60 protein-coding genes and 2 pseudogenes (1 of these 62 running past the window's edge) are annotated in these 54,526 nt (G+C 72.7%); 33 read left to right on the forward strand and 29 right to left on the reverse strand.

Features of this window, described 5'->3' with window-relative positions; all coding sequences use genetic code 11:
* The 3 genes from TR50_RS07995 to kdpF all read right to left on the reverse strand — a co-directional run.
* Window positions 1–683: P-type ATPase actuator domain-containing protein (locus tag TR50_RS07995; protein WP_042416656.1), on the reverse strand; the 683-nt coding region annotated here is incomplete at its 3' end.
* A complete protein-coding gene (gene kdpA / locus TR50_RS08000; protein WP_084699915.1) occupies window positions 683–2,347 on the reverse strand; it encodes a potassium-transporting ATPase subunit KdpA in 1,665 nt (554 codons plus the stop codon). The genes kdpA and TR50_RS07995, both read right to left, overlap by 1 nt.
* Window positions 2,347–2,436, reverse strand: coding sequence for a K(+)-transporting ATPase subunit F (gene kdpF / locus TR50_RS45365; protein WP_042364094.1), 90 nt, complete (start codon window positions 2,434–2,436; stop codon window positions 2,347–2,349). The genes kdpA and kdpF overlap by 1 nt, the downstream gene beginning before the upstream one ends.
* Window positions 2,437–2,947: 511 nt before the next feature.
* On the opposite strand from kdpF, the gene TR50_RS08010 reads away from it, so the two are divergent.
* From TR50_RS08010 to TR50_RS08020, 3 genes are all read left to right on the forward strand, one after another.
* A complete protein-coding gene (locus TR50_RS08010; RefSeq protein ID WP_042416659.1) occupies window positions 2,948–4,375 on the forward strand; it encodes a GlnX family signal transduction membrane protein in 1,428 nt (475 codons plus the stop codon).
* A 49-nt stretch (window positions 4,376–4,424) separates the two neighbouring features.
* Complete coding sequence (locus TR50_RS08015; RefSeq protein WP_236654320.1) at window positions 4,425–6,329, forward strand: carboxyl transferase domain-containing protein; 1,905 nt, start codon at window positions 4,425–4,427, stop codon at window positions 6,327–6,329.
* A gap of 121 nt (window positions 6,330–6,450) precedes the next feature.
* Window positions 6,451–6,657 carry a hypothetical protein gene (locus TR50_RS08020; protein WP_042416662.1) on the forward strand — a complete coding sequence of 69 codons (207 nt, stop codon included), beginning with the start codon at window positions 6,451–6,453 and terminating at the stop codon, window positions 6,655–6,657.
* 3 nt (window positions 6,658–6,660) lie between these two features.
* Here TR50_RS08020 and TR50_RS08025 read toward each other — a convergent pair whose 3' ends face one another.
* Entirely contained in the window at window positions 6,661–7,239 is a 579-nt protein-coding gene (locus TR50_RS08025) for a LysE family transporter (RefSeq protein ID WP_042417061.1), read from the reverse strand.
* 213 nt (window positions 7,240–7,452) lie between these two features.
* Window positions 7,453–7,836 (reverse strand): VOC family protein, encoded by a 384-nt coding sequence (locus TR50_RS08030; protein ID WP_236654321.1) that lies wholly within the window; start codon window positions 7,834–7,836, stop codon window positions 7,453–7,455.
* 101 nt (window positions 7,837–7,937) lie between these two features.
* Here TR50_RS08030 and TR50_RS08035 point away from each other — a divergent pair, with 101 nt between their 5' ends.
* The 5 genes from TR50_RS08035 to TR50_RS08055 all read left to right on the forward strand — a co-directional run bounded on the left by TR50_RS08035 (window position 7,938) and on the right by TR50_RS08055 (window position 12,665).
* On the forward strand, window positions 7,938–8,510 hold the full coding sequence (locus TR50_RS08035; RefSeq protein WP_236654322.1) for a SixA phosphatase family protein: 573 nt from the start codon (window positions 7,938–7,940) through the stop codon (window positions 8,508–8,510).
* A gap of 146 nt (window positions 8,511–8,656) precedes the next feature.
* Window positions 8,657–9,295 (forward strand): acetate uptake transporter, encoded by a 639-nt coding sequence (locus tag TR50_RS08040; protein WP_042416672.1) that lies wholly within the window; start codon window positions 8,657–8,659, stop codon window positions 9,293–9,295.
* Between the two features lie 76 nt (window positions 9,296–9,371).
* The gene (gene acs / locus TR50_RS08045) at window positions 9,372–11,378 is read left to right on the forward strand and encodes an acetate--CoA ligase (RefSeq protein ID WP_042416674.1); all 2,007 of its coding nucleotides are present in this window, start codon (window positions 9,372–9,374) and stop codon (window positions 11,376–11,378) included.
* A gap of 201 nt (window positions 11,379–11,579) precedes the next feature.
* Window positions 11,580–11,963 carry a hypothetical protein gene (locus TR50_RS08050; RefSeq protein ID WP_152648307.1) on the forward strand — a complete coding sequence of 128 codons (384 nt, stop codon included), beginning with the start codon at window positions 11,580–11,582 and terminating at the stop codon, window positions 11,961–11,963.
* Window positions 11,964–12,089: 126 nt separating this feature from the next.
* Window positions 12,090–12,665 carry a hypothetical protein gene (locus tag TR50_RS08055; RefSeq protein WP_042416681.1) on the forward strand — a complete coding sequence of 192 codons (576 nt, stop codon included), beginning with the start codon at window positions 12,090–12,092 and terminating at the stop codon, window positions 12,663–12,665.
* A 21-nt stretch (window positions 12,666–12,686) separates the two neighbouring features.
* Here TR50_RS08055 and TR50_RS08060 read toward each other — a convergent pair whose 3' ends face one another.
* The 8 genes from TR50_RS08060 to TR50_RS08095 all read right to left on the reverse strand — a co-directional run bounded on the left by TR50_RS08060 (window position 12,687) and on the right by TR50_RS08095 (window position 20,791).
* Complete coding sequence (locus TR50_RS08060; protein ID WP_042416684.1) at window positions 12,687–13,163, reverse strand: (2Fe-2S)-binding protein; 477 nt, start codon at window positions 13,161–13,163, stop codon at window positions 12,687–12,689.
* 63 nt (window positions 13,164–13,226) lie between these two features.
* Window positions 13,227–15,542, reverse strand: a complete 2,316-nt coding sequence (locus TR50_RS08065; protein ID WP_042416686.1) for a molybdopterin cofactor-binding domain-containing protein — start codon at window positions 15,540–15,542, stop codon at window positions 13,227–13,229.
* A gap of 98 nt (window positions 15,543–15,640) precedes the next feature.
* Window positions 15,641–16,291: an HAD family hydrolase gene (locus TR50_RS08070; protein ID WP_042416689.1), complete on the reverse strand. Its 651-nt coding sequence runs from the start codon at window positions 16,289–16,291 to the stop codon at window positions 15,641–15,643.
* A gap of 16 nt (window positions 16,292–16,307) precedes the next feature.
* Window positions 16,308–17,153 carry an enoyl-CoA hydratase-related protein gene (locus tag TR50_RS08075; protein WP_042416692.1) on the reverse strand — a complete coding sequence of 282 codons (846 nt, stop codon included), beginning with the start codon at window positions 17,151–17,153 and terminating at the stop codon, window positions 16,308–16,310.
* A 30-nt stretch (window positions 17,154–17,183) separates the two neighbouring features.
* Window positions 17,184–18,398 (reverse strand): acyl-CoA dehydrogenase family protein, encoded by a 1,215-nt coding sequence (locus TR50_RS08080; RefSeq protein ID WP_042416708.1) that lies wholly within the window; start codon window positions 18,396–18,398, stop codon window positions 17,184–17,186.
* A gap of 142 nt (window positions 18,399–18,540) precedes the next feature.
* Window positions 18,541–19,200, reverse strand: coding sequence for a TetR/AcrR family transcriptional regulator (locus TR50_RS08085; RefSeq protein WP_236654323.1), 660 nt, complete (start codon window positions 19,198–19,200; stop codon window positions 18,541–18,543).
* 92 nt (window positions 19,201–19,292) lie between these two features.
* Complete coding sequence (locus TR50_RS08090) at window positions 19,293–19,775, reverse strand: MaoC family dehydratase (protein WP_042416711.1); 483 nt, start codon at window positions 19,773–19,775, stop codon at window positions 19,293–19,295.
* A gap of 80 nt (window positions 19,776–19,855) precedes the next feature.
* Window positions 19,856–20,791 carry an alpha/beta fold hydrolase gene (locus TR50_RS08095; RefSeq protein ID WP_042416714.1) on the reverse strand — a complete coding sequence of 312 codons (936 nt, stop codon included), beginning with the start codon at window positions 20,789–20,791 and terminating at the stop codon, window positions 19,856–19,858.
* Between the two features lie 127 nt (window positions 20,792–20,918).
* Between TR50_RS08095 and TR50_RS08100 the strand changes: the two genes are divergently transcribed.
* A complete protein-coding gene (locus TR50_RS08100) occupies window positions 20,919–22,481 on the forward strand; it encodes an AMP-binding protein (RefSeq protein WP_042416716.1) in 1,563 nt (520 codons plus the stop codon).
* A 64-nt stretch (window positions 22,482–22,545) separates the two neighbouring features.
* Here TR50_RS08100 and TR50_RS08105 read toward each other — a convergent pair whose 3' ends face one another.
* A complete protein-coding gene (locus tag TR50_RS08105; RefSeq protein ID WP_236654324.1) occupies window positions 22,546–23,781 on the reverse strand; it encodes a cytochrome P450 in 1,236 nt (411 codons plus the stop codon).
* Window positions 23,771–24,499: a cyclodityrosine synthase gene (locus TR50_RS08110; RefSeq protein ID WP_042416725.1), complete on the reverse strand. Its 729-nt coding sequence runs from the start codon at window positions 24,497–24,499 to the stop codon at window positions 23,771–23,773. The genes TR50_RS08105 and TR50_RS08110 overlap by 11 nt, the downstream gene beginning before the upstream one ends.
* Before the next feature lie 158 nt (window positions 24,500–24,657).
* Here TR50_RS08110 and TR50_RS08115 point away from each other — a divergent pair, with 158 nt between their 5' ends.
* Complete coding sequence (locus TR50_RS08115) at window positions 24,658–25,425, forward strand: GntR family transcriptional regulator (RefSeq protein ID WP_236654325.1); 768 nt, start codon at window positions 24,658–24,660, stop codon at window positions 25,423–25,425.
* 52 nt (window positions 25,426–25,477) lie between these two features.
* Window positions 25,478–25,819: pseudogene (locus TR50_RS46595) on the forward strand (TetR/AcrR family transcriptional regulator); the annotation flags it as partial.
* A gap of 75 nt (window positions 25,820–25,894) precedes the next feature.
* Here the strand turns inward: TR50_RS46595 and TR50_RS08125 are convergent.
* Entirely contained in the window at window positions 25,895–26,242 is a 348-nt protein-coding gene (locus TR50_RS08125) for a VOC family protein (protein ID WP_042416735.1), read from the reverse strand.
* A gap of 94 nt (window positions 26,243–26,336) precedes the next feature.
* On the opposite strand from TR50_RS08125, the gene TR50_RS08130 reads away from it, so the two are divergent.
* Entirely contained in the window at window positions 26,337–26,597 is a 261-nt protein-coding gene (locus TR50_RS08130; RefSeq protein WP_042416737.1) for a hypothetical protein, read from the forward strand.
* Window positions 26,598–26,624: 27 nt separating this feature from the next.
* On the opposite strand, the gene TR50_RS48115 is transcribed toward TR50_RS08130, so the two are convergent.
* From TR50_RS48115 to TR50_RS08150, 4 genes are all read right to left on the reverse strand, one after another.
* Entirely contained in the window at window positions 26,625–27,194 is a 570-nt protein-coding gene (locus TR50_RS48115) for a phosphonate degradation HD-domain oxygenase (protein ID WP_042416740.1), read from the reverse strand.
* Entirely contained in the window at window positions 27,188–28,300 is a 1,113-nt protein-coding gene (locus TR50_RS08140; RefSeq protein ID WP_042416743.1) for a TauD/TfdA family dioxygenase, read from the reverse strand. Before TR50_RS08140 ends, TR50_RS48115 begins: the two co-directional genes overlap by 7 nt.
* Before the next feature lie 213 nt (window positions 28,301–28,513).
* Window positions 28,514–29,284 (reverse strand): SDR family NAD(P)-dependent oxidoreductase, encoded by a 771-nt coding sequence (locus TR50_RS08145; RefSeq protein WP_042416746.1) that lies wholly within the window; start codon window positions 29,282–29,284, stop codon window positions 28,514–28,516.
* Between the two features lie 144 nt (window positions 29,285–29,428).
* Window positions 29,429–29,782, reverse strand: a complete 354-nt coding sequence (locus TR50_RS08150) for an antibiotic biosynthesis monooxygenase family protein (protein ID WP_042416749.1) — start codon at window positions 29,780–29,782, stop codon at window positions 29,429–29,431.
* Between the two features lie 167 nt (window positions 29,783–29,949).
* Between TR50_RS08150 and TR50_RS08155 the strand changes: the two genes are divergently transcribed.
* The 4 genes from TR50_RS08155 (at window position 29,950) to TR50_RS08170 (ending at window position 32,592) form a co-directional block, all read left to right on the forward strand.
* Window positions 29,950–30,399: a VOC family protein gene (locus TR50_RS08155; RefSeq protein WP_042416753.1), complete on the forward strand. Its 450-nt coding sequence runs from the start codon at window positions 29,950–29,952 to the stop codon at window positions 30,397–30,399.
* Window positions 30,400–30,543: 144 nt separating this feature from the next.
* Complete coding sequence (locus tag TR50_RS08160) at window positions 30,544–31,101, forward strand: SigE family RNA polymerase sigma factor (protein ID WP_042416756.1); 558 nt, start codon at window positions 30,544–30,546, stop codon at window positions 31,099–31,101.
* Entirely contained in the window at window positions 31,098–31,898 is an 801-nt protein-coding gene (locus tag TR50_RS08165) for a hypothetical protein (protein WP_042416759.1), read from the forward strand. Before TR50_RS08160 ends, TR50_RS08165 begins: the two co-directional genes overlap by 4 nt.
* A gap of 232 nt (window positions 31,899–32,130) precedes the next feature.
* Window positions 32,131–32,592: a GNAT family N-acetyltransferase gene (locus TR50_RS08170; RefSeq protein WP_042416762.1), complete on the forward strand. Its 462-nt coding sequence runs from the start codon at window positions 32,131–32,133 to the stop codon at window positions 32,590–32,592.
* Between the two features lie 91 nt (window positions 32,593–32,683).
* On the opposite strand, the gene TR50_RS08175 is transcribed toward TR50_RS08170, so the two are convergent.
* On the reverse strand, window positions 32,684–33,445 hold the full coding sequence (locus tag TR50_RS08175; RefSeq protein WP_236654341.1) for a VOC family protein: 762 nt from the start codon (window positions 33,443–33,445) through the stop codon (window positions 32,684–32,686).
* A gap of 488 nt (window positions 33,446–33,933) precedes the next feature.
* On the opposite strand from TR50_RS08175, the gene TR50_RS47870 reads away from it, so the two are divergent.
* The gene (locus TR50_RS47870; RefSeq protein WP_063775029.1) at window positions 33,934–34,260 is read left to right on the forward strand and encodes a hypothetical protein; all 327 of its coding nucleotides are present in this window, start codon (window positions 33,934–33,936) and stop codon (window positions 34,258–34,260) included.
* 27 nt (window positions 34,261–34,287) lie between these two features.
* A complete protein-coding gene (locus tag TR50_RS08185; protein ID WP_052440843.1) occupies window positions 34,288–34,641 on the forward strand; it encodes a winged helix-turn-helix domain-containing protein in 354 nt (117 codons plus the stop codon).
* A gap of 7 nt (window positions 34,642–34,648) precedes the next feature.
* Here the strand turns inward: TR50_RS08185 and TR50_RS08190 are convergent, their stop codons facing one another.
* Window positions 34,649–35,359, reverse strand: a complete 711-nt coding sequence (locus TR50_RS08190) for a TetR/AcrR family transcriptional regulator (RefSeq protein ID WP_042416768.1) — start codon at window positions 35,357–35,359, stop codon at window positions 34,649–34,651.
* A gap of 181 nt (window positions 35,360–35,540) precedes the next feature.
* Between TR50_RS08190 and TR50_RS08195 the strand changes: the two genes are divergently transcribed.
* Window positions 35,541–37,073 (forward strand): purine-cytosine permease family protein, encoded by a 1,533-nt coding sequence (locus TR50_RS08195; RefSeq protein WP_236654327.1) that lies wholly within the window; start codon window positions 35,541–35,543, stop codon window positions 37,071–37,073.
* Entirely contained in the window at window positions 37,057–38,799 is a 1,743-nt protein-coding gene (locus TR50_RS08200; RefSeq protein WP_236654328.1) for an amidohydrolase, read from the forward strand. Before TR50_RS08195 ends, TR50_RS08200 begins: the two co-directional genes overlap by 17 nt.
* A 33-nt stretch (window positions 38,800–38,832) precedes the next feature.
* On the opposite strand, the gene TR50_RS08205 is transcribed toward TR50_RS08200, so the two are convergent.
* A complete protein-coding gene (locus tag TR50_RS08205; protein ID WP_042416772.1) occupies window positions 38,833–39,279 on the reverse strand; it encodes an SRPBCC family protein in 447 nt (148 codons plus the stop codon).
* Between the two features lie 163 nt (window positions 39,280–39,442).
* Complete coding sequence (locus TR50_RS08210) at window positions 39,443–40,387, reverse strand: MerR family transcriptional regulator (protein ID WP_236654329.1); 945 nt, start codon at window positions 40,385–40,387, stop codon at window positions 39,443–39,445.
* A gap of 163 nt (window positions 40,388–40,550) precedes the next feature.
* Between TR50_RS08210 and TR50_RS08215 the strand changes: the two genes are divergently transcribed.
* The 12 genes and pseudogenes from TR50_RS08215 to TR50_RS48540 form a co-directional block, all read left to right on the forward strand.
* A complete protein-coding gene (locus TR50_RS08215) occupies window positions 40,551–40,802 on the forward strand; it encodes a hypothetical protein (protein ID WP_042416775.1) in 252 nt (83 codons plus the stop codon).
* A 151-nt stretch (window positions 40,803–40,953) separates the two neighbouring features.
* Entirely contained in the window at window positions 40,954–41,184 is a 231-nt protein-coding gene (locus TR50_RS08220) for a hypothetical protein (protein WP_042416777.1), read from the forward strand.
* A gap of 233 nt (window positions 41,185–41,417) precedes the next feature.
* The gene (locus TR50_RS50060) at window positions 41,418–41,627 is read left to right on the forward strand and encodes a hypothetical protein (protein WP_369405705.1); all 210 of its coding nucleotides are present in this window, start codon (window positions 41,418–41,420) and stop codon (window positions 41,625–41,627) included.
* A gap of 2 nt (window positions 41,628–41,629) precedes the next feature.
* The gene (locus tag TR50_RS08230) at window positions 41,630–42,148 is read left to right on the forward strand and encodes a DUF6879 family protein (protein WP_042416780.1); all 519 of its coding nucleotides are present in this window, start codon (window positions 41,630–41,632) and stop codon (window positions 42,146–42,148) included.
* Window positions 42,145–42,987 carry a helix-turn-helix domain-containing protein gene (locus TR50_RS08235; RefSeq protein ID WP_042416783.1) on the forward strand — a complete coding sequence of 281 codons (843 nt, stop codon included), beginning with the start codon at window positions 42,145–42,147 and terminating at the stop codon, window positions 42,985–42,987. The genes TR50_RS08230 and TR50_RS08235 overlap by 4 nt, the downstream gene beginning before the upstream one ends.
* 302 nt (window positions 42,988–43,289) lie before the next feature.
* A complete protein-coding gene (locus TR50_RS46600; protein WP_160311093.1) occupies window positions 43,290–43,466 on the forward strand; it encodes a hypothetical protein in 177 nt (58 codons plus the stop codon).
* Between the two features lie 2 nt (window positions 43,467–43,468).
* On the forward strand, window positions 43,469–43,663 hold the full coding sequence (locus tag TR50_RS08245; protein ID WP_042416788.1) for a hypothetical protein: 195 nt from the start codon (window positions 43,469–43,471) through the stop codon (window positions 43,661–43,663).
* A 65-nt stretch (window positions 43,664–43,728) separates the two neighbouring features.
* Window positions 43,729–45,285, forward strand: a complete 1,557-nt coding sequence (locus TR50_RS08250) for an alpha/beta hydrolase (protein WP_042416791.1) — start codon at window positions 43,729–43,731, stop codon at window positions 45,283–45,285.
* Window positions 45,286–45,392: 107 nt separating this feature from the next.
* Window positions 45,393–45,773, forward strand: coding sequence for an SHOCT domain-containing protein (locus TR50_RS08255; protein ID WP_052440844.1), 381 nt, complete (start codon window positions 45,393–45,395; stop codon window positions 45,771–45,773).
* Window positions 45,774–45,909: 136 nt separating this feature from the next.
* Window positions 45,910–46,842 carry a YhjD/YihY/BrkB family envelope integrity protein gene (locus TR50_RS08260; RefSeq protein WP_236654330.1) on the forward strand — a complete coding sequence of 311 codons (933 nt, stop codon included), beginning with the start codon at window positions 45,910–45,912 and terminating at the stop codon, window positions 46,840–46,842.
* Window positions 46,843–46,913: 71 nt separating this feature from the next.
* Window positions 46,914–47,336, forward strand: coding sequence for an SHOCT domain-containing protein (locus TR50_RS08265; protein ID WP_042416794.1), 423 nt, complete (start codon window positions 46,914–46,916; stop codon window positions 47,334–47,336).
* 36 nt (window positions 47,337–47,372) lie between these two features.
* Window positions 47,373–47,579: pseudogene (locus TR50_RS48540) on the forward strand (cation efflux transmembrane domain-containing protein); the annotation flags it as partial.
* A 218-nt stretch (window positions 47,580–47,797) separates the two neighbouring features.
* Here TR50_RS48540 and TR50_RS08275 read toward each other — a convergent pair.
* The 4 genes from TR50_RS08275 to TR50_RS08290 form a co-directional block, all read right to left on the reverse strand.
* Window positions 47,798–48,364: a phosphatase PAP2 family protein gene (locus TR50_RS08275; RefSeq protein WP_236654331.1), complete on the reverse strand. Its 567-nt coding sequence runs from the start codon at window positions 48,362–48,364 to the stop codon at window positions 47,798–47,800.
* Entirely contained in the window at window positions 48,361–49,692 is a 1,332-nt protein-coding gene (locus TR50_RS08280) for a diacylglycerol/lipid kinase family protein (protein ID WP_042416799.1), read from the reverse strand. Before TR50_RS08280 ends, TR50_RS08275 begins: the two co-directional genes overlap by 4 nt.
* Before the next feature lie 179 nt (window positions 49,693–49,871).
* Complete coding sequence (locus tag TR50_RS08285) at window positions 49,872–51,302, reverse strand: DUF2252 domain-containing protein (RefSeq protein WP_084699922.1); 1,431 nt, start codon at window positions 51,300–51,302, stop codon at window positions 49,872–49,874.
* A complete protein-coding gene (locus TR50_RS08290; protein WP_236654332.1) occupies window positions 51,302–52,777 on the reverse strand; it encodes a hypothetical protein in 1,476 nt (491 codons plus the stop codon). Before TR50_RS08290 ends, TR50_RS08285 begins: the two co-directional genes overlap by 1 nt.
* 134 nt (window positions 52,778–52,911) lie before the next feature.
* Between TR50_RS08290 and TR50_RS08295 the strand changes: the two genes are divergently transcribed.
* The gene (locus TR50_RS08295) at window positions 52,912–53,589 is read left to right on the forward strand and encodes a ribonuclease H family protein (protein WP_042416803.1); all 678 of its coding nucleotides are present in this window, start codon (window positions 52,912–52,914) and stop codon (window positions 53,587–53,589) included.
* A 478-nt stretch (window positions 53,590–54,067) separates the two neighbouring features.
* Here TR50_RS08295 and TR50_RS08300 read toward each other — a convergent pair whose 3' ends face one another.
* Window positions 54,068–54,526, reverse strand: the 3' end of a protein-coding gene (locus TR50_RS08300) for an amidohydrolase (protein WP_042416806.1). The gene runs 1,188 nt beyond the window's last position; the window shows 459 of its 1,647 coding nt (coding positions 1,189–1,647); its start codon lies beyond the right edge, outside the window; the stop codon is at window positions 54,068–54,070.

Genomic DNA, 54,526 nt, shown 5'->3' on the forward strand with positions numbered 1-54,526 from the left:
CCCTCGACCAGCGCGATCATGCGGTCGATGAAGGTCTTGCCCGGCTCCGAGGTGATCTTCACGACGATCCGGTCCGACAGGACCTTGGTTCCGCCGGTCACCGCGGAGCGGTCGCCGCCGGACTCGCGGATGACGGGCGCGGACTCACCGGTGATCGCCGACTCGTCCACCGACGCGACGCCCTCGACGACGTCGCCGTCGCCGGGTATGACCTGGCCGGCCTCGACGACGACGTAGTCACCGAGTCGGAGCTGGGTCGCGGAGACCTCCTCCTCGCGGACGCCGGTCATGCCGGGAGCCCACTGGCCGACGACGCGGCGCGCCGTGGTGTCGGTGCGGGTCTTGCGCAGGGTGTCGGCCTGCGCCTTGCCGCGGCCCTCGGCGACGGCCTCGGCGAGGTTGGCGAAGACGACCGTCAGCCACAGCCAGACGGTGATCACCCAGGCGAAGACGGACGGCTTCTCGATCGCGGAGATCGTGGTCAGCAGCGAGCCGACCTCGACCACGAACATGACCGGGTTCTTGAACATGACGCGGGGGTCGAGCTTCTTGACCGCGTCGGGGAAGGACTTCAGCAGCTGCTTCGGGTCGAGCAGGCCGCCGCCGATGCGACGCTCGGTCGGGAGCTCGGGCTGCTGCTGGTCCGGCTGGTGCACCGGAGAGCTCAGGGTGGGCGTGGACATCAGTGGAGACCTTCCGCGAGCGGCCCGAGAGCCAGGGCCGGGAAGTAGGTGAGCCCGACGACGATCAGGATCACGCCGGAGAGCATGCCCACGAAGAGCGGGCTGTGGGTCTTGAGGGTGCCGGTCGACTCCGGCGTGTGCTGCTGCTTGGCCAGCGAGCCGGCCAGCGCCAGCACGAACACCATCGGCAGGAACCGGCCGAAGGCCATCGCGAGGCCGAGGGCCTCCTGCCAGTGGTTGCTGGTCACCGTGATACCGGCGAACGCCGAACCGTTGTTGTTGGCCGCGGAGGTGAAGGCGTAGAGCACCTCGGAGAAGCCGTGCGGGCCGGTGTTGGCCATGCCACCGCCGTGACCGGCGCTGAGCGACATCGCCAGGCCGGTGCCGCAGAGCACGATCGCCGGGGTGGTCAGGATGTAGAGGGAGGCGAACTTCATCTCCCGCGCACCCAGCTTCTTGCCCAGGTACTCCGGCGTGCGGCCGACCATCAGGCCCGCGACGAAGACGGTGACGATGGCCAGCACCAGGATGCCGTAGAGACCGGAACCGGTGCCGCCGGGCGCGATCTCGCCGAACATCATGTTCAGGATCGCCATACCGCCGCCGAGCGGGGTGTACGAGTCGTGCATCGAGTTGACCGCGCCGGTGGAGGTCAGCGTCGTCGAGGCCGCGAACAACGAACTGCCCGGGATGCCGAACCGCACCTCCTTGCCCTCCATCGCGGCGCCCGCGATCTTCGCGGCGACACCGGAGTGCTGGTGCTCGAAGAAGGTGATCAGCGCGGCCGAGGCGGCCCAGTACAGGCCCATGACCGAGACGATCGCGTAGCCCTGCTTCTGCGACTTGACCATCGTGCCGAACGTGCGGCACAGCGCGAACGAGATCACCAGCAGCAGGTAGATCTCCAGCAGGTTCGTGAACGCGTTGGGGTTCTCGAACGGGTGGGCCGAGTTGGCGTTGTAGAAGCCGCCGCCGTTGGTGCCCAGCTCCTTGATGGCCTCCTGCGAGGCCACCGGACCGCCCGGGATCGACTGCGTGCCGCCGGAGAGCGTGTGCACGATCTGCGCGGCGTGCAGGTTCTCCACCACGCCGCCCGCGACCAGCACCAGCGCGAAGACCACCGAGATCGGCAGCAGCACACGCAGCGTGATCCGGGTCAGGTCCACCCAGAAGTTGCCGAGCGTGTCGGACTTGTGCCGGGTGAAGCCCCGGATCAGCGCCGCGACGACGGCGATGCCCACCGCGGCCGAGAGGAAGTTCTGCACCGCCAGGCCCGCCATCTGCACCAGGTGGCCCATCGTCGACTCACCCGAGTACGACTGCCAGTTGGTGTTGGTGACGAACGAGACCGCGGTGTTCCACGCCATCGCCGGCGAGACGGCCGGGAAGCCCAGGGACAGCCACAGGTGGTCCTGGAGTCTCTGGAACGCGTAGAGGAGGAGGACGGACATGAAGGAAAAGGCCAGAACCGAGCGGAGGTATGCAGGCCAGGTCTGCTCGGCGTCGCCGTCGACGCCGATCAGCTTGTAGATCCCGCGTTCCACGCGCAGGTGCTTGCGCGTGCTGAGCACGTGGGCCATGTAGTCGCCCAGCGGGCGGTAGGACAGGGCCAGCATCAGGACCAGGGCGAGGGCCTGAAGGAAGCCGGCGAGGGTTGCGTTCACTAGAACTTCTCCGGACGGATCAGAGCCGCGACGAGGTAGGCGACCAGGGCGACGGACACGATCAGCCCGACGATGTTGTCAGCGCTCACAGCCGCTCCACCCCCTTGACGATCAGGGCGAGGACCGCGAACACGACGATCGTCACCCCCACAAAGAACAGGTCCTGCATGGGAACTGCACCCCAACTCGAAGATGAGTCTTGATCCGCCGGACGAATCCGGTGGCGCCGCCCTGTGGCGACCTGTGAAAGGAAAGCGCACGTGAGCGGGGTGTAAGTGCGTCCTTGACGGCCTCCTTGCGGGCGGATCGGGAACCTTTGCGCCCTCTTAGCGCCGGGCCGCCCCGACGGGGCGGACGGGGCTCGCGGTGTGGTTCCGGCCACGGGATCAGGGCGGCGTTGGTCCCCGCCGCCACCACGCCGCCATGACCGGCTAAGAGAACGTCAAAAGCCACGCCGATCGCGTCAGGGCTCCGTCAGGGGCGCTTCTGCGCAGGCCACGGCATCGGGAGAGTGTGCGTTCGGCTCACCGGTGGAGTGGGCGGACGGGGTGGGGGCCGCGCGCGCCGCGGCTCGCGGAAGGGCTGTGCACGGCTGTGGCCATGGTCGATACGAGAGCGCGCGTCCGTCGCGCGACGCTGCCGCGCACGGTTCCGGGACGGCTGCGCCGGTACACACTCGGCTGCGTACTGCTCGCCGTCCTGGCGGGCGCGGTGGGCGTGACCGCGGCGTCCGGCGCGCGCGACTCCTGGGACACCATCGGCGACCGGCAGGCGCCGCAGGTCGTCGACGCGACCGGCCTCTACCAGGCGCTGACCGACCTGGACGGCCAGAGCGCCGACGTCATGCTCTTCGGCGCCGACCCGTCGTTCGCCGCCGCCCGCTCGACGGCCCTGGCCGCGTTCGCGACGGACCGGACCACCGCCGACCGCGACCTCCAGCAGGCGACGGTCTCCGCCGCGGGAAACGCGTCCGCGCAGAAGGCGCTCGGCTCCGTCCTGGACGAGCTCGGCCAGTACCAGGACCTGGCGGGGCGCGCGCTCGCGCTGAACGACAGCGCCCGCCGCCCGGCCGGCCACCCCCTTCCGGCCGCGCTGACCCTCCACCGCCAGGCCACCGACCTGATGCGGACCGAGCTGCTGCCCGCCGCCGACCAGCTCGTGAACGCCAACAACGGCGCCTACGAGGCGACCTACGCCGAGCAGCGCTCCGCGCTCGCGACGGCGCTGCTCTGGTCGGCGGCGCTGCTCGTCCTGCTGGTCGTCGCCCTGGTCGCGGTCCAGGCGTGGCTGACGCTGCGGTTCCGTCGCGTCGTCAACCCGGCCTTGGCAGCGGCGACGCTCATCTCGCTGACCCTGCTCGGGCTCACCGCCTCGCTCTTCCCCGACCAGCGCGAGTACCAGCGCGTCGCACGGCACGACGCCTTCGACTCCGTCGTCGCGCTGACCCGCGCCCGCGCGCTGGTCTCGGACGCGAACGCGGACGAGAGCCGCTACCTCCTCGACGCCGACCGCGCCGCCGTGTACCAGGACTCCTTCCTCTCCACCTCCCAGGCCGTGCTCGCCCTGCCGGGCGCGACGATCTCGACCTACGACGCCCGGTTGGCAGCCGCCGTCGACGCCTACCGGGCGAACCACGACGACGTCCTGTTCCAGGGCTTCTACGGCACCGAGTTCCACAACATCACCTTCGCGGGCGAGCGCGAGGCGGCGGAGCGGACGCTCGACGCCTACCAGGCCTACCAGGCGGACGACCGCAGGATCCGCGCCGATGTCGCCCGCGGTGAGCTGTCCCAGGCCATCGCCTACGACACCAGCTACGCCACCGGCGGCTCCAACGCCGACTTCGGCGCGCACGACGCCGCCCTGCGGCAGGTGATCGGCGTCAACGCGACCGCCTTCCACGCCGCCGTCCACGACGGCTCGGCGGAGCTCGACTCCGACATCCCGCTGCTGGCGGGCGGCGCGGCGGCCGTCGTCCTGCTGTGCCTGGTCGGTGTCCGCCCCCGGCTCGCCGAGTTCCGCCGCTGAAGCGTGCGCGCCTCACCTGCCCGCCCGCAAGGTGGCGCAGGTCACGGGCTTGGATCGGGCCCTCGCGCGTTTCGTCGCCGAGGCCGTCCGGGTACGGCACGGCCATGAGCTCCCCGACTCCCTCGTCCCGGCCGGCACGGCCCCGTGCCGGCTCGCCCACCTCGACACGCGCGGGTTCCCGGCCGCCCGCGTGCGCCGCGTCGACGAGGTCCACCATGCGCGGGGGCGGGAGCCCGCAGTGACGACGTCCTCCTCCGCCGCCGCCCGCTTCGCCCGGGGACTGCTCGACGCCGACAGCTGGACGGACTGGGACGGCCCGCCGCGCGGCAATCCGACCGCCGGTCCCTACGCCGACGCGCTCGCCCGCGCGCGGGAGCGCAGCGGCGGCGCGGACGAGTCCGTGCTGACCGGCGAGGGCCGCGTCGACGGCCACCGGATCGCCCTCGTCGTGGGCGAGTTCGACTTCCTCGCGGGCTCGATCGGCGTCGCGGCGGCGGACCGCCTGCTGCGCGCCGTCCGCCGCGCGACGGCCGAGCGCCTCCCGCTCCTCGCCTGCCCCGCCACCGGCGGCACCCGCATGCAGGAGGGCACGCCCGCCTTCGTCGGCATGGTCCCGATCGTCTCCGCCCTCGCGGCCCACAAGGCCGCCGGACTCCCCTACCTCGTCCACCTGCGCCACCCCTGCACCGGCGGGGTTCTCGCCTCCTGGGGCTCGGTCGGGCAGATCACCACGGCGGAGCCGGGGGCGCTGGTCGGCTTCCTCGGCCCCCGGGTCTACGAGGCGCTGTACGGAAGGGAGTTCCCCGAGGGCGTCCAGCGCGCGGAGAACCTCGAACGCCTCGGCGTCGTCGACGCGGTCCTCACCCCGGACGCGCTGCGCGCCCGCCTGCGGGACACCCTCCGCATCCTGGCCCCGAGCGCGCCCGGTGCCCCGGCGGCGGACGCCCGCCCACCGCAGCCGACGGCGTCGGCCCCCTCAGGCCCACACTTCGCCGCATCCGACGCCGGGAGCGACGCGGTCGCCGCCGACCCCGGACCGCGCGCAGAGCCTGGCCCTCGCGCAGAGCCGGGCCCGGCGGTGGCACCGGGACCCGGCGGCGGGCCGCAGACGGAGCCCGAAGGACACGCGGTGGGTTCCCCTCTGAACGGCTCCGTCACCTCGCCGCCGGGCGGCGTGGAAGACGTCTGGCGGTCCGTCACCCTCACCCGCTCCGAGCAACGCCCCGGGCTGCGTGAGGTGTCGGCCACCGCCGACGTCGTCGTGCGCCTGTCCGGGACGCAGGGCGGGGAGCGAGACGAGGCGCTGACCGTCGCGCTCGCGCGGTTCGGGGAGGTCGCGTGCGTGCTCGTCGGGCACGACCGGGCCGGGGCGCGGGCGCAGGGCGAGGACGTGGGGCCCGGCGGGCTGCGCGCCGCACAGCGGGGGATGCGGCTGGCAGCCGAGCTGGGGCTGCCGTTGGTGACGGTCATCGACACCGCCGGGGCACAGTTGAGCCGGGAGGCCGAGGAGGGTGCGCTGGCGGGCGAGATCGCCCGGTGCCTCCAGGAGCTGACGACGCTTCCGGTGCCGACGTTGAGCCTGTTGCTGGGCCAGGGCACCGGCGGGGCGGCGCTCGCGCTGCTCCCGGCGGACCGCGTGGTCGCCGCCGAGCACGCCTGGCTGGCCCCGCTGCCGCCCGAGGGCGCCTCGGTGATCCTGCACCGGGCCACCGAACGCGCGGCGGAGCTCGCCGTCGCCCAACGCATCGCCGCACCTGAGCTGCTGCGCGACGGCACCGTGGACCTCGTCGTCCCCGAGCCGGACACGGCGACCGCCTTCGTGCGGAGGATCGGCGACGCCCTCAGAGCCGAACTGGCCGCCCTGCCGCCCCACGTCGACGCGGACCGCGCCCGGCTCGCCCAGCGACGCGGTCGCCGCGGCGCCGCCTTCGCCCGCCTCGACGGCGAGGGGTGACGGCCTGAGCCGCGCGGCCCGCGGTCAGGCCCCGCGCTGTTCGCACGGGCCCGCAACACCGGGCGCGTGCGGTCGCCGACGCCCGCCACCCCGACCGCAGCTCGGGCGTGACGGAGGCGGAATGGTGGCGGCAGCAGTCCACGGGGTGGCGACGCTCGTCCCGGACTTCGCCGCGCGCTTTCCGCTCGGCGCGGCCCTCCCCGGCGGTGACGGGAGGGGTTCAGCCGCCCGCGTGGATCCCGAGGCCGGCTGCCTGGGGCGCGCCGCCCGGTCCCGGCTCATGCGCGCGGTCGACCTGCTGCTCGCCGGGGCGACCGGCGCGCCGTGAGCCTCAGCCGACGAGCAGCCTGACGGCGAGCCCGATGATCACCGCGCTGGAGACCAGCGAGGTCCCCAGGCGCCCACGCGGGCCCGTCAGCACCCGTCCGAGCAGCGCGCCGCCGCCGGCCACCAGCAGCTGCCAGCTGGCCGACGCCGCGAAGGCGGCGAGGACGAAGAGCGTCTTCGCGCCCCGGTCCGAGACGGCTCCGCCTTCACCGGCGAGGACCAGCGCGGCGAAGTAGACCACGGTCATCGGGTTCATCAGCGTGATGCCGAGGAATCCGAGGTAGGCCCGCACCGGGCTGGTCGGCGTCTCGGCCTCCCGCCGCACGAGCTCCCGTTCGCGGTAGCGGCGCAACGCCGTGAGTGCGCCGTGGACGGCGAGCACGAGGAGCACCACGACCGCACCCCAGCGCAGGCCGGCCGCGACCGGCCTGATCGCGGGCGCGAGTGCGGCGCCGCCGAGCGTCGCGACGCACGCGTACACCCCGTCCGCCGTCGCGACCCCGAGCGCGGCACCGGCCCCGACCCGCCACGAGCTCCGCGCGGTCAGTGCCACCAGCAGCGCCCCGACGGCCCCGACGGGCATCGCGATCCCGTAGCCGGCCGCCAGGCCGGCGAGCACGGCGCTCACGCGCGGGTCTGGATCGCTCCCGACCCTGCACCGACCTGCTGCCGCCCGGCGACCGCCCCGGCCGAGAGGGACAGCGAGGGCAGCGGAAGGCAGCGGGATGTCATGGGGTGATGGTGCAGCCCCCGCACCCGCCCAGGCAACGCATTTCTGCCGCCCCGCCCCGTTCGGTCATGCCTCGTCGAAGCACAGGCAGAAGGGGTGTCCGGCCGGGTCGAACAGCACCCGGACGTGGTCCTGCGGCTGGAACGCCGCCACCCTGGCCCCCAGGGCGACCGCCTCGGTCACGGCCGCCTCCAGGTCGCCGACCTGGAAGTCGAGGTGCATCATCGGGCGCTGTTCGCCGTCGACCGGCGGCCAGACCGGCGCCCGGTAGCCGTCCGCCTGGTGGAACACGAGGAACGGTCCTTGCGGAGAGGCGGCCACCACGGCCGTTCCCGGTTCCTCGTGCCCCACGTGCCAGCCGAGCAGCTCGGCGTAGAACCTGGCCAGACCGCCGGGGTCCGGGGCCTCGACCGTCGTTCCCCACCACATGCCACCCGTCCGAGATCTCATGCCGACAGCCTGCCCCGAGATCACCGGGCTTGTCGTGCGTGACGCCACGCCACTGGGCCTCCGAGCTTGCGTCGCGTCCGGCGGGCCCGCAGGGTGATGCTGTGTCCACCCCCATGCCCTCCCCCGCGCGCGCTGACACCGTCCTGCTGATCGTCCTGCGGCACGCGAAGTCCGCGTGGCCCGAGGGCGTGCCCGATCTCGACCGGCCCCTCGCGGAGCGGGGGCTGCGGGACGCGCCGCGGATGGGGGCCTGGCTGCGCGGAGCGGGGCTGCGGCCCGAGCTGGTGATCTGCTCGCCCGCGCAGCGCACGCGCGAGACCTGGGAGCTGACGTCGCGGTCGCTCGGCGCGGAGCCGATCGTCGCGTTCGAGCCGCGCCTGTACGGCGCGGAGGTCGAGGAGCTGCTCGAGGTGCTGCGCGAGGTGCCGGGCGGCATCGGGACCGTGCTGGTCGTCGGGCACTTCCCGGGCGTGCAGGGGCTGGTCCTGGAGCTGGTCGGCGACGCGCCCGCCACCAGGACCCCGGCCCTCGCGCGGCTGCGCGAGAAGTTCCCGACGGCCGGTGCGGCCGTGGTGGAACTGCCCGGGGACTGGGCGACCCTGCGCCGCGGCACCGGCATGCTGACGGCGTTCACCGTGCCCAGGGACCTCCCCGGCGACCTCCCCGCCGAATGACCGGGAAAACCCATATGACCTGCATAAACACCCGGATCGGTGATTCCTTGCCCCGTACAACGACAGACTTCTGGCCGCCGGCATAAAGCCGCCGTAAAGTTGATAAATGTGAGGTCCTGATCGAGCCACTCGGAAGGATCACGGACATGAGCAACGAAACACCCGCGCCGTCTTCGAGCCCGCTCACGGCAACAGCGGACACCACCCCCACGCACGCCGACCCGGCCCCCCTAGGTCTGGCCGGCTTCGCGTTGACCACGCTCGTGCTCTCCTTCGTCAACGCCAACATCATCAAGGAGACCGGCGCGATCATCATCGTGCTCGGTCTGGCCGCGTTCTACGGGGGCCTGGCGCAGTTCATCGCCGGCGTCCTCGAATGGCGGCGGGGCAACACCTTCGGCCTGATGGCCTTCTGCTCGTACGGGGCGTTCTGGCTCTCGTACTGGTGGCTGGTCACCCACCTGCCGCTGCGCGCGGACGTCCACCAGGCGGTCGGCCTGTACCTGATCGGCTGGTGCATCATCACGGCCTACCTGACCCTGGCCTCGCTGCGCACCAACGTGGCGGTGACCACCGTCCTGGTGCTGCTGACGGTCACCTTCCTGTTCCTGGCCATCGGCGCGTTCCAGAACGGCCTGCCCGGACCGGACACGATGACGAAGGTGGGCGGCTGGCTCGGCGTCTTCACGGCCGCGGCCGCGTTCTACGCCTCGGCCGCGGTGGTCGTGAACGAGACGCACAAGCGGGTCCTGATGCCGCTGCCCACGCTGCCCGGCGGCCGCTGACCGGCCCGACGACCCCGCCCTACGACCCGTCGGACGACCCCGTCCGTGGCACAGGGCAGGAGGGAGCAGAAAAGACATGGCTGCGGAAGAGGCGGCATCAGGCGCCCCGAAGGACGCGGGCGCCCAGGAGACCCTCTCCAACCTGCTGCACGAAGGGCGCCGCTTCGCTCCGCCCGCCGCACTCGCCGAGGCCGCGAACGTCCGCGCGGACGCCTACCAGGCGTCCGCCGCGGACCGGCTCGGCTTCTGGGCACAGCAGGCCCGCCGACTGCACTGGGACCGCGAGTGGGACCAGGTGCTGGACTGGAGCGGCGCCCCGTTCGCCCGCTGGTTCGTCGGCGGGCGGCTCAACGTCGCCTACAACTGCGTGGACCGGCACGTCGAGTCGGGCCACGGGGACCAGGTGGCCCTGCACTTCGAGGGCGAGCCCGGCGACCGACGCTCCGTCACCTACGCGGGGCTGCAACGCGAGGTCTGCCGCGCGGCGAACGCGCTGACCGAGCTCGGCGTGCGCGCCGGGGACCGCGTCGCCATCTACCTGCCGATGATCCCCGAGGCCGCCGTCGCGATGCTGGCGTGCGCCCGCATCGGCGCGCCGCACTCGGTGGTCTTCGCCGCGTTCTCGCCGGGCGCGCTGCGCTCGCGGATCGACGACGCCCAGGCGAAGGTGCTGATCACGGCGGACGGCTACCACCGCCGCGGCTCGGTCGTGCAGCTCAAGCCCAACGCCGACGAGGCGGTGCAGGCCGACGGCGGCGCGCAGAGCATCGAGCACGTGCTGGTGGTGCGCCGCAGCGGGCAGGAGGTGCCGTGGACCGACGGACGGGACCTGTGGTGGCACGAGGTGACGGAGCGTCAGTCCGACCAGCACAAGGCCGAGTCGTTCGACTCCGAACACCCCCTGTTCATCCTCTACACCTCCGGCACGACGGGTAAGCCGAAGGGCATCCTGCACACCACCGGCGGCTACCTGACCCAGGTCGCCTACACCCACAGCGCCGTCTTCGACCTCAAGCCGGACACGGACGTGTTCTGGTGCACGGCCGACGTCGGCTGGGTGACCGGCCACTCCTACATCGTCTACGGGCCGCTGGCCAACCGCGCCACCGAGGTGCTCTACGAGGGCACGCCGGACACCCCGAACCAGGGACGCTTCTGGGAGAACGTGGACCGGTACGGCGTCACCATCCTCTACACGGCGCCCACCGCGATCCGCACCTTCATGAAGTGGGGCACCGAGGTGCCCGCCCGCTACGACCTGTCCTCGCTGCGCCTGCTCGGCAGCGTCGGCGAGCCGATCAACCCCGAGGCGTGGATCTGGTACCGGGAGAACATCGGCCGCGACCGGTGTCCGATCGTGGACACCTGGTGGCAGACCGAGACCGGGGCCATGATGATCAGCCCGCTGCCCGGCGTCACCGCGACCAAGCCCGGCTCGGCGATGCGCCCGCTGCCCGGCATCTCGGCGCAGGTCGTGGACATGGACGGCAACGTGGTGCCGAACGGCTCGGGCGGACTGCTGGTGCTCGACCAGCCGTGGCCCTCGATGCTGCGCGGCGTCTGGGGTGACGAGGAGCGCTACCGGCAGACCTACTGGTCGCGCTTTGCCGAGCAGGGCTACTACTTCGCCGGCGACGGGGCCAAGAAGGACGAGGACGGCGACATCTGGCTGCTGGGCCGCGTCGACGACATCATGCTCGTCTCCGGGCACAACATCTCGACCACCGAGGTCGAGTCCGCCCTGGTGTCCCACCCGGCGGTGGCCGAGGCGGCCGTGGTCGGCGCGACGGACGAGACGACGGGTCAGCGCATCGTCGCCTTCGTCATCCTGCGCGGCGGCAACGAGGAGGTCGCCTCCCTGGCCGAGGAGCTCAAGGCCCACGTCGCCAGGGAGATCGGCCCGATCGCCAAACCGCGGCAGATCCAGGTGGTGCCCGAGCTGCCCAAGACCCGATCCGGCAAGATCATGCGACGGCTGCTCAAGGACGTCGCCGAGGACCGCGCCCTCGGGGACACCACGACGCTGACCGACGCGTCGGTGATGGATCTGATCTCGGCCAAGCTGCCGCACGCGGCGGACTGAACCCGCTCCCGACGCGGAACGGCCCGGGGCCCCGACGGCCCCGGGCCGTTCCGCGTCGCCGCGCCCGGAGACCGGCAGCACACGCTGCGCCGATCGGGTCGAGCTGTCCGGCGACCGCGCGTCGCTCGGTCCCCGGCCCGGCGGCCCGACCCAGACTCGGCCGCACGGGACCGTCACGACACCGACCAGGAAGGCCAGCCGATGAAGCGACCCTCTGTGAAGCGACCCTCTCTTCGCGGACACGCGCTGCTGACCGGCGCGGTCCTCGCCGCGACGGTCACGCTGTCGCCGCAGGCGGGCGCCGCCGAGAATCCCGGGCACTGGCACACGTTGACGTGCGCGAAGGGTCAGGCCGCCTTCTGGGAGCCGCTCGACCGCACCCCCGGCGTCTTCCTCCGCTGCGACAAGCCGGACTACGCCGCCAGCGCCGTCACCACGGGCATGATGAGCCCCCGGTTCGTGCGCCAGAACGCGATCGCGGCGCAGCTGCGGCAGGACCACGACCTCCTGCTGAGCGAGCACGCGCCGTGCCGGGTCGGCGAGCTCGGATCCGTCCACGGCCGCTTCGGGCAGTGCGTGCGCTGACCCGGCGTCGGTAGCCCCTTCGGCCCAACCGCCGCTGTGTCCGCGCCGATTCCCACGCACCGGCGTCCACGCTGGTGGACAGTCGGCCGACTCGACGGCCGCGGAGCGGAGAGCGTGGAGGCGGGCATGGTGTTCGGCAGACGAGGTTGGGGTGCGGTCCTCGCGGTGGCGCTGGGCGCGGGCGGTGTGTTCGGACCGGCGACGGCGGCGACAGCCGCCAAGAGGCCGGTCGTCGCGAAGAAGTCACCGGCCGTCAGCAAGCCACAGGGCGTCGAACGCACACAGGCGACGAGGAAACCGCCCGCCGCCAGAAGGCCGCATGCCAACGGGAAGCCGCGGCTGGTGCTGGACGCGGCGCCGCTGGTGGCGATCCGCTCCGGCGGCCGCGTGGTGGTGCACGAGGAGCTGTGGAACCTCGGGAACGCGCCGGAGAACGCGCAGGTGGTCCTCGGCCTGAGCCTGCCGCCGGGCGTGTCGGTCACCAGCCTGCCGGCCGGGTGCATCCCCCAGCCGCAGGGCCACGTCGCGGACTGCCTGTTCCCCGCCGGGCTGAAGCCGGGCCACGCCGACCGCGTCGACATCCCCATCGCGTCCGCGTCGGGCATGAAGCCCGGCGTCCTCGCCGGGCAGGCGCGCGGCGGGACCGTCGCCGCCGTCGCGTCGGGCAGCCCGACGAGGTTCCTGCTGGTGGTGCTGCACTGAGCCGGGCCGGTTCCCCGCTCCTCAGAACTTGGTCTGCGCTTCGAGGATCGCCTCGCGGATGCGGTGGTAGGTGCCGCAGCGGCAGATGTTGCGGATCTCGTCGAAGTCGGCGTCGCCGAGCTGCCGCCCGGCGGCGCGCGCCTGGAGCACCTTGGCGACGGCGGCCATGATCTGGCCCGGCTGGCAGTAGCCGCACTGCGGCACGTCCATGTCCAGCCACGCCTGCTGCATCGGGTGCAGGTCCTGGCCGACCGTGGCGGGCAGCCCCTCGATGGTGGTGACCTCGTCGGTCGGCTGCACATCGGAGACGGGCACGCAGCAGATGTTGACCGCCTTGCCGTTGACGTGGCTGGTGCAGGCCTGGCAGACGCCCAGCCCGCAGCCGTACTTGGGCCCCGTCACGCCCAGGATGTCGCGCAGGACCCAGAGCAGCCGGACGTCGTCCTCGACGTCGACGGTGACCTGCTGGCCGTTGAGGACGAAGGTGTGCGAGGGCACGGGGTCGGCTCCTGGTCTTCGATGGGGCTGGTCGACGGGCTCGTCTGCGGGCTGGTCGGCGGGCTAGTAGGCGCGGCTGAGGCCGTCGGTGGGCGACTGCGGGATCGGCGGGACGGTCGGCAGCGGCGTGAAGGCCAGCGGCGCGTCGTGGTTGATCGGGAAGGTCGTCGGCATGGTCCCGGTGGCGCGCCCGTAGGCGCAGGCCACGGCGGCCATGGCCCCGGCGACGGCCAGCTCGCCCGCGCCGCCCGGGGTCCCGGTGGTCGGCGGCATCACGATGATGTCCAGCTCCGGCGGGGTGTTCCACTGGCGGGTGTAGAAGTAGTTGTCCCAGCTGCCCTCCTGGAAGTACCCGCCGTTCAGGTGCAGGCTGGAGGTCAGGGTGACGGCGATGCCGTCCATGATGCCGCCCATCATCTGGGCCTCCAGGCCCTTGGGGTTCACCGCGAGGCCGACGTCGACGGCGCAGACCGCCTTGGTGACGCGCGGACCGGTGACGGCGTCCGGGATCTGCCGGTTGACGGTCGCCGGGGTGCAGTCGATCTCGACGAGGACGGCGACGAAGCCGTGGTACTCGGGGTGGATCGCGATGCCCTGCGCCGTGCCGGGCGCCATCGTCCGTCCCCAGTTTCCTACTTGGGCGACCTTGTCGAGCACGGCGACGGCCCGGGGGTCCTTCAGGAAGTTCCGGCGGAAGTGGTACGGGTCCTGGCCCATGGCGGCGGCCAGCCGATCGACGATCAGCTCCTGGGCGCAGCGCACGTTCGGCGAGTAGATGTTGCGCATGCTGCCGGTGTGGAAGCCGTTGTCGACCTCGGTGAGCAGCTGGGTGGTGACGCCGAAGTTGTAGGGCGTCTGCTGGGTCAGCGAGAAGATCGTCTCAGAGAAGGTGAGCCCGCCGACGGGCAGCTTGGCGACGGAGGAGGTGATGATCTCGCCGAGGCCGTGCCCGAACTCGGTGGCCACGGAGGTGTGCCGCTGGTCGAGGGTGAGCACCTGCCCGAGCGAGTAGGTGGCCCGCACCCGGGAGATGGACATCGGGTGGGTGCGGCCGTGCCGGAAGTCGTCGGTGCGGTGCCACATCAGGCGCACCGGCTTGCCCATCGCCTTGGACACCTCCGCCGCCTCCAGGGCGGCGTCGTGGAACAGCTTGCGCCCGAACGACCCGCCGCCCTGGGTGACGTGGACGGTCACCGCGCTGACGGGCAGCCCGAGTTGTGCGGCGATCTCCTCCTGCGCGGTGATCGGCGCCTTGACGCAGGCCCAGATCTCGGCGCTGCCGGAACGCACGTCGGCGACGGCGCAGTTGCTCTCCAGCGCGCTGTTGCTGGCGAAGTGGAAGGTGAACCGGGCGTCGACCGCCTCGGTCAGCAGCGGCAGCGGCGGCGTGACGATGGGGTTCTCGGCGGCCCTCAGCTCGGCCAGCACGGTGGCGTCGGTGGCGGCGTCCTCACTGCCCGGCCCCCAGGTCACCTGGAGCGCCCGCACGGCGTCGATGCACTGCCCGAAGGTGCGGCCGCGCACCGCGACGCCGGTGGAGACCACGGCGACGTCCGTGATCCCCGGCATGGCCTGCACCGCCGTCCGGTTCTGCACCGAGACCACCGTGCCGTTGATCGTCGGCGGCCGGCAGATCATCGCCGGCATGGCACCGGCCACCTGCACGTCCATCGCGAACTGCTTGCGGCCGGTCACGGCGTCCAGCGCGTCGATGCGGTTCTGCGGCGTGCCGATGACGCTGAACGCGGTGGCCGGCTTGAGCGTCACCGAGACCTGGAGGTTCGTCAGGCTCGCCGCCTTGACGGCGAGTTCGGCGTAGCTGAGGGAGCGGCCGTCGGGGGCGGTGATCACGCCCTGGAGCGCGGAGAGGGCGGACAGCGGCACGCCCAGCTCCGTGGCCGCGGCCTCCAGCAGCTGCTGCTTGGCGGTGGCGGCGGCGACGCGCACCGGGGTGTAGGTGGAGATGGTGGTGTTGGAACCGCCGGTCAGCTGGTTGAAGACCAGCTCGGGACGGGCGTCGGCGAGGGAGACCTGGACCTTGTCCAGCGGCAGGTCCAGCTCCTCCGCGATCAGCATGGCGGTGGAGGTGGTGATCCCCTGGCCGACCTCGGTGCGCGGCAGCGCGAACGAGGCGGTGCCGTCGGCGTTGAGCGTGATGGTGATGAGGTTCGCCGTGGCGAGGGTGGCGTCCGTCAGCATGTCGTTGAGGTCGTACAGGTCGGCCGGCTCCGGCACCCCCGGGACGGCCGCCTCGGCGTGCGGGGCGGCCGCGCCCTCACCGAGCTGGGCGGCGACGGTCAGCGTCGAGGCGGCGAGTACGTAGCCGAGGAACCTCCGCCGCGAGACATCCGTGGACTGCTGCTCGCTCGCGGTACTCATCCCCGCCCCTCCCGCCGAACCGGTGGTCGCCGCTCTCGTTGCAACCCGTTGCAACAGCCCCTGATCTTGTCGGGTCCACGGCGTGTTGCGCTAGAGGTTCAGCCAAAGGCCTGCGGAAAAAGTTGTTCCAGGCTATGGACCGTCACGGCGCTGTCCACGTGGTGCAGACCCCGGATGCCCAGGCGCTCCGCGCCGCGCAGGTTCTGCTCCAGGTCGTCGATCATCACGCAGTCCTGCGGCGCGACGCCCAGCCGCTCGCAGGCGAGGGCGTAGATGCGACGGCTCGGCTTGCGCTCGCCGACCTCGCTGGAGATGACCGCGACCGCGCACAGCGACGCGAGGTCGACGCCCCGGTAGAGGTCGTCCCCCAGGGCGTTGGAGACCAGGGCCACCGGAACGCCGTGGGCGTGCAGGCGGCGGACGGCCGCGAGCATCCCCTCGTCGGGGCGGATGTCCGCGCTGAGCGCGGCCAGCAGGCCCTCCGGCTCCACGTCCGCGCCGAGTGCGCGCAGCGCGCTCGCGAGCCGCTCCTCGAAGCCCGCCTGCGGCAGCAGGCCGCGTTCGTGCGCCACGAGCGCGCGGGAGACCTCCTCGTCCTCGCGCAACAGCCGCTCGACGGCGAGCGGGTCGCCGGTGACGCGCGCGGAGTAGGCGCGGAAGGAGGTGAAGATGTCGGTGGTGAGCACGCCTCCGTAGTCGGTGAGCACGGCCTTCGGCGGGGCGAGGTCCTCTTCGGTGTGCGAGGTCATGGCGGTCGGCGGTTCCTCAGGTTCGGGGCGCGGGCAGCGGCGGGAAGGCGGGGGCGCGGTGTTCGAGGTAACTGGCGACGCCCTCGCGCACGTCGGGGCGGGCGAAGCCCTCCAGCATCAGCGCGTCCGCCTCGGCGACGGAGGCGGTGAAGGAGCCGTCCAGACTGCGCCGCACCTGCTGCTTGATCATGTGCATGGACCAGGGCGAGCACTGCTCGGCGAGCTCCGTCGCGTAGGCGACGGCCGCGTCGAGCAGGCCCTCGCGCTCGACGACGAAGTCCACCAGGCCCATGGCCAGGGCCTCTTCGCCCCGCACGACGCGGCCGGACAGCAGCAGGTCCATGGCCCGGCTCGCGCCGACCAGGCGCGGCAGCAGCCAGGCGACGCCGTACTCGGCGATCAGGCCGCGCCGCGCGAAGGCGGTGGTGAACTTGGCGTCGGGCGCGGCGAAGCGGAGGTCGCAGTAGAGCGCCTCGACCAGGCCGAGCCCGGCCGCCGCGCCGTTGACGGCGGCGATCAGCGGCTTGCGCAGCTCCAGCGGCCGGGTGCGCGGGCGGCTGCGGGCGGGGAGCTTGGCGAGGGTCTCGGCGTCGGCGTTCCCGGCGGCCTCCAGGTCCTCCAGGTCCGCGCCCGCGCAGAAGCCGCGTCCGGCGCCGGTCACCACGACCGCGCGGACCTCCGGGTCGGCCTCGGCCGCGTCGAGGAGGTCGAAGTAGCGGTCCTCGAGGGCGTAGGTCCAGGCGTTGAGCCGCTCGGGGCGGTTGAGTGTCAGCACCAGAACGGGGCCGCGGCGCTCCGCGAGGACCGTCTGCGCGAGGACCGTCTCGGCGAGGACCGTCTCGGCGGCGGGTGAAGTCTTCATGCGTGGCATCCTCCTGACGACGCGCGCGGCTCAGGCGTTCCGGTACTTGGCGAGCTCCTGCTTGGCGATGGCCGCCTTGTGGACCTCGTCGGGCCCGTCGGCGATGCGCAGCGTGCGCAGGTGGGCGTAGGCGCTGGCGAGCGGGAAGTCGTCGGTGACGCCGGCGGCGCCGAAGACCTGGATGGCCCGGTCGACGATCTTCAAGGCGACGTTGGGCGCGGCGACCTTGATGGCGGCGATCTCGGTGCGGGCGGCCTTGTTGCCCACGGTGTCCATCATCCAGGCGGCCTTCAGCGTCAGCAGCCGGATCTGCTCGATCTCGATGCGGGCCTCGGCGATCCAGTCCTGGATGTTGCCGCGGTCGGCGACCGGCCGCCCGAAGGTGGTGCGCGCCAGCGCCCGGCGGCACATCAGCTCCAGGGCCCGCTCCGCCATGCCGATGGCGCGCATGCAGTGGTGGATCCGCCCCGGGCCGAGCCGGGACTGGCTGATGGCGAAGCCCTCGCCTTCGCCCTTGAGCACGTCGGTGAGCGGGACGCGGACGTCCTCGAAGGTGATCTCGGCGTGGCCCTCGCGGTCCTGGTAGCCGAAGACGGGCAGACCGCGCAGGACGGTGACGCCGGGCGCGTCGATCGGGACGACCATCATCGACTGCTGGCGGTGGCGCTCCGCCGTCGGGTCGGTCTTCCCCATCACGATCATGACGGTGCAGTTGGCGTGCAGCGCGTTGGAGGCGAACCACTTACGGCCGTTGAGCACGTAGTGGTCGCCGTCGCGCTCCATGCGCAGCTCGATGTTGGTCGCGTCCGAACTCGCCACGGCCGGCTCGGTCATGGCGAAGGCGGAGCGGATGGTGCCGGCCAGGAGCGGCTTCAGGTACTTCTCCTGGTGCTCCTCGCTGCCGAAGAGGGTCAGCACCTCCATGTTGCCGGTGTCGGGCGCGGCGCAGTTGGTCGCCTCGGGGGCGAGGTGGGCGCTGCGACCCATGATCTCGGCGAGCGGGGCGTACTCGAGGTTGCTCAGGCCCGCGCCCCACTTCGGGTCCGGGTGGAAGAGGTTCCACAGCCCGCGTCGCCGCGCCTCGGCCTTGAGCTCCTCGATGACGGGCGGCTGGGCGTGGGGGTCGCCCGCGGCGCGCATCTGCTCCTCGTAGACGGCCTCGGCGGGGTAGACGTGCGTGTCCATGAAGTCCAGCAGTTCGGCCTGGTACTTCTGGGCGCGCTCCGACAGCTCGAACAGGGACATCAGGGGGCTCCTGCCGGGAGGTTCGGGGGACGTGCCTCCCTGTATAGTTGAATCCAACGTCAAGTTCAAGTAGCGGCCCGCGGGCAGCGAAAAGGGGCCCGACAGGACGTCGAACCCCTGGCCCCCGGACCCTCCCTGCCGGCTACTGGGCGTGGCCGCCCGGCTCGCGCAGTTGCAGGCCATTGGCCCAGATCTGGTTGAGGGTGGTCACCAACCGCTCGAAGGCGATGCGCTGTTCGAGCACGTAGACCATGTAGGCCATGCGGCTGACCATGTGGGACAGCGCGTGCGCCGTCACCAGCGGGTCCAGGGACGGGTCGGCCTCGCCCCGTTCCTGAAGCTGCCGGATCAGCTTGGCGTTGCGCTGCGCGAAGGCGTTGCCGCGCTGGATGCGCAGCGCGCGGAAGGTCGGGTCGATCTGCGCCACCTGCTCGAACAGCGCCATCAGCCGGGCGTTCTGCTTGTACGAGCGCAGGTACTCGCGGTTGGACGCGTCGATCAGCTCGCGCGCGTCGGTGATCCCGGTGCGCTCGCGCAGGTGCGGGTGGAGCATCTCCTCCTGCACCTGCTCGACGACGGCGGCGAAGATCTCTTCCTTGTTGTTGAAGTAGGTGTAGAACGAGCCGGAGGCGACGCCTGCGGCCTTGGAGATGTCGGTGATCCGCGCATCCAGGTAGCCGTCGCGCTCGAACACCTCGCGGGCGCCCGCGACCAGCGCGCCGCGGGTGCGCTCGCCGCGCGCGCTGCGCGGCGTGGTGATCCGCTGGTTCGAGCCGTCGTCGGTCGGGACCTGGCCTGCCACGCGTGTCCCTCCGGATGCTTCGGGCGCCCGTGCTCAGGCGCCGACCTGGCTCTCTGCCTGGGATGATAGCAATCGGACCACCCGCACCCCGGTCAGCCGGCGCTCTCGACCACCCGCGCGAGCGACTCCGCGACCACGATGGGCTTCTCCCCGCCCTCGCGCTCCACGACGTGCTGCGCGCGCAACTGGATCCCGCCCGGGACGGGGTCGGCCGCGAGCAGCGTCAGGCGCATCCGGATCCGCGAGCCGACCGGCAGCGGCGCGGGGAAACGCACCTTGTCGTAGCCGTAGTTGAGCCCGTGGGCGAAGCCGTCCAGGGCGAGCAGGGTGTAGGAGAACGCCGGGCCGAGGGCCAGGCTGTAGAGGCCGTGCGCGATCGTCCCGCCCAGCGGGCTCGCCGCGGCGCGCTCCGGGTCGACGTGGATCCACTGCCGGTCGCCGGTGACCTCGGCGAAGGCGTCGACGCGCTCCTGAGTGACGTCGTGCCACTGCGTCGGCCCGATCTCCCGCCCGATCAGCTCCTGCAGTTCGGCGAGGCTGGTCGGGCGGACCGGGAGGACGCTCGTGTCGATCATGCGGGGTGGTCCTTTCGACGGATTCGACAGACTCGACAGGTCCGGCGGATTCGGCAGATTCGGCGGATTCGCAGAAGGATTCAGAGCCCGGTGAGGAAGTCCAGCAGGGCGGCGTTGATCTCGTCGGGCCGCTGCTGCTGGATCCAGTGGCCGGCGCCGTCGAGCACGAGCTGTCCGCGCTGGTCGGTGAGGACGCGGTCCAGCCGGTCGGTGGCGCTGAACGTCCCCACCGGGTCGCGGGAGCCGATCGCGAAGAGGGAGGGCTGGTCGATCGTGCGCTCGGCCAGCGGCTCCATCAGCTCCCAGTTGCGGTCGATGTTGCGGTAGTAGTTGAGGCCGCCGGTGAACCCGGTCTCCTCGAAGGTCCGGACGTAGAGGGCGAGTTCGTCCTCCGTCAGCCAGGAGGGCAGTCGCTCGGCGGGCTCCTGCCGGGCCGCCCAGGCGGCGGTGGGGGCCTCGCGGCTGAGCAGCGTGCGCCGGATGTCCGCGCGGAGCGCGTTCTCGGGCTCCGTGGTCTGGAACCAGCAGATGTAGAAGTCGTCGCCGAGACGCGAGCGCAGGATCGACATCGGCGGGACGGGCGCACGCGGCGCGGGCGGGACGCTCAGCCCGGCGACGGCCCGCACGCGGTCCGGGTGCAGCAGGGCCATGTGCCAGACCACGGCCGCGCCCCAGTCGTGGCCGACGAAGACGGCGTCGTCGAGGCCGAGCGCGTCGAGCAGCCCGGCGAGGTCGCCGCAGAGGGTCGCCATGTCGTAGGCGGCCGGGTCGGCGGGGCGGGAACTGCCGCCGTAGCCGCGCATGTCCGGGACGATCACGCGGTAGCCGGCGTCGGCCAGGGCGGTGATCTGGTGGCGCCAGGAGAACGCCAGCTCGGGGAAACCGTGGCAGAGGACGACGGGCACGCCCGTCCCCGCCTCCCCGGCCTCGAAGACGCGGAGTTCGATGCCGTTGGTGGCGACCTGCCGCGGGACCAGCTTCTCCCACGCGGCGAGTGCGCTGCTGTCGGTGGCCATGCGGCGAGGCTAGTCAAACCTGACGTCGGATTCAAGAACTTGCCGGGGCCGGCGTCCGGCGTATTGAACTCGACATTGGATTCATCTATACCGGGGTCAGCCGCACCGGACCCCCGGAAGGACACCCATGTCGAATGCCGCGCAGCCCGTCTGGGACCACGCCGCCGCCACCCCCGACCGCACCGCCCTCAACGGAACCGCAGGTCAGTCCTGGACCTACGCCGCGCTGCGCGACCACGCCGCCGCGGTCGCCGCCCGCCTGCGCGCGGCCGGGATCGGGCCGGGGGCGCGGGTTCTGCTGATCGCGCCGTCGGTGCCGGAGTTCGTCGCGGCGTACTACGGCGTGCTCTCGGCCGGGGCGATCGCGGTCACCGCCAACACCATGGCGACCACGCCGGAACTGGAGTACATCGGCACGGATGCCGGGATCTCGCTGGTCCTCGGCTGGCACGCGGTCTCCCCCGCCCCGGCCGCCGCCGCGGCCGCGGTCGGCGTCCCGTACTGGCCGCTGCGTCCCGAGCTCGACGGCCTCACCCCGCCCGCATCCGGCCCGGAAGGGCCCGCGGCGGAGCCGGAAGGGTCCGCCACGGCGCCGGAAGGGCCCGTGACGGCCCCCGTCGACGTCGCTCCCGACGACACCGCCGCGATCCTCTACACCTCCGGCACCACCGGCCGCCCGAAGGGCGCGATGCTGACCCACGGCAACCTGCACGCCTGCGCCTCCATCTTCGAGCAGGTCCACCGCCTCGGCCCCGACGACCGCGCGGGCACCGCACTGCCGCTCTTCCACGTCTACGGCCAGGCGTGCGTCCTCGCCACGACCATGCGGGTCGGCGCGTCGCTCTCGCTCCTCCCCCGCTTCGAGCCGCAGGAGATGCTGGCGCTCATCCGCGACCGGCGGCTCACCACCACGGCCGGCGTCCCGACGATGTGGAACGCGCTGCTGCACGCGGCTGGCGACGCCGACCCGGCCGACTTCGCCTCGCTGCGGCTGGCGTCCTCCGGCGGCGCGTCACTGCCCGGCGAGGTCAAGCGGGCCTTCGAGGAGCGCTTCGGCTGCACCATCATGGAGGGCTACGGGCTGACTGAGACCACCGGCTCGGCCACCGTGCAGGTCGCCGAGCGGGCGAGCGCCGTCGGCTCGGTGGGCGCGGCGCTGCCCGGCTGCGAGATCGCGGTGCGCGCGCTGGACGGCACGGAGCTGCCGGCCGGCGGCATCGGGGAGGTCCATGTGCGCGGGCCGGTGGTGATGAAGGGCTACTGGGGCCGACCGGAGGCCACCGCCGAGGTGGTCCGCGACGGCTGGCTCGCCACCGGCGACCTCGGCCTCCTCGACGACGCCGGAGAACTGCACATCGTCGACCGGAAGAAGGACCTCGTCATCCGCGGCGGCTACAACGTCTACCCGCGCGAGGTCGAGGAGGTCCTCTACCAGCACCCCGATGTCGTCGAGGCGGCCGTCGTCGGCGTCCCCGACGACCACTACGGCGAGGAGGTCGCCGCCGCCATCGCCCTGCGGCCCGGCGCCACCGCGGACGCCGCCGCGCTGCGCGCCTGGGCCAAGGAGCGGCTCTCCGCCTACAAGGTGCCCCACCTGGTCGCCTTCGTGGACGCCCTCCCCAAGGGCGCGACCGGCAAGATCCTCAAGCGGGCCATCGACCGCGCCGTCTTCGACGGTGCGAGCGGCTGACCGTCCCGTGGAGAGCCGGGCCGTTCCGGGTGCCGCACAGCAGCCCGGAACGGCACGGCGGCTGCTACCACATGACCGGGAGCCGCTCCGGCAGCCGCTTCATGTAGCCGGTGCGCCAGACGAGTTGCTCGATCGGCACGGCCAGCTCCAGCTCCGGCACGCGGTCGAGGAGCGTGGTGACGGCGATCTCCGCGTGCCTGCGGCCCAGGGCCGTGGCCGGGCAGTAGTGCTGGCCGCCGCCGAAGGAGAGGTGGGCGGAGCTGTTGGTCCGGGCGAGGTCGATCGCGAGCGGGTCGGGGAAGGCGTCCGGGTCGTGGTTGGCGCCCTCGACCAGGACCAGCACCAGCTCGCCCGCGCGCACCAGGACGTCACCCAACTGGACGTCCTCCAGGGCGAGTCGTGGGAGTCCGTCGCCGATGGAGAGGTTGACCCGCAGCAGCTCCTCCACCGCCGCGGGGACGAGCTCCGGCTCGGCCCGCAGTCGGGCGCGCAGCTCCGGGTGCTGGAGCAGCGTCACGAACGCCATGGTGAGGAACCCGGCCGTGGAGACGACGCCCGCGCCGAACATGGTGACCCCCACGGTCGCCAGCATCTCGTCGGTCAGGTGGTCGTAGTCCCCGTCCAGCCGCAGCGCGGCCAGCTCCGCCATCAACCCGGTGGTGGCCGGGTCGTCCAGACGCTCCGTCATATAGGCGATGTCGCGGTCCCAGTTGAGCTTGGCGCCGGCGATCGGGCAGGCGGAGTTCATGAACGCGATGTCCAGGCTGGCCGAGAGCTTCGGCGCGTCCGCGAGCGGGATGCCGAGGATGCGGCAGTGCATCGCCTCCGAATACGGGTTGGCGAAGCCGTGCCGCAGGTCGGCGGGCGCACCGGCGGCGATCAGGCCGTCGACGAGCGAGGCGGCCTGCTCCCGCATCCACGCCTCAAGGCCCGGGGCCTTGGGGTTGATCGCCTTCAGCACGGCCTTGCGCAGCCCCGCACCGGTGATGTTCCCCATGTTGTTGACGACCTCGGGCGGGATCGTCAGCGCGTACTGGCGCGGCACGCCCGGCGCGGAGGTGTCCTTCAGGCTGAACCGGCGGTCCTCCAGGACCTGCTTGCACAGCGCGTGCGAGGAGACCAGCCAGGCCGGGTCGCCCGCGATGGTGCGCACCCGCTTGACGGGCTCCGCACGCAGCTCCTCGACCTCGTCCGGCAGGCGGTCGCCGCGCCAGGAGAAGGGGAACGCGGGAAGGTCGGCGAGCGCGGTCGGCGTCGTCTCGAGCGGCGTCTTCTCAAGCGGCATCGTCTCAAGCGGCATTCCGGTGTCCCCCTTCGGCGGCCGGCGTGACGATCGCGTGGCCCTGGTTGCGTGAGGCGCGCAGGCCGGAGCCGCGCGAGTACAGCAGCTCCGCGAGCGGGAGCAGCTGGTGGTAGCAGTTGAGCGAGGACGGGACGTCGAGGATGGCCGGGCTGTCCAGGAACAGCGGCGCCTCCGCGCAGATGTAGCGCAGGCACACCTCCCGCTGCTCCGCCGTGGCCTGGCGTCCGTCGGCCAGCACCTTCGAGGCGAGATAGGCCCCGACGAGCTCGTCGATCACGGCGCGGAACTCGGCGTCGGAGTCCAGCCGCTGCCGCAGCTCGTCATGGAGGAGCCGGTAGGCGCCGTTGCGCTGGAAGTCGGACATCGCGTGGGCCCTGATCCGGCCCTGCCCGTCGTCGGTCTCCTCGACGGCGGCGCGCACCTTGGCCCGCACGCCGCGCAGGTTCTTCACGGCCTTGCGCCGGGCGTCGTCCGCGCCGTATCCGAGCGCCTCGTACATCTCCGCGACGTAGAGGTCGGTGTAGACGAGGTCGACCTGCCGGAAGTGCGCGAGGCCCCAGTGGGCGAGGTCCAGCAGACGCTGCTGGGAGAAGTAGCTGTTTCCGGGCGACACCCCGACCACCGCGTGGTCGCCCTCGGCCTGGATCAGGGCGCAGTGCGCCGTATAAGGCCTGACATGGAATAAGGTCTCGGTCGCTGTCTGCAAGATCTGCAAGAGAGGGAGCGTCCTTCACATCGCTAGTCCCGAGGAGCCTCGTGCTCCTGGTGTGGCGACGACACGCGCAGTCAAACTTCCCACACGCTCCGCTGTCAACGCCTGTCCCGTGAGTTGAGATCAGCACCCGGGCCACCCGGCGTGGGATCATCGGCGGCGTGGCTGAGACGCAGGTGAACAGGCAGAAAACGGCACGGTACCGGGAGTTGGCGGCGGCCCTGCGGGCGGACGTGCTCAGTGGCGTCTACGGCGAGGGCGGTCGCCTGCCGAGCGAGGAGGCGCTGGCGGCCTCCCACGGCGTCTCTCGCGGCACCGTGCGCCAGGCGCTGGCGCTGCTGCGCGCCGAGGGCGTGGTCACCTCCCGGCGCGGCACCCGCCGCGTGGTGCTGGAGCAGCCGCGCGTGCAGAGCTTCGCGGAGCTCTCCAGCTTCACGCGCTGGGCGCGGTCGCTGGGCGAGGAACCGGGCGGCTCGGTGCTCGAACTGCGGTGGCGCGCGGCGGACGCGGTCGAGGCGGACCGGCTGCGCCTTCCCGTGGGCGCACGGGTCCTGTGGGTCCTGCGCCTGCGCACACTCGGCGGGGAGCCGGTGATGGTCGAGCGCACGGTCTACCCGGAGCCGGTCGGGACGCTGGTGGAGGCCATGCCGTCCGACGCCGTCTCGGTGACCGAGCTGCTGGAAGCCCAGGGCGTCGTCCTGGCCGACGCGGACCACACCGTGGACCTCGCCCTCGCCGACACCGAGGACGCCCGCCTCCTCGGCTGCGCCCCGGACGCCCCGCTGCTGCGCGAGCGCCGCCGCACCAGCGACCCGACCGGCGTCCCGGTCGAGTGGTCCGAGGACCGCTACCGCGCGGGGACGGTCGCCTTCACCGTCCACAACTCGCTCGCCACGACGGCCCTGGCCCGGACCCGCAGCGAGTCGTAGCGGCTGGAGGCGCGCTGCTGCCGGCCTCGGCGGAATCGGCCTGCACAAGTCCATGCTGCGCTACTTCGGGACCCGGGAGGAGAGCCTCCCGCGCCTGGCCGCCGACGCCTGGCGGGGCTGGTCGGCCGAGGTCCGCCGGCTGCTGGAGGCCACACCGCCCCGCCGGTCCCCCGGGCAGGCGTGGGAACCGGCCGCCCGCCAGATCGCCGACCTGCCGGCCCGCTCGCTGGTGGAACGCCCGCTCTTCTGCGACCTGCTCGCCCATACGCCGCTCAACCTGGAACGCAACGTCTCCACCGACGCCGTCCGTGCATTCAAGAGGGCCGCCGTGGCCGAGGTCGCGGCCGTCGGCGACGCGCTCGCGGCCGTCCCCCCGCTCGACGCGGACCAGGCCCGCAGGGTCGTGACCACGGCCAGGGCCATGGCCGGAGCCCTGTGGCAGATGGCCGCCCCCGGCGCTCCTGGCCGGCTACCCGGCGTTGACGGCTCCGAAGCCGAGCTCGTTGCCGTCGGCGTCGCGGTAGACGACCTTGCGCGCACCGTTCGGGTACTCCTCCCGGTACGCCGGCTCGACGCCGCGTGCGGCGATCGCCTCGACGCGCGCGTCCAGGTCGTCCACGAGGACCGTCTGCACCGCGTGTCCCGCGTGTTCGGGGTTGCGGCGGATGTAGAGGTAGCGGTGCTCGGCGAGCTCCCAGACCGCCTCGATCGCGTTGGGGCGGAAGGCGGGCTCGGCGCCCAGCACCCGCGTGTACCAGTCCGTCGCCGCGTCGTAGTCGCCGACGTGGATCCCCGCGAACAGATCGACCGAGCTCATCCGTCCACGCTAGCGCGCGGCGCGCGCGGCGACGCAGGTAGGCTCCCGCGAGTTGCCACCCACCCGAGTCGACCGGACGGACGGCGTACACGACATGACCAGGCATCACCGCGCCCGCATACCGGTGCCGGTGGGTGCCGGGACCGTCGACGTCGTCGGCGTCGAGGTCAAGTGCGGCGACCGCCAGGGCGAGATCGACGAGTTCGGTGACGACGCACCCCGGACAGACCTGCGCGCCCAGGTGATCAGCCACACCACCGGCCGGTGGGCCTTCTCCCTCGGCTGGCACGCGGGCCGCGGCGCTCCGTCGCCGGACCCGGACGCCACCACGGACACGGGCGCGGACGGCGGCTGATCGCGGACCGGACGCCGACCGGCCGGACTACTCGTCCCCGGCGCCCGTCAGCGCCGCCAGCATCTCCCGGTAGTGGTCGAAGTCCGGCACAGCCACGGACGCGTCCTTCGCCGCGTCGTCCCAGCGGCGCAGGCGGACCGCGTCCTGCGCGAACGGCTCGGCGGCGAACGCGGTCGCTTCGGCGGGGCTCATCGGGCCGCCCTGGACGGAGAGGGTGTGGACCGAGGCCGGGGAGAGGAGGGCGAAGTACTCCGGCTCCACGGCGCACAGGTAGCGCTTCGCCGCGACGTGGAGCCGGACGGGCTCGGTCACGGCCGGGCCGAACCACGGCGCGAGCCAGTCCGCGCCCTGGTGGCTGTGGCGGTTGTCGCGGCCGCCGGACATCAGTTCACGGCCGTGGACCGCGCCGCGGAAGTGGCCGACGTCGTGCAGCAGCGCGGCGGCGACCAGCGCCGGCGGCGCGCCCTCGGCGGCGGCGAGCGCCGCGGCCTGGAGCATGTGCTCCGCCTGGGTGACGTCCTCACCGAGGTAGTCGTCCGCGCCCTCGCCCGCGAAGAGGTCGGCGATGGCGTCCACGACCTGCCGGGAGGTCAGCACGGCTGCGCCTCCTTGCGGCGCAGCACGCCGACGGTGCTGAGCAGGCCGTCGAGGTCCGCGTAGCAGCCCTGGAGGTGGCGGGCGCCGCCCCGGGCGAAGGCGGTCCGGGCGTGCATCAGACGGGTGTTGTCGAAGACCAGGCAGTCGCCGGGACCGAGCTTGAAGGTGAGCTGACGCTCGGGGTCCAGCAGGAGGCGGGCGAAGGCGCGGTAGCCGGCGTAGAAGGCCTCCGACTGCGCGGCCGGGAGGCGGAGCGTGCCGAGCGAGCGGTTGTTGAACCGCACCTCGCGGATCCGGCCCGCCGGGTCGGTGCCGATGAGCGGGAGGTGGGCGCTGAGCTCGGTGACGTCGTCGCGGAAGACGAACGGCACCGGCGTCCCCGTCAGCGCGGCGAACGCCTGGAAGTCCGACTCGCGCAGCGCCGCCGCGGCGGCGAAGCCGTCGACCAGGCCGGAGTCGCCGCCCTCGGCGTCGTTGACCAGGCAGTGCAGCAGCTGGAGCGTCGGCACCGGGTCCCGGTACGGGTTGTCGGTGTGCGGGGTGATCGCGACGTTGGTGAAGGCGAGGTTGTTGGGCCGCTCCTCGACGCGCACCTCGAACTGCGCGCCGTAGTTGGTCTCGCGGACGAAGCCGAAGGTGCGGGCCACCTGCTGCGACTGACCGTCCCGGAGGGGGACGTCGCGCAGCAGGCAGAAGCCGAGCCGCGCGACGGCCTCCAGCATCCGCAGGCGCTCGGCGTCGTCGGCGAGGTAGGCGGACCAGGTCGTCTCCGGCAGGCCGTCGGCCAGGGACGCCGCGCTCCCCCACAGGTCCTTGGCGTCCTCGGTGCGGGGGTCGGGCTCGGCGGCCTGCCCGAGCCACTGCGCCGTGTACCGGGAGACGTGGCCGTCGGGGGCCCAGACCACCTCCCACCCGTCCGCGCTTCCCGGGCCGTCGCTCCCTGGGCCAACGCTTCCGGCACCGTCCAGCGGAGTGAGGGTCCCGACCGCGAGCTCCTCCGGCAGATCGGTGATCTGGTAGAGCTTCTGGCCGGTCAGCGGGTCGCGGCAGTCCGCGCAGGCGCAGTTGTCCCGCAGCCACAGGGCGGGGACGTCGGTCGGCAGCATGGGCCCTCGATTCGGGTCGGATCAGTCTGGCTCAAAAGTTGTATAGCCAACTTTGGCCGGACCCCGCCCGCCGAGGCAAGGAAAACCCGAGTGAACGCAGAACCAACCCGGCACGAAGCCCCGGCGTCGGGTGGACGTGGCGACGCTCCCGCCCCCTCGCCCCTCGTCAGCCTCGCCCCTCGTCAGCCCTCCCCCCTCAGCCGTCGCCCCTCGTCAGCCTTGGGCCGGGCGCAGGCGCAGCCGGGCCATGCCGCCGTCGACGGCGAGAGCCGTCCCGGTGGTCGAGCCGGAGGCGGGCGAGGCGAGGTAGGCGATGGCGGCGGCGACCTCGTCGGCGCTGACGAGGCGACCGTGCGGCTGACGGGCGTTCAGCGCGGCCCGCTCGGCGGCCGGATCGTCCGCGGCGTCGAGCAGGCGACCGACCCAAGGGGTGTCGACGGTCCCGGGGTTGACGCAGTTGACACGGATGCCCTCGCGCACGTGGTCGGCGGCCATGGCGAGGGTCAGCGACAGCACCGCGCCCTTGCTGGCGGAGTAGAGCGCGCGCTGCGGCAGCCCGACGACGGCGGCGGCCGAGCAGGTGTTGACGACCGCCGCGTGCGCGGAGCGCCGCAGGTGGGGCAGCGCGGCGCGGGTGACCCGGACCAGGCCGACGACGTTGACGTCGAACACCTGGTGCCACTGCGGGTCGTCGTTGTCCTCAACGGTCCCGGCCGCGCCGACGCCGGCATTGTTGACCAGGATGTCCAAGCCGCCGAGCGCGGCCACCGCCGCCTCGACCGCCGCCCGGACGGACGCGTCGTCACGCAGGTCGGCGGGGAAGCCGCGCAGTGGCTTCTCCACCGCGTCGACGGCGAGGTCGAGCACGGCCACCTCCGCGCCCCGCTCGGCCAGCAGTCGGGCGGTGGCCAGGCCGATGCCCGACGCACCGCCGGTGACCAGGGCCCGCAGGCCCTCGAACTCGATACCGCGGAACTCACTCATCCACGCACTCCTGACGAAGGATCGGCGCCCCGAGAGCCGCCGGACGGGCGGGTGCAGGCGAGGGACTCCCCACCCGCCCCCGCCCGGAAACCCGCAGCCTCCGTCAGTCGGGCCGGATCTCCTGCTCAGGCGTGCGAGGCGGACCTACGCCCGCCTGAACCCGTGGCTCCGCTCGACCTTCGCCACATGCAGCGTGTAGCTCTCGTACCACTCGTCCCGCCCACGCTGCTGCGCCGCACGGTGCTCGGCGTTCCCACGCCACTGCGCGAGGGCCTCCCCGTCACGGAAGTACCCGACGGTGATGCCCAGCCCGCCCGGGGTCTGCGCGTGGTCGATCCCCAGATACCCGGGGATGTCCTTGACCAGGTCTTCCATCCGTGCGTTGGTCTCGCGGTAGCCGCTCTGCTCCTGAGTCCGCACCGTCGTGAAGACGGCCACGTAGTAGGGGGGTTCAAATGCCTCAACGGGAGTGACAGGCGCTTCGGAGTCATTGATCATGACGCCACCGTAGAGCCGGACGCGCCCACGGCTCCAGCCTCTTTCTCCACGGGACGCATGAGGGCGACCGCGACGGCCATGCCCACCACCTCGATGCGCCCGCCGGCTGGCGCGGGCTCGTGGAATGATCGTGCCCGAACCCGACGGGCCCGAGGGAGGAGCCGCAGATGGCCGAGGAATCCGGTGTGCGCGAGCTGCGACTCGTCGTCACCGCCGAGGACTACGACGCGGCGCTGCGGTTCTACCGCGACGTGCTGGGGTTGCCCGAGCGTGGGGCGTTCTCCTCGCCCGACGGGCGGGTGACGATCCTGGAGGCCGGGCGGGCCACGCTGGAGATCGCGGATCCCGGGCACGCGGCGTTCATCGACGAGGTCGAGGTCGGCCGGCGAGTCGCCGGACACATCCGGGTGGCGTTCCAGGTCGACGACTCCCCCGCCGTGACGGCGCGCCTCGCCGCGGCGGGCGCGGAGGTGCTGGCCGAGCCGACCAGGACGCCGTGGAACTCGCTCAACTCCCGTCTGGAGGCCCCCGCCGCCCTCCAGTTGACGCTCTTCAGCGAGCTCGGCGAACCCGACGAGCCCACTCAGACCGACGAGCCCACTCAGACCGGCGAGTGAGCACGGCCTGCGGCACACCCCGCTGAGCACGACCCCCCTCGTCGCGTTCCGAGATTTTCGGAAAACCTGCCGCACACCCCCAACCTGACGGCCGGCCCACCCCATCGATAGGAGTGGAACCAAGCACGGCGAACAGGGCGGACGATGGGGGATGCAAGGGTGCACAGGGACGATCCGGAGCTGCGGGAGTTCCTCAGCCATCGGCGCCACGCGCTGCTGCGGAGCGCCTACCTGATGTGCGGGGACGCGCACGCCGCCGAGGATCTCGTGCAGACGACGCTGATCAAGGTGGTCCTGGCCCGGCGCGGGCGTCGGCGGATCGAGCATCTGGACGCGTACGCGCGGCGCACCCTGGTGAACACCTTCATCGCCTCGAAACGGCGGCTGTGGCACCGGGAGCGGCCGCACGAGGAGCTGCCGGACACGCCCGCCCTGGGCGCCGACACGGATCTGGGCCTGGCGGTGCGGGCCGCCCTTCAGCGGCTCGCGCCGCGGCAGCGGGCGGTGCTGGTGCTGCGCTTCTTCGAGGACCAGAGCGTCCAGGCGACCGCCGAACTGCTGGGCGTGTCCGAAGGAACGGTGAAGAGCCAGACCGCACGCGGTCTGGAGGTGCTGCGCGCGACGCTGCGCCATGTGGTGGGCGACGCGGTGGGCGAGGTCGTGAACGAGGAACTGACGCACATGCACGGGGTCAACCGATGACGGACTACACGGTGAGGGAACTCATGGACAAAGCCCTGGAAGGGCTCCGACCGCCGACCGAGGACATCACGGACGCGGTGCTGGCGCAGGCGTCACGCCGTCAGCACCGCCGCAGGGCGGGCGCGCTGGTGGCGACCAGCGCGGGCCTGGCGCTCGTCGCCGGGCTGGTGGTGATGCTGCCGCACACCGCGAACGGCGCGGTCGGCGCGGCGAACAAGCCGGGCCCAGTGAGCGCGACCACGAAGGCGGCGGCGCCGAAGCCGCTGGAGGATCCGGCGGCGGTCGTCCAGAGCCTGCTGCCGCCGGGCATCGGCACGGTCACGAAGCTCAAGGACCTGCCGCCGACGCCGATGCCGCCGGGCCGGCCGAAGGCGAAGGTCTGGCCGCAGTCGCGCTACGACGGCACCTACGTCATCACCAAGGGCGGCCGGTCGGCGGCGCTGATCATCGAGTCGTACGACCCGAAGGCGGTTCCGGCGCAGCGCCCGTTCGGGCCGGACACGGCGAGCGTCTGCAACGAGACCCCGGCGTCGTGGAACTGCGCGTTCACCCGACTGGCGGGCGGGGCCGGCCTGCTGGAGCAGACCGAGCCTCCGGGGACGTACGGCGAGCACGCCGGGATCGTCAACACCGCGTCGGTCTCCTACCCGGACAAGCGGGCCTTCTACGTGATCGCCACCTCGGGCACCACCGGCCTGCGGCCGGGCGTCACCTTCGGCGGCGTGTGGGGCGAGAACCCGCCGCTGGACCGGGCGCAGCTGGCGGCGTTCGCGGAGAACCCCGTCTGGTTCGGTTGAGCCTGCGGGCGGGCGAAGACGGTGGGGTGGGCGGCTCGGGGGCGCCCGCTCCACCGACTTGCGTGCATGCGCACACAATCCTCTACCCCCGCCCACCCCCGGGCTCTGCCCGCCGCTCTCGCCCGGAGGAGGCGCTCGCTCGCTTCGAGGACGCGCGCGGGCAGTCCCGATGACGGCTCGTCCCCGCCGACCGAACGTCGGACTGTCAGACCCGGCGGGCAGGATGGGCGGCATGGTGGAGATCAGCTTCCTGACCGAGCCCGACCGCGCCCGCTGGGAGGTGCTGGCCCGTGGCAAGGACGCCTACTTCGACGTCGAACGCGGCGCGGACAGCTACGAACGGACCTGGCGACGCGTGCTGGACGACGAGCGGATACGCGGGATCGCCGCCCGGCTCGACGGCAGGATCGTCGGCATCGCGCACTACCTCTTCCACGCCGGCGTCTGGTACTCCGACAAGTGCTATCTGGCGGACCTGTTCGTGGACGAGGAGGTCCGACGGCGGGGCGTCGCGACGGCGTTGATCGAGTGGGTGGCCCGCGACGCGGAGCAGCACGGGGCTCCGGGCCTGTACTGGAACACGCTGGAGGACGCCCCCGCCCGAGCGCTGTACGACAAGGTGGGCAGGTTCCACCAGGGGTTCGTCCTGTACACCTACCGGCGTGACGCGAACCGGACCCCCGCCCGGAGCTGAGGGTCGGCGGGCCCGGGGGGGCACACCCGCCGTTGGGTGAACTGCGCCCACCGCCTCGCCGCCGAGGTCGACGAGGCGGCGGGCTCGTGTGTCAGCTCTCGCGCGGGGCGAAGACGCCGAAGGTGGCTCCCTGCGGGTCGCGGATGACGGCGATCCTCGGCCCGTTCTCCATCTCGACGTCCACCGGCCCGTGCATGACCTCCGCGCCGAGCTGCGTGGCCTTGGCGGCGCTCGCGTCCACGTCGGCGACCAGGAAGAACGGGTTCCAGTGCGAGGGGACCTCGGGCGGGAACATGTCGCCCATCTCCATGATGCCGCCGAACATGCTGTCGGACAGTCCGACCATCGGGTAGTCCTGGTGCGGCCACACCTGCCAGTTGAAGAACTTCCGGTAGAACTCCACGGCGACGCTCTTGTCGCGGGTCGACAGGTCGATCCAGCTGAGCGAGTCGGGCTCCTCGGCCACGCCGAAGCCGCTGAACTTCTTGGTCTCCCAGAGCGCGAAGGGCGCCCCGGTCGGGTCGCTGAGCAGGGCCCAGCGGCCGAGGTCGCCGACGTCCATCGGCCCCATCCACACCTGCGCGCCGGCCGCCTTGGCAGCCTCGGCCCCGGTGTCGACGTCGGGGGCCGCGAAGGAGAGCAGCCACATGACCGGCTGCTGCGGGTTCATCAGCGGGGCCACGGCTGCCGCGGGCTTCCCGCCGAGGGAGAAGGTCGTGTAGCCGCCGTACTGGGGGTCCGGGTCGGTCTCGGCGGTCCAGCCGAACAGCTGGCCGTAGAACTGCTGGGCCGCTTCCGAGTCGCGCGCGCTCAGCTGCGCCCAGCAGGGGGCGCCCGGGAGGTTTCCGATCACCTTCAACGCAGGTTCCTCTCGATGTCTCGAAGTCCCGATATGTCTGGCGAAGGGGCGGGGCTCCCATCCAATCCCCGCCCGGGAGCGGACGCCACTCGACACTCCAGGAAGTCGTAAGAGACGCGTCAACGCAGGTTGCGGCCCTGTGCCGCACCTGATCTATGCTGAAGCGGTTGTACGAAGGGTTGTACGAAGAGAGCACTGCTCCGGCCTCTGAGCGCCGGCGCACTCCACGGCCGGAAGGAGGCGAGACCCGTGGACGACTCCAGTCCCAGAACGGGCCACGCTCCGCCCCGCCGCCGTCCCGCGGCCTGACGCGGCATCCGGCCCACCCGCGCGCCTTTCCGTTTTCGCCTCCCGTTCCGCCTTTCACCGTCACCCCACCGCCTGCCGCCCCCACCCGCCTGTCCGCCTTGACGCAGCTCCGAGGCTCGGCGCGGCTCGGCGCGGCGCGGTGCGGTCACGCCCGCACAAGGAGCCTCTTCGTCATGATCGCGACGACCCTCAGCCCCAAGGACCTCAACGACCTGCTGCGCCGTGAGCCGTGGACGGCGCACGGCGTCCTCGATCTCACCCTGCACGACGGCGTCGAGCGGCCCTACCTGCTCGACCCGCGCGACTTCGCGGCCACGACCGCGCCCGAGGTCGCCTACGACGCACGGGTGCACGCCGCCTACATTCTCGCCCTCCAGGGCCACCGCCCCGTCTGGCTGGCCCACCACCTGAACCTGCCGCTGCCCGCGACGGACGCGATCTGCGGCCATGCCGAGGCGCACGGTTCCACCGGTCCGCAGAACGGCCCGGTCCGCGACTGACGTCGTCCGCTCGCGAAGGAGCCTCCCGTGTCTGTCGACTGCGCCGGCAATTGCGTCCGCGTCCACACTCACGCCGGCCTGTCCGTCGACTCCGGCGGCCGGACGGCGGCCGTGGACGGTCGCGCCCTGCGCCTGACACGCCGTGAGTTCGACCTGCTGGCCCGCCTGGTGGGCCATCCGCGTCGCGTCTTCACACGCGGCCAACTGCTGGACGCGGTGTGGGGTCGCCAGGGCGACCTCGGAGACGTCCGTACCGTCGACGTCCACATCGCCCGCCTGCGGGCCAAGATCGGCGGCGCGCACCGGGACCGCCTGGTGACCGTCCACGGCGTGGGTTACAAGTACGAGCCGCCACGCGGCAGCCTGCGCGAGTGCGGCTGACCCGGCGTCACTTCGCTTCTTCCGTGCCCTTCCCGGCCCGCCCGGCCCGCCCAGCGCGGATGGCCGTGATCAGCAGCTCCACCATGAGCGGGAAGTTGCCCGGCGAGTCGAGGGCCGGGATGTGGTCGATGGTGGCCGCGAGGTTCGGGTACTGCTCGGGCGGGAGGCGGCGGTAGTCGACCTCCCAGGAGAGCAGGTCCGCCTCGCGGGCCTGCGGGTCGAGGGCGTGGAGGGCGGCCTCCATGCTGGAGTAGGCCAGCACCGCGTCGGCGAAGACGCGGTAGCAGCGGGCCGCCTCGGAGTCGTCGAGACCGGCACGGCGCATGCAGCCGAGGATGTGCTCGACGACGGCGAACTCGTGCGGCCGACGGGCCGTGCGCGCGGCGACGATCTGGCCGACCTGGGCGTGCCCGAGGAACGCGGCGTGGATCCTCCCGGCGACGGCGCGCAGGTCTGCGGCCCAGTCGTCGGTGACGGGCAGGCCGTCGGCGGTGACCTCCTCGTGGAGGGCGTCGACGAGGGCGAGCATCAGCTCGTCCTTGTCGCGGAAGTGCCGGTAGATGGCCGTGGGGTGGGCCTCGAGTTCACGGCCGAGCGCGGGGAAGGTGAGCGCCTCGATCCCGTCGCGGTCGGCGATGCGCAGCGCGGCCTGGACGATGACCTGCTGGTTGAGGCTGCCTCGCGGCCGTCGTGGCTTGCGTTGCGGCTCGGCCGCCATCGGGTCGGGTCCTCTCGTCCAAAGGCTCGTGTGCGGTGATCGTAGCCGTCGGTCGCCCTCCCGGCTGCGGGCGGGTGACCGCCCTCCGACTCCCATAGTAGATGCCATTGACTAAGAGAGTGACTATCCCCACACTGGTGCCCCCGGAAGCTGCTCCTCCGCTCCTGCCTGGAGGCTCCCCTTGACCGTCCCCTCCGCCAGAGTGACCCCCGGTCCCGCCGAACCCTCGGGCCCGGCCGGTACCGCCGGCACCGCCGGTACCGGCGACCCCGCGGGCTCCCCCGCCCCGCCCGCCGGCGGCTCCTCGGCAATCGAGGTCCACTCGATCGACTGGATCCCGGCGGCCGAGCGCCACGGCCGCCCGTCCCACCTCGGCGCGATCTGGTTCGTCGGCAACATCAACCTGACGGCCATGGCCACCGGCGTGACCGCGCTCAGCATCGGCGCGAGCCTGATGTGGACGCTGGTCGCGACCGTCCTCGGCTCCCTCTTCGGGACCTTCTTCATGGCCTTCCACTCGGCCCAGGGACCCCAGCTCGGCCTGCCGCAACTGGTGCAGTCCCGGCCGCAGTTCGGCTACGTCGGCGCCGCCCTCACGGTGTGGGTCTTCGCGCTGGTCAACTACCTCGCGTACAACACCTCCGACGCGATCCTCTCCGGCGACGCGCTGCACACGCTCTTCGGACTCGGCGAGGGCTACGGCTACTTCGTCGCCGCCTCGGTGGCAGCGCTGCTGGCCCTGTTCGGCTACCACTGGATCCACCGCATCAGCCGCTGGCTCACCTGGCCGCTGGTCGCCGTCATGGTGGTGCTCAGCGTCGCAGCACTGACCTCCAAGGGCCTGCCGCACGGCGTCTTCGCCCTCGGCGGCTTCCACGTCGGGGCGTTCATGACGGTCTTCGTCATCGTCGCCGGCTTCCAACTGGGCTGGGCCCCCTACGTCTCCGACTACTCGCGCTACCTGCCCGCCTCCGTCGGGGTCCGCTCGACGTTCTGGTGGACCTACCTGCCGAGCGGCCTCTCCGCGATCTGGGTCTTCGGCCTCGGCGCCGTCGCCGCGGCGGCCTACCCGAAGCTGACGCCGGTGGGCGCGTTCAAGCACGTCGCGGACGACCTGGTCGGCGGTCTCGGGTGGGTGGTCGTGGCCGCCCTGCTGGTGGGGCTGCTGTCGGTGATGGCCATCAACCAGTACGGCGGCATGATGTCGATGATCTCCATCCGCGACAGCTTCTCCCCCGTCAGGCCGACCGTCCGCATCCGCGCGCTCTGCATCGGAATCATGTTCGTCGCGGTCTGGGGCATCGCCCAGTTCGTGGGGGTGGACCGGTTCAACACCTTCTACGGCAACGTGCTGATCTTCCTCAGCTACCTGTTCACGCCGTGGACGGCGATCAACCTGGTGGACTACTTCTTCGTCCGCCGTGGCCTGTACTCGATCCGGGAGATCTTCAACCCCCGTGGCATGTACGGGCGGTGGGGGTGGCGGGGCAACCTCGCCTACCTGGTCGGGATGCTCGTGATGGTGCCGTTCATGGTGACCACCCCGTTCACCGGCTCGGCCGCGGCCGCGCTCGGCGGCGCGGACTACTCGATGTTCGTCGGCCTGCCCGTCGCCGGCATCGCCTACCTGCTGTTCTGCCGCTCGCTCGACCTGGACGCCGAGCGGCGCGTCGTCGAAGAGGAAGGTGTGCTCGACCTTGCGCACTCCCACTGAAACCTGTGCCCCCGCCACGCCCGGAACCGCCGCGGACCGGCCCGCCTCGCAGGACCTGACGGGCCCGGCGGACGTGATCGTCACCGGCGCGCGCGTGCGTCTGGGCCCCGGGCGGTTCGCGGAGGCCGTCGCCGTCCGAGGCGGCCGGATCGCCGCCGTCGGCGACGCCGCCGACGTGCTGGAACTGGCCGGACCGCGGACCGAGCGCGTCCACGCGGACGGCGGGCTGGTCCTGCCGGGATTCCAGGACGCCCACATCCACGCCCCGTTCGCCGGACGCAACCTGCTGCGCATCTGGCTGAACGACCTCCCCGGACGCCGGGCCTACCTCGACGCCGTCGCCGCGTACGCGCAGGCCAACCCCGGCGAGCCGTGGATCGTCGGCGGCGGCTGGGCGATGGAGCACTTCCCCGGCGGGACGCCCCGCAAGGAGGACCTGGACGCGATCGTCCCGGACCGTCCCGTCTTCCTCTTCAACCGCGACGTCCACGGCGCCTGGGTCAACTCGCGCGCCCTGGAGCTCGCCGGCATCGACCGCCACACCCCCGACCCCGCCGACGGCCGGATCGAACGCGACCCGGCGACGGGCGAGCCGACCGGCACCCTCCACGAGGGCGCGGCCTACTCGTTCAACGACCACCACGTCCCGCTGCCGGGACGCGCCGAGTGGGAGGCGGCGATCCTCGCCGCGCAACGGCACCTGCACGCGCTCGGCATCACCGGCTGGCAGGACGCCTGGGTCACACCCGGCACTCAGGCCGCCTACGAGGCCCTTACGGCGGACGGGCGGCTCACCGCCCGCGTCGTCGGCGCGCTGTGGTGGGACCGGCACCGGGGTCTGGAGCAGATCGACGACCTGCTGACGCGCCGCGCCCAGGGGCTCGCCGTCGTCTCCCCGCGCGCCGGGCTGGGCTCCGGCTTCCTGCCGACCACCGTGAAGATCATGACCGACGGCGTGCTGGAGAACCACACCGGCGCGCTGCTGGAGCCCTACTGCGACGGCTGCGGCGGCCACAGCACCAACAGCGGCCTCACCTACGTCGAACCGGAGCTGCTGAGCGCGGCGGTCACCGATCTGGACCGCCACGGCTTCCAGGTGCACCAGCACGCCATCGGCGACCGGGCGGTCCGCATCGCCCTCGACGCGGTCGCGGCGGCCCGCGCCGCGAACGGCCCCGGCCTGGACCGGCGCCACCACCTCGCACACCTGCAGCTGATCCACCCGACCGACCTGCCGCGCTTCGCGCAGCTCGACGTGGTCGCCAACCTGCAGACCTACTGGGCCAAGAGCGAGCCGCAGATGGACGAGCTCACCGTCCCGTTCCTCGGCCCCGAGCGGGCCGGGCTCCAGTACCCGTTCGCGGACCTCCACGCGAGCGGCGCCCGCGTGGCGATGGGGAGCGACTGGGCGGTGACGACGGCGAACCCGCTGGAGCAGTTGGAGGTCGCGGTCACCCGCACCGATCCGGCGGACCGCGCCATCGCGCCGTTCCTGCCCGAGCAGCGACTGCCGCTCGACGTCGCCGTGGACGCCTTCACGGCGGGATCCGCCTACGTCAACCACGACGTCCAGGCCGGCGCGTTGGCGGTCGGCCGCCGGGCCGACCTGGTCGTGCTGGACCGCGACGTCTTCGCTCCGGGTTTCGCGAGCGCGGACCGCGTCCCGGTGGCTGACGCGCGGGTGCTGCTGACGGTCGCCTCCGGCGAGGTGGTGCACCGCGCCTGACGCGCCGAGCGCTCGGTCGCTCGGTCGCTCGGTTCAGCCCTGCCCGCCCGCCTCGAGCAACCGCTTGAGGCGGGCCAGGTCCTTGGTGTTGGCGCGCCGCATCGCGGCGGCCATCATCGGGGCCGCCACCTTCGCGATCCCGGACGGCTCGCCGCGGTTGCGCAGGGTCATCCGCGTGTGCGTCGCGTCGACGGCGTCCCAGGTGTAGGTGGTCTCCATCGGGAACGGGCCCTGCTCGGTGCGCATGACCATGCGCCCGGGACCGTACTCGACCACCGCGTAGGTGTAACTGAGGGTCCGTCCCATGAAGTTCGCGACGAAGTCGAGCTTCGAGCCGAGCCCGAGTGGCGGCTCGGTCCGCCACCGCACGGATGTGATGTTCTCGTACCACTCGGGCGCGTTGTCGGGGTCGGCCGCGTAGGCGGCCACCTCGTCGCGCGGGCGGGCGATCACGGTCTCGGTCAGCACGTCGACGGGCACGGTGTACTCCTGCGCTCGGTCCCTACGGCCCTACGGGCCATGCTGCCGGATCGCACGCCGCCACCGTGGCGACGACGCGCCGTGGGGCCGCAGGGCGCATGACCGCAGGGCCGCGGTGGCAGCGGTTGGTCGCGGCGGCGGACCGTTCGCGGCGGTCGGCCCGTCACGCCTCCGCGAGCTGCGCGACGAGCGCGGAGCTGAGCCAGACGTCGACGGCCCCGAGGGTCGGCACCGGGGTCAGCTCGGCCACCAGCCCCCAGTAGCGACGCATCGCGGGGTGCTCGCCGGCCGACAGGTCGCGCCCGAGCTCGCGGCGGTAGCCGGGAGAGTCGCGGCGGCCGTGCGCGCGGGCGTGCGCGCCGACGAAGCAGTCCAGCGCCTCACCCGCGGCCGGGCCGCGCCCGTCGGCCAGGGCGGGCGCAGCCAGGTCGTATGCCTCGCGCAGGCCGTCGTAGAGCAGCTCCGGCTCGGGTGGTGCCGGCCGGTGCGCGGCCAGGCAGCCCTCGTCCGCGGCGCCGGTCAGCTCGTGCAGCCGCGCGAACGCCAGCACCTGCGCCGGCGAGGGCCGCTCGGGCAGCGGCGGCACGGCGGCGTCGATGATCGCGTCCGTCAACCGGGCCGGGAGCCGCAGCGGCAGCAGCCTGCGCCAGTACCGCACCAATGTGTCCGTCACCGGAGGCGTCCCCAACGCACCGACCAGTCGCAGCAGTTCCGCACGCTCGCCGGGCACGGCCTCGTGCAGCAGCCGCAACGCCGCCTCCCTCCACCGCAACGCGGCCATCTCGGCCCCGATCGCGTCCAACCGCCGCGCCACGACACCCTCGAGCGTTCGCCCTGCGGCTTCCCCGGCCCCGCAGCCGCCCCCGTCCGCCTCCTCCGCGACCACCCGGGCGACCTCAGGCAGCGGCACGTCCAACGCCCGCAGCGACCGGATCAGCCGCAGCCTCGCCAACGCCTCCGGCGCGTAACGCCGATGGCCCCCGCCACTGCGGTCCGTCTCCGGCAGCAACCCCTGGTCGGAGTAGAACCGCACCGCCTTCACACTCACCCCGGCCCGCTCGGCGAGCTCCCCGATACTCAGCAGGTCGTCCGGCAGCAAGTCGTCCACCCCCCACACCCACACACCAGGCTTCTTCGCCCTCCGAGCCTAGCCTGAGCCTGCGCCGGTCAGCCGTCCCGTGTGAAGCCCGCGGAGCCGGGCAGCAGCAGGGGAGGCCGCGGCCTCTCGTCGCTCCGGTCGCGGCCGCCCTGCGCCCCGGGAGGAGGTCACCGTGGTCGGATACGAACTGCGCGAGCAGCACGTGGAGTTGCGGGACTGCGACCCGCCCGGGCTCTGGCACATCGTCGAGGCCGGACGCCTGCGCGCGCTCTGCGGGCACACCGTCGACACGGCGGCCGCGGCCCGGCCGGTCGCGGAGCTCGGCGGCATCGACTCCGAGTGCTGCTGCGACCCGTGCGAGCAGATCCACCGCGGCGCGGCCGGCAGGCCGCTGAACGGGAACTGGCACGACACGCGCCCATGACCGCGCCGACGAGTTTGGAGGCGCGGTCACCGGTCAGAAGCCCGGGGACCGCCGCTCCCTCCCACGAACCGCGACGCGGCGGCAGGCGCCCCGGACGCCCGAACCCTCCGGGGCGTCCCGCGTTCCTTCCCCGGGCACCAGGGAGGCCGTCATGGCACACTACCTGCTCCGCGCCGAGGCCCTGCGCCGGCAGCACGCGCGGGGGCGACAGCGGCATCGCTGGCACGTGGCCCGGGCCGGCGCGCTGTTCGCCGTCTGCACGCACCGCCTGGGGCCGGCCACGAGCGTGCGTCCCATCGAGGACGCGGAAGGCATCCCCGAGGACCACCGCTGCCCGGAATGCTGGGACCGCGCGCTCGCAGAGCTGATGCTGCCCGCCTGAGCCCATGCCGGAGCGTCCGCCGCGCCGAGGTGCCAGTTGGATGCATACCGTTCGTCCTGGACACCCAACGCCGAGAGCCTCGACGCCTATGAGCACTGCGCTCGGCAGGATGTGCCCCAGTCCCGACGGGTCGCTGCGGGTCGCTGCGGGTCGCTGCGGGTCGCCTGGTGCGATTCTCGGTATCCGTCCTACCGTTGGCGGCCAGTGATCCGCCGGTTACAACGGGAGGCACCGTGAAGATCGAGAAGCTCACGTTCCTCGGCAGCACGTCCGAGGACGGCGACTGCCCGACGCTCTACGAGACGGAGACGGGCGATCTCGTGATCCAGGGGGACCTGGTCACTGATCCCGACGTGACGGGCCAGGCGCGGCATGTGAAGCCGCACGAGGGCTTCGTGGTCGTGCCTCGTGAGCTGCTGGTCCGCTTCGCCCCGAGGTCGTGACGATGCTTCCGTTCAGCGAGATCAGCCGCTTCTTCGAGGACTTCGAGCACACCGCTTGGAGGTTGGAAAGCAGGCGGCAGTACGCCACCGACCTGGAGTCTCCTCGGTTCGCCGTCTTTCGGGCGACGGGCCGGTTGCCGGACCGGCCAGGTCACCCTTGGGTGGAGAACGTGATCCGCCAACTCGACCAGGGCAAGACGTTCGGCCGGGTGCGCATCGTGGACGAGCCGCTGACGGAGAACCAGGCGTTCCTCCTGGCCAGCTCCCTGGAGAGCCCGGAGGACATCCGGGTCCTGCGGAGGTCCAAGGCCAGGGAGCTGGACCTGCCCGACGAGGACGTCTGGATCTTCGACTCGAAGACCATCGCCCGCCTGGTCTTCGATGAACAGGACCGCACGCTCGGCGTGGAGGTCTCCGCGGATCCCGCCGCGGTGCTCCGGCTCTGCCAGATCCGGGACGCTGCCCGGCACTTCGCCGTGCCTGCGCAGGACTTCGCGGCGGCGCTAACGTCGGAGGCGTGACCACCGACTTCCAGCGCGCTCGGACCGCCCTCGGAGCCAGGCTCCTGGAGCTGAGGAACGAGGGCGGTCTCACGGGCAGGCAGCTTGCCGCCCGACTTGGGTGGACGCAGTCCAAGGTGTCCAAGTTGGAGACCGGGAAGCAGACGGCCACGCCGGAGGATCTGGTGGCGTGGGCGGAGGGCGTGGGCAAGCCCGGCGCTGCCACGGAGCTGAAGGCGCGGCTGTTGGGCGCGGAGTCCTCGTACCGGTCCTGGCGGCGGCAACTCGCCGCAGGACACCGGCCTCGGCAGGACGAGGGGATCGAGCAGTCCCGCAGGACGTCTCTGACTCGGGCGTTCGAGTCCGCCCGGGTTCCCGGCCTGCTCCAGACACCCGACTACGCGCGAGCGCTGCTCACGATGGCCGCCGACTTCGCCGAGTCCCCCAAGGACACGGAGGATGCCCTACGCGCCCGTATGCGCCGACAGGAGGTCTTGTACGAGCCGGGCCGGACCTTCGAGTTCATCGTCTGGGAGTCGGCCCTCCATGCCCGCGTGGCGGCTCCGGCCGTGATGGCCGCCCAGCTCGACCGGCTGACAGGACTGGTGGGCCTCGACACGATCAAGTTCGGAGTGATCCCGCTGTCCGCACCGCTGCGGCGGACACCCGCTCACGCGTTCTGGATCTACGACCGGGACAGGGTCATCGTCGAGATGATCAACGCGGAGATGTGGCTCGACGATCAGGCTGACGTCGCCCGCTACGAGAGGGCGTTCGCTTGGCTGGGCGAGACGGCCGTCTACGGTCAGCAGGCTCAACGGGTCATCGCCACTGTCCGCGCTTCCCTCGGCCGTACTTGAGCATCACCAGGGATCTGCGCACCGCTCCGGGGAATCACGGAGAATCGCCGCCCCGACGGCGAATCAGGACTCCTTACGGTCAGTCACATGGCCGTTACCGAATCCTCCGCCGCCACGCACCGTGCGCACACCGCCCGCGCCACGTGCGACCCCCTCCCCCGTGGCTCCGAGACGCCCGAATGCCGCACGGGCGCGGACCGCTGGCCGGACCTGCACGAGCTGTGCCATGCCCCTGGCCACCAGGACCGCATGCTGGGCTGGGTGAGGGTCCCGTGCGCCTGCGAGCGTCATCAGGAGGCGCCATGACCACCGCTCAGGAACAGTCCGCGCGGCACGCCGCAGGGCCGGATCCCGTCGTGGATCGGGCAATCTGGGAGCGGCTCCGCCGTGCTGCCTACCTTGGCCTGCTGCTGCCTGAAGGGTTGACGCTCCTCGACCAGCTCCACGACCTGTACCCCGACTGGCGGGAGGAATGGTGACCATGGCCGGCGACGAGCCGCAGGTGCCGGGCCACTGCATCGGCTGCGGGGTCGGCGGCAGGCTCGGCCGACTGATCAACGAGGTCGATACCAACTCCGGCGCGGGCTGGACCAACGTGCAGTGCGCGGAGTGCGAGGAGCAAGGCCGGGGCCTGCCGCCGGTCGGGCCGTGGACACCGCGTCGACACCAGCTCTGAGCCACTGGAGTCAGTTCCGCTCCGGGACTTGAATCTCCCCCAACGGGAGTTCCTAGCGTGGCCGCATGCGAAACGATCACGACATCACGACCGCGTTCGTCCTGGCCTCCGGCCCCTTCACGGGCGGACTGCTGTGGGAGCGGGTGGGCGAGCGCCTGCGCGAGGCGGGTGCGGAGGTGCACACCGCGCAGTTGACCGGGGCGGGTGGCGATGCGCCGGCCTCGGGAGATCACCCGGAGGAGGACGAGGCCGAGGCCGACCTCGAGACCCACATCGCAGATGTGGTCCGGCTGATCGACGACGTCGCCGCGCCGCAGGTGGTGCTCGTCGGGCACGGGTACGCCATCCTTCCCGTGCTCGGCGCGGCGCAGCAGCGTGTGGACCGCGCGGCGCGGATCGTGTACCTCGACTCCGGACTGCCGCAGGACGGCGACGCGGGGATCACCCTGGTGCCCGACGCCGGCCTGCGGGAGCTGCTGCGGGAGTCGCCGGAGGCGACGGTGCCCGCGCCCGCGCCCGACGAGTGGGAGCGGTGGGGGAACACCACCGGATTGACCGCCGCGGATCTGGACCGGCTCTCCGCGCTGGCCGCGCCGCAGCCCGGCCGCACGCTCACGCAGCCGCTGCGGCTGACCGGCGCGCTGGCGGCGGTGCCGACCAGCGGGATCCTGTGCACGGCGGGCGGGGTGACCATCGCCGCCGTGCAGAGCCTGGTGTCGTCCGGGATGCCGCAGTTCCAGGCCCTGGCCGATCCGCGGGTCGGGTTCTTCGAGCTGGAGACCGGCCACTGGCCGATGCTCTCCTGCCCGGACGAGCTCGCCGCGACGCTGCTGCGCGCCGCCGCCGGCGACGGGCACCGGCTCGTTCCGGCCGCCGCGAGCAGGCCGTTCCAGGCGCGTCCGTTCCTGCTGGACGTCCCCGACGCGGCCCGGGTCCGCAGCGGCCGCGTCGACCTGCACCTGCCGCCGCGGGTGGCCCCGCAGCCGGACGCCGGGTATCCCGTTCCCGCCGTGCTCTTCGTGCACGGCGGCCCGCTGCCGCGGGACATGGTCCCCGCGCCGCGCGACTGGCCGCTATACACCGGCTACGCCCGACTCGCGGCGAGCGAGGGCCTCGTCGGAGCGGTCGTGTCGCACCGCCTCCACACGCCGTCCGACTACCCGACCGCCGCCGCGGACGTCGCCGAGGCCCTGGAGGTGCTGCGCGCCGATCCGCGCGTCGACGCGGAGCGGATCGCGGTCTGGTGCTTCTCCGGCGCGGGCCTGCTGCTGGCGGACCACCTCGCCGCTCCCCCGCCGTGGCTGCGTTGCGTCGCCGCGACCTATCCGGTGCTGGCCCCGCTGCCGGGGTGGACCGGTGTCGACCCGCGCTTCGCCCCCGCCGCGGTGCTGCCGAAGTCCGGCGGCCTGCCGGTCGTGCTGACCCGCGTCGGCCTGGAGTCGCCGGAGATCGCCGAGACCGTGGCCTCGTTCCTTGCGGCCGCAGGCGAGTGCGGCGCGACGGTGGAGCTCGTCGACGTGCCGAACGGCCGCCACGGCTTCGACGTGGAGGAGCCGACACAGGAGTCCAGCGAGGCCGTCCGGCGCGCGATGCGCGCGGTGTGCGCGCGTCTGCGCGGTTGAGTTGAGCCGGATTCTCATCGCGTCTTCATACGGCGGGGCCGGTCGGCGGGTATCAGCCGGGTGTCCGAGCATTTCGCAGGTCAGGCAGGACAGGGCAGGCGAGGACCATGGGACCGTACGGACCTCTTCGCATCCACGGGGCCGGGAACCACGGCTGGTTCTGGGTGTTCTCGGGGATCACGATGGTGCTCTTCTGGGTGCTGTTGGTGCTGGCGATCATCCTGATCGTCCGCGCCCTCACCCACCGCGGCCGGTGGTCCGGCCGCAACGGCGCCGCTCACACCGTGCCGGCGCCGCCGCCCGGCTCCGCTTCCGGCTACACGCCGGGCGCGCCCGCAGGCGGCTCGGCGGAGCAGATCCTCGCCGAGCGGCTCGCCCGCGGGGACATCGACGTCGACGACTACCACCGCCGCCTCGCCGCGCTGCACCAGGGCACCGTCCCGCCGCCGCCGACGTCCCCGCCCGCGCCCCCGTCCTCGGAGGCGTAGCGGCGTAGCGGCGAGGCGGCTGCGCGCGACGCGGCGACCGCCGCCCGAACGGAGCAGTAGCGGGTCATCCCCGCGGCCGGCTGCGGACACGATGGCAGGGACCCGTCGTTCCGCAGCAGGCAGCAGGGGAGGGTCCGTGTCCGCTCCCGAGGCGCTGCGCAGGGCACAGGCGCGCCTCAAGGCGACCAGGGCGGCGGCGCTGGGACGGTTCGAGTCGATGCAGGACCGGTGGCCCGTGGTCGGGGCGCTGCTGGTGCGGATTGTGAACGTGGGGCTGATGGACGCGGCGACACGGCTGGCCGCGCAGCTGTTCCTGACGACGATCCCGCTGCTGTTCGCACTCGGCGCGTTCGGCCCCGACAGCTTCCGGAGCCGGATGCTCTCCTCCTTGCGGGCGACGTTCGGACTGACCGGCGACAGTGCCCAGCAGGTGAAGCAGGTGGTGCAGGCGAGCAACGGCTCCGGGAGCCTCCAGCAGACCGTCGGCTGGATCGGCCTGGTGATGGCGCTGCTCTCCGCCACCAGTTGCAGCCGCGTCATCGCGCGGGTGTGCGCGGACGCCTGGGCGATGCCGAAGGCGCGGAGCCGTCCGGCGGCGTGGCGGTGGCTGGTCTGGATCATCTGCCTGGTCGGCTTCGTGCTGGTGCAGGGGCTGCTGCGCGACGGGTTCGGCGCCGGTCTGTGGCTGGGCATCCCGCTGACGTTCCTCGCGAGCGTGGTGCTGTGGTGGTGGACGCAGCACCTGCTGCTGGTGCGCCGGGTCGCTTGGCTGCCGCTGCTGCCGGGCGCGGTGCTCTGCGCGACCGCGACGACCGCGCTGTCCCTGACCGCACGCCTGTACATGCCGAACGCGCTCAACCGCACGCTCCAGGACTACGGGTCGCTGGGTCTGGTGCTGACCCTCCTCTCCTGGCTGATCGTGCTCTCCGCCGCGATCGTCTTCGGCATCACGCTCGGCGCGGTGCTCGCCCAGCACCCGCCGCTGCAGCCGCTGCTGCACGCACCGGTGACCAGGAGTCCCGGGGAGGCCGGGGCGCCGGGGCGCCCGCCGGTTGAGCCGGGCGGGTGAACGCGTCGCCGCGCGGGCCGCCATATGTCCTGATATGTCTTTTCTCCAGCAACCGCCCCGGAGGAGGGACCATGTCCAACTACCCGCTGCTCGACATCTTCTGGACGATGCTGGAGTTCTTCCTCTGGATCCTCTGGTTCTTCCTGCTCTTCAAGGTCCTCACCGACATCTTCCGCAGCCACGACATGGGCGGCGGAGTGAAGGCGCTCTGGATCGTCTTCGTGATCCTGGTGCCCTTCCTGGGCGTCCTCGTCTACGTCATCGCCCGTGGCCGGGGTATGACCCAGCGGGACATCGACCAGGCGCAGCAGGCCGACGCCGCGTTCAAGCAGTACGTCCGCGACGCCGCCGCAGCCCCCGACGGCGGTGCGGGCGGTGGCGGTGGTGGCGGCTCGAGCCACGTGGACGAGCTTGCCAAGCTCGCCGAGCTGCGGCGCAGCGGCGCGCTGACGGACGAGGAGTACCAGAAGGCGAAGGACAAGCTGCTCGCCTGATCCGCAGGACCGCACCCGAGGCAGGAGGGGAACCGGGTGGCCAACAAGGAGAGCGTCGGCACCGTGGTGGTCGCGGGCGCCGCCAATCTCGGCGTCGCCGTCGCCAAGGTGATCGCCGGGACGATCAGCGGCTCCAGCGCGATGCTCTCCGAGGCCGCACAGTCCTTCGCCGACACCGTCACCGAGGGGCTCCTGTTCACCGCCCTGCGGCACGGCGACCAGCCGCCCGACGCGCGACACCCCTCGGCCACCGCCGCGCAGATCGAGGCCCGGTGCGAGCAGGCGGAGCGTCGGCTGAGGACCCGCTACCCGCAGATCGCCCGCGTCTACCTCGACCCGACCCCCGGCGGCCCCGCCTCGGGCTGAGCCCGGTCACCGAACGGTTCCCCGACCCGGCGGGGCCGGGGACGAGACCCGAGGGACGCGAGGGACGCGAGAGACGCCGGGCAGGCCCGCACGGGCTACCCGGAGCGGCCCTGACGGGCCGCGAGTCTCCGGGTCACGGCCAGGACCGCCGACGCGCAGGTCGTTCCCAGCACCGCTCCCGCCACCACGTCGCCCGGGTAGTGCACGCCCGTATGGACCCTGGAGTACCCGACCGCGCAGGCCAGCAGCCCCAGCGGGGCCGCGGTGACCGGCAGGACCGTGCCCACCGTCGTCGCCAGCGCGAACGCCGACGCCGTGTGCCCGGAGGGGAACGACGCCGAACTGGGCATCGGCACGTGACGGTCGACGCGGACCTGTGCCGCCTCGCGGTCCGGACGGGGGCGGCGGACCAGGCTCTTGCCGAGCAGGTTGGCGCTGAAGGAGGCCAGACCGACCGCCGCCGCCCCCGCCAGGCCCGCCGTCCGGCAGCGCCCCGGGAGGAGGGTGAGGGCCGCCGCGATCGAGAGGTTGATCTTCGAGTTGTTCGCGGCGTGCGAGAGCCTGCGCAGCCCGACGTCCAGCGCGGGCGTGTCCGTGGCCGCCACGGCGGCGTACAGCGCGCCGTCGAGGGTGGCGAGGTCGTGCAGGACGGCGTCTTTCACGGGCGGTTCTCCATCGGACGGAGGAAGGCGAGACGGGCGACGTCGCGCCAGTCGAGACGGCGGGCGTGGACCTGCTGGTTCGGATCCGCGCCGGGACGGTCGCGCGGCACGCGCACCCGCAGGGCGCGGGCGGCCAGGGAGCAGACGACGGGCGTCGGCAGGAACAGCGCCTCGCCGTCCACGGCGACCGCGATCTCGACCGCGTCCGCGTCGACGGTGACCTGACGCGCCGACAGCACCGTCAGACCGGCCGCGCGGTCGCCGCGCAGCGCCAGGTCCGCCGCCTGGGCGGCGCCGTCGACGCGGATGCCGAGGACGCCCAGCACGCCGCGGTCCAGACGCGGACGGCGGCCCAGGCTGATCGGGTCGGGCGCGGCGTAGGGGTTGTTGCTGATCAGCAGCGCCTGCGGCGCGTCGAGGCGATGGTCGCCCGCGAGCGCGGTCAGGTGCGGGCCTCCCGTGCCGAGCAGCAGCTCGGGCAGCGCGTCCAGGGCGGTGGCGGTCTTGGCGTCGCGGTACTGCGGGCTCTGCACGATCTGCGCGTAGGCGCCGAAGGAGACCGTGTTGACGAAGGTCCGGCCTCCCACCCGGCCGAGGTCGACGCGGAGTTCGACGCCGTCGCGCAGCGCGTCGAGGCAGGTCGCGGGATCGGTCCGGTCGAGGCCGAGGTCCATGGCGAAGTGGTTGCGGGTGCCGGCGGAGATGACCAGGAACGGCAGGCCGTGCTCGGCCGCGACCGCGGCGACCAGGGCCTGGGTGCCGTCGCCTCCGGCGACGCCGAGCAGGTCGGCGCCCTCGGCGACGGCCTGGCGGGCGATCCCGGCGACGTCCTGCTGCACGGAGGTGTCCAGCAGCACCACGCGCGCGCCCAGCTCCTCGGCCCGCCGGACCAGCCCGAACTGCTCGACCTTGCCGCCGCCCGACTTCGGGTTCATGATCAGCACGGGCCGTCGCGGCGGCGGGGTCTCCACCGCCGGCATCGGCTTGGGCGGCCGGGCCGCCCGCAGCGCGGACCGCGCGAAGAGGAGCGCGACACCCCAGAGGACGAGCGCGAGCAGGACGACGAGCGCCTCCCGCGAGCTGACGGCCAGCACGAACACCCCGATCGGCGCGGCGACGGCCACGACGGCCCCGATCACGCGCGGCAGGCCGTGGTGGGCGAGCGTCCACCACGCGCCGACAGCGGTGACCGCCAGCGCGATCAAGGCGCAGAACAGCACAAGCAGCCCGTGCAGACCGGTGAACGCCACGGCGGCGACCGCCCCCGCCGCGCAGAGCAGCGCGGCCTGCGCCAGCAGCTGCGGCCGACGAGCCGGCCTGTCCGTCATCGGCACCCTTTCGTCCGCACGCGTGTCGGTGCCGACACGCTATCCGCGACAGCCCTGCTCGGCGCGCCGGACTCCGCCCCGAGCGTTCAGCGCGCGCGGCGCTCACCCGTTCAGCAGCAACGCGGGCGCTCCCGCGCCCATGCCGACCTGGCCCGCCCCCGTACTCCCACCGCCCGGCGTCAGACGTCGCTGACGGCCTTGACCCGGCCCTGGGCGATCGCGGCCAGCAGGGCCGCGTGGTCGAGGTGGGTCTGCTCCGCGTAGCCCGCGGCCCAGGAGGCCACCGCGCGGTCGAAGACGTCGCTGCGGCCGAGGTACTCGGCGATCTCCGCACGCATGCCGGAGCGGGCGTGGGCGCGGGCCAGGGTGCGGCCGCAGACCTGGGCGTAGCGCAGCAGCATCCGCGCGTCGAGGCGCTCGATCTCCAGCGAGCCCTTCATGTCGCGCAGCTGACGCCAGTAGAAGAAGCGTCCGGCGGGACCGGTGGCCCAGCCGAGGAAGATGTCGCTGGCCGCCTGGAGCAGCCGCTGCCCGACGACCACGCGCTGGCCCTGGTGCCGGTGCTTGCTCGGAGCCAGGTGTGCCGCCAGCACGGACTGCTCCGCCTCCTTGATCTGGAGCATCAGCGGGTCGCCGACCGTCGTCCCGGCCAGCAGGGCGACGAAGCAGCGGGTGCCGACGCTGCCCACGCCGACCACCTTGAGCGCCGCGTCGACGACCTTGAACCGCTCCAGCAGCACCCGGAGATCCTCCTGCATGCTGTGCAGGAAGTCCTCGAAGGTCTCCTGGACGATGCCGAGGTCGCGCATCCCGATCGACTGGATCAGCGGAGGGTCGTGCTTGATCCGCGGCTCGCCGTCCGGACCGGGTTCGGTCAGCTTCTCCAGCGCCTGGAGGCTGGTGCGGCGCCGGGCCTTGGTCAGCATCTGCTCCGCTTCGGCGCGGTTGCGCTTGCGCACCTCGGTGAGCAGGTCCTGGGTGTCCACCCGCTCGTACCAGACGTCCAGCTCGGTCCAGGTGGCCAGCTCGCGCATGTGCTCGCGGTAGGCGCGGGCGGCAGCCTGGGCGGCCGCGGTCGCGTCGTTCTCGGACTGGCCGTTCTGGCGCGAGGCCACGGCCACGGACGCGGCCAGCCGCTTGACGTCCCACTCGAACGGGCCCGGCAGGGTCTCGTCGAAATCGTTCAGGTCGAAGAGCAGGGCACGCTCGGGCGAGGCGTAGAAGCCGAAGTTCGACAGGTGCGCGTCCCCGCACAGCTGCACGGTCAGCCCGGTGTTCGGCGACGAGGCGAGATCCGCCGCCATGATCGCGGGGCCGCCGCGCAGGAAGGCGAACTCGGTGGCGGCCATCCTGCCGTAGCGGATCGGCACGAGCTCCGGCACACGGGTGGCGGCCTGCGCCTCCAGGATGGAGATCGGATCGGTGCGGTCCTTCGGCGGCGTCCACGGGCCCTGCGAGGAGCGGGGCACCGTCTTGCGCACGTCGCGCCCGCGCGATTCCTCCTCGCCCAGCCGCGCGACCTGCGGCACCGACTTAGGCCCGGTCTCCTTCTTCGCCGTGTCCGACGACTTCTCCGACTTCTCCGCCTTCTCCGGCTTCTCCGCAACCATCACGAACCCTCCAGACCCTCGGGCGTCGCCGAAGCGGCCGGCCGCTCCTCGTCGAGGAAGCGGACCACCAGCAGCACGACCGCCACGATGACCACGATCCAGAAAACCACCCATCCGGTGGGGTAGGACCACAGCGCCAGCGTCAGCGCGCCGGCCGCCAGCACGATCCACATGATCCACTTGTAGTAGCGGTGGACGAACGGTCCGACCGGCCCGAGCTTCATGCCCGCCGCCCGCTCCAGCGAGCCGCGGGTAGCGTCGAGGCTGCCGGTGATCGCACCGCGGACGCGTGCGGCCCTGCGACCGTGGCCGGTGTACCAGAAGCCGAGGCCGACGGCGACGCCGAGCACCACGACCGAGCGGACGGCCGTCCGCAGGAACAGCACCAACTGATCGTAGATCGCCTTGGCCGCGCCCTGGTTGACATCGGCGGGAAGTTTGTCCAGATAGATCGCCCGGAAGACGGTCAACCCGATGCCGAGCACCAGCGCGCCGAAGGCGATCCCGAACGACGCCGCGACCGCGGCCCGTCGCCAGCGTCTGGCCAGCCAGACGCCGACGACGGCCAGCACCACGCCGATGACGGGCAGCCAGTTGCCGACGATCTGGAGCAGCCGGAACCCGGTCTTGGCCTTCCCGATGTTCTTGTCGTCGACGACGGTGAAGTCCGTGTGGATCTCCGGGATCTTCGCGGCGATCGTCATGCCGTTGCTGACCAGCCGCTGCTTGACCTGGTCGATCACCGGGGCGAGGTCGATCACGACCGAGTTCTGCGTCAGCTGCACCGCGCCGCCGCCCTGGCCGGTCAGGGCCTTCACCATGGTCTGGTGGATGCGACGGTTGGCGTCCTCCCAGAAGCCCTGGAACCAGGAACTGGCGACGACGTTCTGTGTCTGCTTCTGGACGAAGCTCGTGATCGCGTTGTCGATCGGCCCGCTGAGCTTGCCGAGGGCCGCGTCCAGCTTCGGCCGGTCCGTGGGCGCGACCTGTTCCAGCAGGGTGTTCACGTCGATGTGCTGGGAGACCGCCTGCGCGGTCCGGTTCGCGATCGCCGCCTGGACGTCGGGGTTCGCGGGCAGCGGCGCGACCATGGCGACGTAGCGGTTGGTGTCGCCGATGATGCTGGACGCCCAGGACGCGACGATCGACAGCGGCGCGAGGATGCACGCCACGGTGATCAGCACGGCGGAGAGGGCGGACTTCCAGCGCTGCCTTGGCGCCTGAAGCTCGGCCACCTGCGCCCGGAGCCGCCGCAGCTCCGCGTCGTCCGGTTTGCCCGAGCCGCCGGGCGCGGGCGTCCCGCCCGGGGTGCCGCTGTCGCCCGGCGGGCGCGTCACGTCGGGGGTGCCGCTGTCGTCCGGCGTGGGCGTCCCGCCAGGAGTACTGCCGTCGCCCGGCGGGCGCGTGCCGCCTGGTGTGCCGCTGTCGTCCGGCGTGGACGGCCTCTCGTCCGGCGTGGGCGTCTCGTCCGACATGCCTGCCCCTTCCGACCGAACGGCGTCCGGCTGAGTACAGGCCGGTTCGACCAGTGAACGGCAGCCGGACAGCACCCGCGATCCGGAACCCGCCGTTCGGCGGAAGCACTCGCGGGACCTGGGATGATCGATACATGGTCGACCGCATCATCGCCGCCTGTGACGGCGCCGCCAAAGGCAATCCCGGCCCCGCAGGCTGGGCCTACGTCATCGCCGACTCCTCCGGCGCCCCCCAACGCTGGCGCGCGGGCGCGCTCGGGCACAGCACCAACAACGTGGGCGAGCTGACCGCGCTGGAGCAGTTGCTGGAGGCCACGGACCCCGCCGTCCCGCTGGAGGTCAGGCTCGACTCCACGTACACGCGCGACGCGGTCACCAAGTGGCTCGCCAACTGGAAGCGCAACGGCTGGCGCACGGCCGGCGGGAAGCCCGTCGCCAACCAGGAGCTGATCCAGCACATCGACGCGCTGCTCGCCGACCGGGATGTCTCCTTCGTCTACGTCGCCGCGCACCAGGTCGACGGCGACCCGCTGAACGCGATCGCGGACAAGGCCGCCAGCGACGCCGCCCGCCACCAGCGGGACGCCTCCGGCACCTCGTCCGACCTGCCCGTCCCGGACCCGGTGACGCCCGCGGGCCGCGCCAAGGTCGCCAAGCCCGCGCGCTCCGGCAGCGGCACGGGCGGCGGCACCGGCCGCACCCTCGCGGCGCGGTACCCGGGCACCTGCCCGTGCTCCCGCCCGTACGCGAAGGGCGACAAGATCACCAAGGTCGGCGCGAGCTGGGGCCACCCGGAGTGCGCCTCCGCCTGACGGCGACGGCCCCACCCACTGCAGCCGCGCCCACCGGCCCGCCCCCGCGCGCGCCCGCCGGTGGGCGCGGGCACGTCGGCCGTCACGGGTCGGCGTCACTCCTCCCCTCAGGCGGCCCGGCCCGGGGCCTCACCAGGGGTCAGGTCCGGAAGTGGCCGACAGCCGCGGTCGGCCCCGGCCCATGGCGTCCCCGGCGGGGCGGCTCCCGCCAAGAGCCCGCCGACGACAGCACCACCCCACCCCAGAGGCCACCGCGGACGCGGGACGGCGGCCGGCCCGGGCCTCGCCACGTGTCAGGTCCGGAAGTGGGCGACAGCCGCAGGCCGCCCGGCCCATGGCGTCCCGTCCGCGGCCCCCGCCAAGGGCCCGCGGACGACACGGCACCACCCCGCCCCACAGACCACGGCAGCGGCGGACGGCCGCCGGTCCGGGGGCGCGCCGGAGGCTGCGGGGCGTCAGCGCCGGAGGCTGCGGGGCGTCAGCGCCGGTGGACGATCTCGCCGCCGACCGTGGAGAGGTCGACGACCGTGTCGAGGATCTCGCGCGGGTCCGCGATCGCGAAGAGGTCGCGGGAGAGGAGCACCAGGTCCGCCTGCTTGCCGACGGTGATGGAGCCGAGCCGCTCGTCCAGGTGGTTGGCCCAGGCGCTGCCCATCGTGTAGCCGTGGATCGCCGTCGCGAGGTCGACGGTCTCCTCCGGCATCCACGCGGGGCCACCCGCGGGCGCCTGCCGGGTCACCGCGGTGTAGAGGCCGACCATCGGGTCCATCTCGGCGACGTTCCAGTCGCTGGAGAACGCCAGCCGCGCGCCGGACGCGTGCAGCGTCCGCATCGGCCAGGCCTTGGTCCAGCGGTCCTTGCCGACGGCCTCCGCCCAGTCCTGGCCGGGTCCGGCGATGTCGGGGGCGCAGTGGCGGGGTTGCATGCAGGCGACGAC

Source organism: Streptacidiphilus anmyonensis (assembly GCF_000787855.1).
GTDB lineage: Bacteria > Actinomycetota > Actinomycetes > Streptomycetales > Streptomycetaceae > Streptacidiphilus > Streptacidiphilus anmyonensis.

What these genes read in the sequence shown, in the direction of transcription:
- TR50_RS08010 (WP_042416659.1), top strand. Translation starts at nt 2,948, where the DNA reads ATGGTCGATACGAGAGCGCGCGTCCGTCGCGCGACGCTGCCGCGCACG.
- TR50_RS08020 (WP_042416662.1), top strand. Translation starts at nt 6,451, where the DNA reads ATGGTGGCGGCAGCAGTCCACGGGGTGGCGACGCTCGTCCCGGACTTC.
- TR50_RS08025 (WP_042417061.1), bottom strand. Translation starts at nt 7,239, where the DNA reads ATGCCCGTCGGGGCCGTCGGGGCGCTGCTGGTGGCACTGACCGCGCGG.
- TR50_RS08030 (WP_236654321.1), bottom strand. Translation starts at nt 7,836, where the DNA reads ATGAGATCTCGGACGGGTGGCATGTGGTGGGGAACGACGGTCGAGGCC.
- TR50_RS08040 (WP_042416672.1), top strand. Translation starts at nt 8,657, where the DNA reads ATGAGCAACGAAACACCCGCGCCGTCTTCGAGCCCGCTCACGGCAACA.
- acs (WP_042416674.1), top strand. Translation starts at nt 9,372, where the DNA reads ATGGCTGCGGAAGAGGCGGCATCAGGCGCCCCGAAGGACGCGGGCGCC.
- TR50_RS08050 (WP_152648307.1), top strand. Translation starts at nt 11,580, where the DNA reads ATGAAGCGACCCTCTGTGAAGCGACCCTCTCTTCGCGGACACGCGCTG.
- TR50_RS08055 (WP_042416681.1), top strand. Translation starts at nt 12,090, where the DNA reads ATGGTGTTCGGCAGACGAGGTTGGGGTGCGGTCCTCGCGGTGGCGCTG.
- TR50_RS08065 (WP_042416686.1), bottom strand. Translation starts at nt 15,542, where the DNA reads ATGAGTACCGCGAGCGAGCAGCAGTCCACGGATGTCTCGCGGCGGAGG.
- TR50_RS08070 (WP_042416689.1), bottom strand. Translation starts at nt 16,291, where the DNA reads ATGACCTCGCACACCGAAGAGGACCTCGCCCCGCCGAAGGCCGTGCTC.
- TR50_RS08075 (WP_042416692.1), bottom strand. Translation starts at nt 17,153, where the DNA reads ATGAAGACTTCACCCGCCGCCGAGACGGTCCTCGCCGAGACGGTCCTC.
- TR50_RS08080 (WP_042416708.1), bottom strand. Translation starts at nt 18,398, where the DNA reads ATGTCCCTGTTCGAGCTGTCGGAGCGCGCCCAGAAGTACCAGGCCGAA.
- TR50_RS08090 (WP_042416711.1), bottom strand. Translation starts at nt 19,775, where the DNA reads ATGATCGACACGAGCGTCCTCCCGGTCCGCCCGACCAGCCTCGCCGAA.
- TR50_RS08095 (WP_042416714.1), bottom strand. Translation starts at nt 20,791, where the DNA reads ATGGCCACCGACAGCAGCGCACTCGCCGCGTGGGAGAAGCTGGTCCCG.
- TR50_RS08100 (WP_042416716.1), top strand. Translation starts at nt 20,919, where the DNA reads ATGTCGAATGCCGCGCAGCCCGTCTGGGACCACGCCGCCGCCACCCCC.
- TR50_RS08105 (WP_236654324.1), bottom strand. Translation starts at nt 23,781, where the DNA reads ATGCCGCTTGAGACGATGCCGCTTGAGAAGACGCCGCTCGAGACGACG.
- TR50_RS08125 (WP_042416735.1), bottom strand. Translation starts at nt 26,242, where the DNA reads ATGAGCTCGGTCGATCTGTTCGCGGGGATCCACGTCGGCGACTACGAC.
- TR50_RS08130 (WP_042416737.1), top strand. Translation starts at nt 26,337, where the DNA reads ATGACCAGGCATCACCGCGCCCGCATACCGGTGCCGGTGGGTGCCGGG.
- TR50_RS08140 (WP_042416743.1), bottom strand. Translation starts at nt 28,300, where the DNA reads ATGCTGCCGACCGACGTCCCCGCCCTGTGGCTGCGGGACAACTGCGCC.
- TR50_RS08145 (WP_042416746.1), bottom strand. Translation starts at nt 29,284, where the DNA reads ATGAGTGAGTTCCGCGGTATCGAGTTCGAGGGCCTGCGGGCCCTGGTC.
- TR50_RS08150 (WP_042416749.1), bottom strand. Translation starts at nt 29,782, where the DNA reads ATGATCAATGACTCCGAAGCGCCTGTCACTCCCGTTGAGGCATTTGAA.
- TR50_RS08155 (WP_042416753.1), top strand. Translation starts at nt 29,950, where the DNA reads ATGGCCGAGGAATCCGGTGTGCGCGAGCTGCGACTCGTCGTCACCGCC.
- TR50_RS08160 (WP_042416756.1), top strand. Translation starts at nt 30,544, where the DNA reads ATGGGGGATGCAAGGGTGCACAGGGACGATCCGGAGCTGCGGGAGTTC.
- TR50_RS08165 (WP_042416759.1), top strand. Translation starts at nt 31,098, where the DNA reads ATGACGGACTACACGGTGAGGGAACTCATGGACAAAGCCCTGGAAGGG.
- TR50_RS08170 (WP_042416762.1), top strand. Translation starts at nt 32,131, where the DNA reads ATGGTGGAGATCAGCTTCCTGACCGAGCCCGACCGCGCCCGCTGGGAG.
- TR50_RS47870 (WP_063775029.1), top strand. Translation starts at nt 33,934, where the DNA reads ATGATCGCGACGACCCTCAGCCCCAAGGACCTCAACGACCTGCTGCGC.
- TR50_RS08190 (WP_042416768.1), bottom strand. Translation starts at nt 35,359, where the DNA reads ATGGCGGCCGAGCCGCAACGCAAGCCACGACGGCCGCGAGGCAGCCTC.
- TR50_RS08220 (WP_042416777.1), top strand. Translation starts at nt 40,954, where the DNA reads ATGGCACACTACCTGCTCCGCGCCGAGGCCCTGCGCCGGCAGCACGCG.
- TR50_RS08230 (WP_042416780.1), top strand. Translation starts at nt 41,630, where the DNA reads ATGCTTCCGTTCAGCGAGATCAGCCGCTTCTTCGAGGACTTCGAGCAC.
- TR50_RS46600 (WP_160311093.1), top strand. Translation starts at nt 43,290, where the DNA reads ATGACCACCGCTCAGGAACAGTCCGCGCGGCACGCCGCAGGGCCGGAT.
- TR50_RS08245 (WP_042416788.1), top strand. Translation starts at nt 43,469, where the DNA reads ATGGCCGGCGACGAGCCGCAGGTGCCGGGCCACTGCATCGGCTGCGGG.
- TR50_RS08250 (WP_042416791.1), top strand. Translation starts at nt 43,729, where the DNA reads ATGCGAAACGATCACGACATCACGACCGCGTTCGTCCTGGCCTCCGGC.
- TR50_RS08255 (WP_052440844.1), top strand. Translation starts at nt 45,393, where the DNA reads ATGGGACCGTACGGACCTCTTCGCATCCACGGGGCCGGGAACCACGGC.
- TR50_RS08265 (WP_042416794.1), top strand. Translation starts at nt 46,914, where the DNA reads ATGTCCAACTACCCGCTGCTCGACATCTTCTGGACGATGCTGGAGTTC.
- TR50_RS08280 (WP_042416799.1), bottom strand. Translation starts at nt 49,692, where the DNA reads ATGACGGACAGGCCGGCTCGTCGGCCGCAGCTGCTGGCGCAGGCCGCG.
- TR50_RS08285 (WP_084699922.1), bottom strand. Translation starts at nt 51,302, where the DNA reads ATGGTTGCGGAGAAGCCGGAGAAGGCGGAGAAGTCGGAGAAGTCGTCG.
- TR50_RS08290 (WP_236654332.1), bottom strand. Translation starts at nt 52,777, where the DNA reads ATGTCGGACGAGACGCCCACGCCGGACGAGAGGCCGTCCACGCCGGAC.
- TR50_RS08295 (WP_042416803.1), top strand. Translation starts at nt 52,912, where the DNA reads ATGGTCGACCGCATCATCGCCGCCTGTGACGGCGCCGCCAAAGGCAAT.